The sequence below is a fragment of the Sulfitobacter sp. AS92 genome (genome assembly GCF_038900015.1).
GTDB lineage: Bacteria > Pseudomonadota > Alphaproteobacteria > Rhodobacterales > Rhodobacteraceae > Sulfitobacter.
Genome location: NZ_JBBMQL010000014.1, coordinates 1 through 57,671, shown reverse-complemented (window position 1 = coordinate 57,671; position 57,671 = coordinate 1). Strand labels below are relative to the sequence as shown.

Here is a 57,671-nt window from a genome sequence, read left to right as displayed (position 1 = left end):
GTGCAGGTCGACGAGGCGCTAGAGCGGCATGGTGACATGACCGTCGACCGCGCTGCGTTGGACGTGGCCGGGGTCGAGGCGGCGTGGATCACCGAAGAAGGCGGGCTGCGCCTTCGGCCTGATTTCTGGGCCGACAAAGGCGGGATGGACGGGTTCTATATCGCCTGCTTGCGCAAAGGCTGAGCGTCACGCGCCCGGTGGCGGTGAGGGCACGGCGAGATATGCGGCTTTCGGAATATCCACCAAACCGCGCAGTCCCAGCGTGTCAGCGTCTTCTGGCGTGAGCCGGGTGATGGCGTCGCGCAGGGCGGCGAATGTCGCCGCGCGATCCGCGCCGGCTGCCGCGATATAGGGCAGGCCCGGCGTAGCCCCCGTGCTGTCCAAAACCCGCAGGCGATCTGCGAAAGCGTCATATCGTTGGATCAACCGCCACGACACCGCATCAAGTGCTGCGATATCCGCGCGCCCTTCGGCGACGGTTTGGGCTGAGTTCCGGTGCCCATGACTTTGCGAGCGATCCTCAAACCAGAATCCCTCCGCCCTGCAGTGGGCATAGGGGGCAGCATAGCCGGATTGCGAGAATGTCTGGTTGTAAGTGAAGCGCGCTGTGCGAAAATCAGAAATTGTTTCACGGGGATCATCGGCGCGGACGACGAAGACGCTGTTGTAATAGCCCGGCGGGCAGCTTTCGACGGCAAAATCAGGTGTGCCGATCAGCGTGACACCGTCGTGCAGCCACAGGCGGTAGGGCATCCCGCAGGTCTGTGAAAGGGTCAGGTTTTTCGCCTTCCAAACCGCGAATTCCTCGACCTCATTGCTTAATTCCTTAGGGCCCTCGATGCCGCGCGTGGCGAGTTCGTCCCGGATCAACGCCCAATACCGAGCCGTGGCCCCAGCAGTCTCCGGGCGCAGGTACATCATCAGACTGGCAATCATCAAGGCGCGCTCCGGTTAGGTGCTCTTGTTTAGGCAGCGGCCACCCGCGCTGGCAAGGGACCGTTCCCCGCCTATTGCCTGACAGTGAGGGAAAATCCGGTGACTCATTGCGGCGCGGTGGCTATGCTGCCGCCAAACGCCACAAGAGCGTCAGGGGCAGCTTGATATGATTAATCTTTCCAGCGTCATGGCCCAAAGGGCGCGGTTTTTGAACCGCTGGCACGCGTGGCGCGCGACCCGTGGGCGCGGGCAAATGACGGGGTTTGTGTCTTCCCCAGAGCCGCGCACCATCGGTTCCTTCGCGCGGGGGCGGCAGTTGATTGCGGGGAATTATCTCTTCGCGGGCAGCCTGTTGACCGCGCCGCAGACAGCCATGTGGGATCTCACCCCGCCCGACCCGGCATTCGCTGCGGAACTGCATGGCTTTGCATGGCTGGATGACCTCGCCGCCGTGGGCGATGCACGGGCGCGGGCGGCGGGGCAGGATTGGCTGTGGGATTGGATTGACCGTTTCGGGCGCGGGCAGGGGCCAGGCTGGACGCCGGCGCTAACCGGGCGGCGGCTGATCCGCTGGATCAACCACGCGCTGTTCATGCTGCGGGGGACGGAAGAAGAGCAAAGCGACGTTTTCTACCGCTCGCTAGAACAGCAGACTCGCTTTCTGTCGAAACGCTGGGGCGCCTGTGCGCCGGGTTTAGCGCGATTTGAAGCGTTGACCGGACTGATCTACGCGGGCCTCTCGCTGGAGGGTTTGGAAGAGTTGGCCGACCCGGCAATCAAGGCGTTGGCGCGCGAATGTGCCATTCAGATCGACGCCGAGGGCGGCCTGCCGACCCGCAACCCCGAAGAACTGCTCGCCGTTTTCACTCTGCTCACATGGGCCGCTGCGGCCTTGAGCGATGCAGGCCGCAGCACGCCCAAAGAGCATCTGACCGCAATTGAGCGTATCGCATCCACCCTGCGCAGCCTGCGCCACGCGGATGGGGCGCTGGCGCGATTTCACGGCGGCGGGCGCGGTATGGAAGGTTGGCTGGATCACGCGCTGGCCGCGACCAAAGTCAAAACGCGGCAGCCTAATGGGCTGGCGATGGGCTATGCGCGGCTTTCGGCAGGGCGCACCAGCGTGATTGTCGATGCAGCGGCCCCACCGGACGGCGCGGCCTCGGCCAACGCCCATGCGTCCACACTGGCGTTTGAACTCACCTCGGGGCGGCGGCCTTTGGTGGTGAACTGCGGCAATGGCGCATCCTTCGGGTTGGAGTGGCGCCGGGCAGGGCGGGCCACCCCGTCGCATTCGGCGCTGTCGCTGGTCGGCCATTCCAGCGCGCGGCTGGCCGAGCCTGATCGCCATACCGGGGAGGAGGCGCTGATCAACGGGCCGCGCCATGTACCGGTGGAGATTGCAGAAACCGCCGAGGGTCTGCGCTTTGATGGGGGCCACGACGCCTATCTGAGCAGTCACGGTCTGACCCACGCGCGGCGGCTTGAACTCACCTCAGACGGGCGCGGGCTGACGGGGGAGGACATGCTGCTGGCGATTGAGGATGCCGAGAAGCGGCGGTTTGACAATACGTTGGACGGCACGCGGCTTAAAGGCGTGCCCTTTGATATTCGTTTTCACCTGCATCCCGATGTCGATGCCACGGTCGACCTTGGCGGGGCTGCAATCTCGATGGCGTTGAAAAGCGGTGAAATTTGGGTGTTCCGCCACGACGGCACCCATAATCTGTCTTTGGAACCAGGGGTTTACCTTGAGGCAACCCGCCTAAAACCGCGCGCGGCGCAGCAGATTGTGCTGACCGGATATGCCATGAACTATGCCACACGGGTGCGCTGGTCCTTGTCCAAAGCGCAGGAAACTGCGATTGGCGTGCGAGATTTGTCGATCGACGATCCCTATGCTGATGAAGACTGACCAAGGAACCAGCCCCATGCCCGACTTGCACCCCATCAAACGCGCGCTTCTTTCCGTATCCGACAAGACCGGTCTTTTGGACCTTGGCAAGGCTTTGGCGGCGCGGGGCGTCGAACTGCTCAGCACCGGCGGCACGGCACGCACGCTGCGCGAGGCGGGGTTAGAGGTGCTGGATGTGGCCGATGTCACCGGCTTTCCCGAAATGATGGATGGCCGCGTGAAAACGCTGCACCCGGTGGTGCATGGTGGCTTGCTGGCCTTGCGCGACAATGATGAACACGTCGGCGCGATGAAGGAGCACAACATCGGCGCGATCGATCTGGTGGTGGTGAACCTCTACCCGTTTGAGGAAACTGTCGCCAAAGGCGCGGAATACGCCGAAGTCATCGAGAATATCGACATCGGCGGCCCGGCGATGATCCGCTCTGCCGCCAAGAACCACGGTTTCGTCAATGTGGTGGTAGACGTCGAAGACTACGCCGAGGTGATCGCCGAGATGGAAGCCAACGACGGCCAGACCACCTATGCCCTGCGCCAGCGCCTGGCTCAGACCGCCTACGCCCGCACCGCGGCCTATGACACCGCCGTCAGCACATGGATGGCAGAGCAGGTCGCAGGCACCCCGCGCCGCCGGACGTTTGGCGGTACACTGGCACAGACCCTGCGCTATGGTGAGAACCCGCACCAACAGGCGGCTTTCTACACCGATGGCTCCACCGCACCCGGTCTGGCGAATGCCGTGCAGCATCAGGGCAAGGAACTGTCCTACAACAACATCAACGACACCGACGCGGCCTTTGCGCTGGTCAGCGAGTTTGACCCTAAAGACGGCCCCGCCTGCGCGATCATCAAACACGCCAACCCCTGCGGCGTGGCACGGGGTGAGACGATGCTGGAGGCCTATAAGCGCGCCTTTGACTGTGACCGCACCTCGGCCTTCGGCGGCATCATCGCGCTGAACCAGCCGCTCGACGGCCCCACCGCGGAAGCCATCGCCGCGATCTTCACCGAAGTTGTCATCGCCCCCGGCGCGGATGAGGATGCCAAGCGCATCTTTGCGGCCAAGAAAAACCTGCGTCTGCTGACCACCGAAGGTCTGGCCGACCCTGCCGCCGCGGCACTGGCCGTGCGTCAAGTCTCGGGCGGTTTTCTGGTGCAGGACAAAGACGTAGGCCGCGTCAGCCGCGATGACCTCAAGGTCGTGACCAAGCGCAAGCCCTCGGATCAAGAACTCGACGACATGCTGTTCGCATGGACCGTGGCCAAACACGTCAAATCCAACGCGATTATCTACGTCAAAGACGGTGCCACCGTCGGCGTCGGCGCAGGCCAGATGAGCCGGGTGGACAGCACGCGCATCGCCGCGCGCAAGGCCCAGGATATGGCCGAGGTCATGGACATCGACGCGCCGCTGACCCAAGGGTCGGTCGTAGCCTCCGATGCGTTCTTCCCCTTCGCGGACGGTCTGATCACAGCCGCTGAGGCCGGTGCCACGGCGCTGATCCAGCCCGGTGGCTCGATGCGGGACGACGAGGTGATCGCCGCAGCAGATGAAGCGGGCCTTGCCATGGTCTTCACCAACATGCGCCACTTCCGGCACTAAGCGAAGGGCAGCCCCATGCGGACATTCGGCATCGCGGCCTTTGTGGCCTTTATGATCGATCAGATCAGCAAATATGTGGTCATCCACATGATGGAGCTGGCACGCATCCGCTCTATCGAGGTGTTGCCCCCGGTGCTGAATTTCCGCTACGGCGAAAACCGGGGCATTAACTTTGGCCTCGGTGGGGATATGAGCCAATGGGTGCTGATAGCGGTGGCACTGGCGATCTGCGCGGGCGTCACTCTCTGGTTCTGGCGCAGCCCGCATGGGCGGTGGGCGCAGCTGAGCGGCGGCTTGCTGGTCGGCGGGGCCTTGGCAAATGTGGCGGACCGGCTGATATACGGCTATGTGCTGGATTTCTTGAATAACTCCTGCTGTGGCTTAAACAACCCCTTCGTCTACAACCTCGCTGATGTCTTCATCTTCGCCGGCGCTTTGGGCCTGATCCTCTTTACCGGAGAGCCGAAAGCCGCGCCCAAACGCCGGGGCAAAAAAGGTCAGTGACATTGCCCGCTCGCCTGCGATATTGAACAAGCAGACCCCGGAAGGAGACACCATGCGCCGCATTGCCCTCATCAGCTTGATCCCGCTGGCCCTCGCCGCCTGCAGCAATCAGGGCCTTCGCGACTTGCAGCCTGTCTCTGACGGGCCAGATGAGTTTTTGATTCAACCGGTCAAGCCGTTGGAACGCCCCGACAATCTGAACGCGCTGCCCGCGCCCACGCCGGGGCAGGCGAACCTGACCGACCGGTCGGCGGTGGCCGAAGGTGTGGCGGCTTTTGGCGGGCGTCTGGACACTTCTACCGCAATCCCCGCTGGCGATGCAGCGCTGGTGCAGCATACGGGCCGGATGGGCGTACAGCCCGGCATTCGGGCCGACTTGGCCCAATCTGATGCGGAATTCCGCAAGCGCAAAGGGCGGTTCACCCAGTTCCGCATCGTGCCGGTGGATCGCTATAGCCAAGCCTACCAGCGCCAAACCCTCGACGCCTATAGCGAGGCAGAGCGTTGGCGCAACGCAGGCGGGCGCACGCCGTCTTACCCGCCGCAAGAAGACACACGTTTTCGCTAGGCTTCTTGAAAGTAGCGCAAGACCGCGTAGGTAATGCGGGAGGCGATATATTTCGAGGTAAGCAATGATCCGACTGCCGATGATGGCGGCCCTGGTGGCGACGCTCTTCACAGCCCCCTCCGCGCAGGCGCGCGATAACGAGAATGAGGCGGTAACCCATTTCACCCTCGATAACGGCATGGAGGTCGTGGTCGTCGAAGACCACCGCGCCCCGGTCGTGCAGCAGATGGTCTGGTACCGCGCGGGCTCAGCCGATGAGCCTAAGGGTTCATCCGGCGTGGCGCACTTTCTGGAGCACCTGCTTTTTAAAGCAACGGATAAGTTGGAGTCGGGCGAGTTCTCGGCAACCGTGGCCGCCAACGGTGGGCGCGACAACGCCTTTACCAGTTACGATTACACCGCCTATTTCCAGCGCGTTGCCGCTGATCGCCTCGGCCTGATGATGGAGATGGAGGCCGACCGGATGAAAAACATCCGCCTGACCCCCGAAAACATCGAAACCGAACGCGATGTGATTTTGGAAGAGCGCAACCAACGGACCGAGAACAACCCAGCCGCCCTGTTCAGCGAACAGCTCAACGCCGCGCAATATCTCAACCACCGCTACGGCGTGCCGATTATCGGCTGGAAGCATGAGATGGAGGAGTTGGACCTCGAAGATGCGTTGTCGTTCTATGAGCTCTATTACTCCCCCAACAACGCTATCCTTGTGGTTTCGGGCGATGTGACGCCGGAAGAGGTGCGCGATCTGGCGGAAGCGACTTATGGCCAAATTCCCACCAACCCCGAATTGCCCGAACGCCTGCGCACTGCAGAGCCGCCGCAGATCGCCGAACGTCGATTGATCTACAAAGACGCCCGCGTGGCGCAGCCCTATGTGCGCCGCTCCTACCTCGCCCAAGAGCGTGACAGCGGTGCCCAAGGGGAAGCGGCGGCGCTGCTGTTGCTGAGCGAATTGCTGGGCGGCGGCACCACCTCCTACCTTGCCGAAAAGCTGCAATTCGATGAACAGATCGCCAATTACACCGGCGCCTTCTACAAAGCCGATACGCTGGACGACACAACCTTTGACGTCGTCGTGCTGCCCGTGCCCGGTGTCAGTCTTCAACAGGCCGAAGAGGCGCTGGACGAGGTATTGGTGCAGTTCATGGAAGCCGGGGTGGACCCAGAACACCTTGAGCGCCTCAAATCACAGTTGCGCGCCGATCAGATTTACGCCCGCGACGATGCCGATCGCGTGGCAAATCGCTACGGCTCTGCCCTTGCCATCGGCCTGACCGTCGAAGACGTGCAGGACTGGCCCGATGTGCTGCAAGCCGTCACCGCCGAAAACATCATGCAGGCTGCCCGCACCCTGTTCGACAAACGCGCATCGGTCACCGGTTGGCTGATGAAGGAGGACGCGCAATGAAACTAATCTACGCCCTGATCCTGACGGCCTTTGCCGCACTCCCCGCCCGAGCCGAAGTCGACATCCAGCCCGTTACCAGCCCCGGCGGCATCACCGCTTGGCTGGTCGAAGAGCATTCGATCCCCTTCGTTGCTCTGGAAATCCGTTTCCGTGGCGGCGCATCACTGGACGCTCCCGGCAAACGCGGTGCGATTAACCTGATGACCGGCCTATTGGAAGAGGGCGCAGGCGACATGGACGCGCGTGCCTTTAGCCGCGAGACCGAAGCACTGGCCACCAATCTCAGCTTTGACGTGTCAGATGATGCGCTTTCCGTCTCCGCCCGTTTCCTGACCGAAAACCGCGACGCCTCCGTCGAGCTGCTGCGGGCCGCGCTGTTGGAGCCGCGTTTTGACGAAGACGCTGTTGAGCGTGTGCGTGGACAGGTAATCTCAAATATCCAGTCGAACCAGAAAGACCCCAATGAAATCGCCCGGCAGACCTTTGACAAAATCGCCTTTGGCGACCACCCCTACGGCAGTTCGCTGAATGGCACGTTGGAATCGGTAGCCGGGTTGACCCGCGACGATCTGATCGCGGCCCAGAGCGCCGTGCTGGCCCGTGACCGTATCTATGTGGGCGCGGTTGGGGACATCACGCCCGAAGAACTAGGCGAGCTGCTCGACACCTTGCTGGGCGATCTGCCAGCTAAAGGCGCGCCGATGCCGACGCGTGCGGATGTGGAAATTCCTGCTGGCACCACGCTGGTCGATTTCGCTACGCCGCAATCCGTCGCGATCTTCGGCCAGCCGGGCCTCGCGCAGGATGATCCCGACTGGTTCACCGCCACAGTGCTGAACCACGTTCTCGGCGGTGGCGGTTTCGAATCCCGCTTGATGACCGAGGTGCGTGAGAAGCGCGGCCTAACCTACGGCGTCTATTCCTACCTCGCCCCGCGTGATCTGGCTGAGACCTATCTCGGGTCCGTCAGTTCGGCCAATGACCGTATTGGCGAGGCGATTGACGTGATCCGCGCCGAATGGTCCAAAGCCGCTGCTGAAGGCATCACGCAAGAGGAACTGGAGGCCGCCAAGACCTATATCACTGGCGCCTATCCCCTGCGGTTTGACGGCAACAGCCCGATTGCCAACATCCTTGTCGGCATGCAGATGCTCGGCCTGCCGACCGACTATATCGCCACCCGCAACGACAAGGTCGAGGCGGTCACGCTGGAGGATGTGAAACGCGTCGCGGCTGACTTGCTGGACCCGGAAAACCTGCATTTCGTGGTGGTTGGCCAACCTGAAGGCCTCGAAGCGTCAGCCCCACCACAAGAATGAAAAAAGCGCCGTTCCCACGGGGGCGGCGCTTTCAACTTGTCTCTGGTGACAGGGCTTATTCGCCGTAGGGCACCCAGATGTTCTTAACCTCGGTCGCGGCTTGCAGGAATTCGCGCCCCGCGCCCTCGGCCCCGAACCAATCGCGCGCCATGCCGTGGTTGACCCAAGTGCGCTTGATGTTGCTCGCCGCCCCTTTTTCGACCACGGCCGAGAGTTCCGCCGCGCCAAAGCACCAGACGGCATCAATATCCATATGCCGCGCCATCGGCTCGGCCAAATCGGCCTGCGGCCCGGTCACGATATTGACCACCCCGGCAGGCACGTCGGATGTCTCAAGCACCTGCACGAAATCAGTCGCCGCCAGCGGAAAGGGCTCACTCGCCGACAGGATCACCCGGTTGCCCATGGCAATCGCTGGCGCCATGCAAGCGACCAACCCCAAGAGCGGTGCCTCAGCCGGGCAGAGCGCCCCGATCACGCCCACAGGTTCCTTCATTGCCAACGCCACACCCCGGATCGGCACGCCGTGCACCTGACCGTCGTATTTGTCGGCCCAAGCGGCATAGGTGAAGAGCCGGTCAATGGCGGCATCAACCTCTTTGCGACCCGCCTTCGTCCCCTGCATCGCATCCAGCCGCGCGGCAAACTCATCGCCCCGCGCCGAGAGGTTTTCGGCGATGTAGTACAGGATCTGCGCCCGCAGATGGCCAGTGGTTTTCGACCACCCCTTCGCCGCATGCGCCGCCTCAACCGCGTTGCGGACATCCTTGCGACCGGCAAGGCTGACATGGCCCAACAGCCCGCCAGACTTGCCCCAGACCGGCGCGGAATATCCCCCATCGGGCCGCGCTTGCTTGCCCCCGATATAAAGCTTTGCGGTGCGGTCGATCCCATCCTCCGGCGCGCCCTCACCGGTGAATGCTTCGATCTCTTTCAATGGTTTGCCGGACACCTTCGGCTTCGTATAGCCCGCCAGACCTTCCCAACCGCCCTCACGGCCAAAGCCACTCTCGCGCTTGCCGCCGAAGCCAGCGGCGGCATCCATCATATTGGTGCCGTTGACCCAAACGATCCCGGTTTCCAATTGCGGCGCAATGTCGAGTGCGAGGTTCACATTCTCGGTCCAGACCGTCGCCGCCAGCCCGTAGCGCGTGTTATTGGCAAGCTGCACGGCCTCGCCAGGCGTACGGAAAGTGGTCGAGACCAACACCGGCCCAAAAATCTCTTCCTGCATCAACGTATCGGCAGGGTTCAGCCCGGTGATCAGCGTCGGCGGATAGAAACAACCATTCTCAGGCATCTGCCCCGGCGTGACAAACCGCTCGCCTGCGGTATTCGCCTCCACCATCTCACTCACGCGCTTGTACTGCACCGGGTCCACCAGCGCACCCACATCAATGCTCTTGTCCAGCGGATCGCCGATGCGCAGCTTCTCCATCCGGGTGCGCAGCTTGGCATAGAACCGATCAGCCACGGGCTCATGCACCAAAAGGCGCGAGCCCGCACAGCAGACCTGCCCCTGATTGAACCAGATCGCGTCAACCAGCCCTTCAACCGCAGAGTCGAGATCGGCGTCGTCGAAAACGATATAGGGCGATTTGCCACCCAACTCCAAAGTCAGCGCCTTGCCCGAACCCGCCGTCGCCTCACGAATGCGGCGGCCCACGGCGGTGGAGCCGGTAAAGGCGATCTTGTCGATATCCTCATGGGACACAATCATCTCGCCCACGGCCCCATCGCCGGTGACAATGTTAACCACACCCTTCGGCAACCCGGCCTGACGGCAGATATCGGCAAACAACAACGCCGTCAGCGATGTATACTCAGCAGGCTTCAACACCACGGTATTGCCCATCGCCAACGCAGGCGCGATCTTCCACGCCAACATCAACAGCGGGAAGTTCCACGGAATGATCTGCCCACACACGCCAAGCGCCTGCGCATCGGGCAATTCGCTTTCCACCAATTGCGCCATGCCCGCGTGATAATAGAAATGCCGCTGCGCCAAGGGCACGTCGATATCACGCGCCTCACGGATCGGCTTGCCGTTGTCCAACACTTCCAAAACCGCAAAGAGCCGCGCGTGTTTCTGCAACAACCGCGCCAGCGCATAGATATGCCGCGCCCGGCCGTGACCGCCCAGCTTCTCCCACTTCGGCTGCGCCTTTCGCGCGGCTTTTACCGCATTATCTACATCGCCCTGTGTCGCCTGCGTCAGGCTGGCCAAAACCTCACCCGTCGCCGGGTTCTTGCTGTCGAAACCTGCTCCCGGCGCGGTAAAGGCACCATCAATAAAATGGCCGAAACGCCCGCCCTGATCCACGATCCACGCCAGCGCATCTGCCGCCGATTCCGGGGCTGGCCCGTATTCCATGCTCTCAAAAATCTCGGACACGCTCATGCCTTCATCCTTTTCCAAATACCGTCCCGCAGCCTGCAACAGGCTCAGGAGGTCGCGTGACGGTAAGCCGCCGAATAATTGCCGGTCACATGATGCTCCAACTGTCGCTCAATATCGCCCAAGAGAGACGACGCGCCAAAGCGGAACAGGTCAGGCTGCAACCAACGGTCGCCCAGCTCTTCCTTCATCAAGGCCAGATAGGTGATCGCATCCTTGGCTTTGGAAATGCCACCCGCAGGTTTGTAGCCCACCCGCACCCCGGTTCGCTCATAATACTCACGGATTGCCCGGATCATCACGAGGCTGACAGGCAGGGTGGCATTAACGCTCTCCTTGCCGGTCGACGTCTTAATGAAATCGGCCCCGGCCATCATGCAGACCAGCGACGCACGCGCCACATTGCGCAGCGAACCCAATTCGCCGGTGGCAAGGATCGCTTTCACATGGGCCTCGCCACAGGCCTCACGGAAAGCGCGCATTTCGTCGTAAAGCGCCTGCCAATTGCCCGAAAGCACATGGCGGCGCGAGATCACGATGTCGATCTCGGTAGCGCCTACTTCGACGCTCATCTCGATCTCGCGGATGCGCAGTTCCAGCGGCGACAGGCCCGCCGGGAAACCGGTGGAGACGGCAGCAATCGGGATATTGGTGCCTTCCAACGCGCGCCGCGCGGCGGGGATCATCTCGTGGTACACACAAACCGCACCGGTGGTGATCGGTGCCATGCCAAGCGCATCAAGCAGGTCGGGCGCGATCGGTTGGCGCGCCTTAGCGCAAAGCCGCTCAACTCGGCGTGCGGTGTCGTCACCCGACAGGGTCGTCAGGTCGATACAGGTCACGGCGCGCAGCAGCCACGCGGCCTGATGCGCTTTTTTCAGCGAACGGCGCGCGGGAAGGGCGGCGGCACGGCGCTCGATCGCCGAGGTGTTCGCCTGCCCAGAGCGCAGCCAATCCATATCAAGCGGCATAGGCTCGACACGCTGTTCGGTCACCTGCGGCAGATGCCCGGGTGTGCCGGTTTCTGTGTCGCTTTCCTGCGGGGTCGTTTGGGTGGCCATCGGGTCTCTCCGGTTTGGTCAGGCAGGCAAAATGGCATGAGGCCGGGGGCAAGGCAAGCGACGCTAACCCCGCGTCACGTGGGGAATGCCTCAATACTAAGCGAAATGCTGCAATTGTTAATGAGAACCATTCGCAACTGTTGACTTAATTGAGAATCGTTCTCATTAATGTCTCATGAAACATGTATCTGACCCTTTTCGCCCGTCCCGCCGTACCGCATTGATCGGCGGCCTGAGTGCTTTTGCACTTCTTGGGGCGGCCCCTGTCGCCTTCGCGGCGCAAAAGCTCAACATCGTCGCGACGACAGGTATGATCGCCGACGCCGCCCGCCGTGTGGGGGGCGACTTGGTCGAGGTCCGCTCGCTCATGGGCTCAGGGGTCGATCCGCACAGCTACCGCCAGACCCGCAGCGACATCGTGGCGCTGACCCGGGCCGATCTGGTGCTTTGGCATGGTCTGTACCTTGAGGCGCAGATGGAGCGGTTTTTCGAAGATCTGGGCCGCAAGCGCGCCGTGGTCGCTGTGGCCGACGCGCTGCCTAAGAACGATCTGCTCAGCCACCCAGATTACGAGGGCCGCTATGATCCGCACGTCTGGATGGACCCTAAAACATGGGTCGCCGTGGTTGATGAAGTCGCCCGCGCCCTGACCGAGGCCCTGCCCGCAGGGGCCGAGACCTTTGCTCAGAACGCGGCCACCTATCGCGCGGAGTTGGAGCAATTGGTCAGCTATGCGGCCGAGACCGTAGCGCAGGTGCCTGAAAATCAGCGCATCTTGGTCACGGCCCACGACGCCTTTAGCTATTTCGGACGCGCCTTTGGGTTTGAGGTGATCGGCATTCAGGGCATCTCGACCAATAGCGAGGCGGGGCTGAACCGTATCTCGGGGCTGGTCGATGAGTTGGTTGAGCGCGAAATCGGCGCGGTCTTTGTTGAGACGTCGGTTTCCGACCGCAACATGCGTGCGCTGGTCGAAGGAGCTGCGGCGCGCGGTCATGAGGTCGTGATCGGCGGCTCGCTCTATAGCGACGCCATGGGGGAACCGGGCAGCTATGAGGGCACTTATATCGGTATGATCGATCATAACGTCACCACCATCGCCCGCGCGCTCGGCGCATCGGTGGATGCGGGCGGGATGAACGGCAAGCTGGTACAGGGAAGCTGATCTATGACACTTGAACTCGCCAGCAGCCGCGAAACCGCGCCCACGTCCCGCGCCGACAGCCCGCTTGCCGTGCGCGGGATGACCGTCTCCTACGGGCAGAAGCCTGCGGTCTTTTCGGTCGATATGACGGTAGAGCCGGGCAAGATGACGGCAATCATCGGCCCGAATGGCGCGGGCAAGTCAACTTTGCTCAAAGCTGCTTTGGGCATTCTTAACCCACTCGCTGGCACTGCGACCGTCTATGGCAAACCTGTGACAGAGCAGCGCCACCGCATCGCCTATGTGCCACAGCGTGCCAGCGTGGATTGGGATTTCCCGACCCGCGTGATCGATGTGGTGCTGATGGGCCTTTACCCACAGCTGGGCCTGCTGGGCCGCATCCGCCCCGTGCACCGCGCCCGCGCCACCGATTGTCTGGCCCGCGTCGGGATGGAGGATTTCGCCACCCGTCAGATCGGCCAACTGTCTGGCGGCCAGCAACAGCGGGTCTTTCTCGCGCGGGCCTTGGCGCAGGAGGCGGACCTCTATCTGTTGGATGAACCCTTTGCCGGGGTCGATGCAGCGACCGAGAAGGCGATCATCGCTGTGCTGAAATCTCTGCGAGACGCAGGTAAGACGGTTGTGGCCGTGCACCATGATCTATCGACCGTGGCGGAGTATTTCGACAATGTCTTCCTAATCAATACCCACCGTGTCGCCGAAGGCAGCGTTGAGGATGTGTTCCAGGCCCACCACCTGCAAGATGCCTATGGCGGTCGCTTAGCAGGCGCGCAGATGGATGCGTTGCAGCTGTCATGACCTGGGACGCGCTCACGCTGCAACTGGGCTATAACGCCACGCTGGTGACGCTGGGGGCCACGCTGCTAGGTATGGCAGCGGGCGTTGGCGGCACTTTTCTTTTCCTTCGCAAACGGGCGTTGGTGAGCGACGCGATTTCGCATGCAACGCTGCCCGGTGTGGCGATTGCTTTCATGGTGATGGTCGCGCTCGGTGGGGATGGGCGCAACCTGATTGGCCTGCTGCTGGGCGCGGCGGCGTCGGCGGCGGCAGGGCTGCTCTTGGTCTCATGGCTTAGCAACCGCACGCGGTTGGCCGAGGATGCGGCGATTGGATCTGTGCTGTCGGTTTTCTTTGGGCTTGGCATCGTCTTGCTGACCGTGATCCAGACCATGAGTGCTGGACGGCAGGCGGGGCTCGAGGATTTCCTCTTGGGCTCTACCGCCGGGATGCTACGCAACGATGCGCTGATTATCGCGGTGGCAGCGGCGCTGACGCTGGCGCTGGTTCTGCTCTTGCGCCGCCCGCTCACGCTCGCCTCGTTCGATCCCGAATATGGCACCGCCATCGGCCAGAACGTACCGCGCACGGATCTGGCGATGATGGGGCTGGTGCTGGCGGTGACAGTGGTGGGTCTCAAGATCGTCGGGCTGATCCTGATTGTTGCGCTCTTGATCATCCCGCCCGTCACCGCCCGGTTTTGGAGCGAGCGGACCGATCATGTGGTGCTGATCTCAGGCGCACTTGGCGGTATTGCGGCCTATGTCGGTGCGGCGCTGTCGGCGGCGCAGCCGAACCTGCCGACGGGGCCGATCATCGTGTTGGTGGGTTTCGCGCTCTTCGCGCTGTCGCTGCTGTTGGCACCGGGGCGGGGCGCGCTTTCGGCTTTGCTGCGGCACCGCCGATACCAGCGCCGGGTGCATCTGCGGCAGGGGCTGCTGGCGCTCGCCCATGGGCAACCGATCTACGAACAACTGACCCTGCGCCTGCTGCGCGCCGAAGGCTATGCGCTGCCCGATGGGGTGGCCACGAAAGCAGGCCGGGGCCGCGCCGCAAAGGCACTGCGGGATGAAACCCGCTGGCAGCTCATCCGCCGCGATCCGGCCTATGAGACCGCTGCCCAGCAATATGACGGTCTGACCCCGATTGAGACGGTGCTGACCGCCGACCAAATCCGCGAAATTGACAGCCGCATCGACATGCGCGGCGGGGTGATGGCATGAACGGTTCTGAATTTGTCCCCCTATCGTTGGTGCCGATGCTCATCGGCATTTTCGTCGCCGTGGCCTGTGCCCTGCCGGGGAATTTTTTGGTGCTGCGCCGCCAAGCGCTGATCGGCGATGCGATTAGCCATGTGGTGCTGCCGGGGATCGTGGTGGCGTTTCTGGTGACCGGCGTGGTCAGCACTTGGCCGATGCTGCTGGGGGCTGCGGGCGCGGCGCTGGTTTCTGTGATGGCTATTGAGGGCGTCCGCCGCCTGGGCAAGATCGAATCCGGTGCGGCGATGGGCGTGGTGTTCACCGCGATGTTCGCGGGCGGGGTGCTGTTACTTGAGCAATCGGACACCAGCAATGTGCATCTCGACGTGGAGCATGCGCTTTACGGCAACCTTGAAAGCCTGATTTGGCTGGACGCGACCGGCTGGGGGTCATTGGTGGACCCCGAAGCGCTTGCGACCATCCCGGTCGAATTGCCACGCATGGCGGTGACGCTGCTGTTCGCCGCGCTTTTCACGGCGCTGTTCTGGAGGCCGCTGAAAATCAGCACCTTTGACGAAGGGTTCGCCCGCACCATCGGCATGAAGACCGGGCCACTTGGCCTTGGTCTGGTCATCGTCGCGGCGATTGCCGCTGTGGCTGCGTTCGACGCGGTGGGCAGTATCATTGTCATCGCCATGTTCATTTGTCCCCCCGCCGCCGCACGGATGATGACCAACCGGTTGGAGCATCAGATTGCGTGGTCTGTGCTTTTTGCCACGCTCGCTGCGGTGCTGGGCTATGTTTTGGCGGGATACGGACCACTTTGGATCGGCATGCGGGATTCCGTCTCGGCGGCGGGGATGATCGCCACGGTCTCGGGCGTTATCCTTGGGTTTGCTGCACTTATGGGGCCACATCGGCAAAGAGGCGCCGCCGCCCCCGCCGCTTAATCGAATCGCAACGATTCGTTTTTTACGCGACCGATTCGCTTTTGCTTTGACCTGTGATTCGTCCTGCGTCTATACAGGAGGCAAGCTCCCCCCCCCGGAGATCACTTTTAACCGGGTCGCCCGCCGCTCTGATAAGACCGGAATAACAAAAGCACCAGTGCGCCGAGTAGACGACCCATAAGCGGATCGCCCCAGCATTGGCGGCGGTCCGCTGACTTCCCTAAACCCCTCTGATAAGCGTTTTCTACGCCCCATTCGCATCTGGCAGAATCGGCGTAGCCCAGCTAGGTTTTGCGGTATGGCCACTACGAACCCCAATATAAGCGAAAACCGCCCCGTTATCCGGCAGCTGGACGAATCCGCGATCAACCGCATCGCCGCGGGCGAGGTGGTCGAACGTCCGGCCTCTGCCGTGAAAGAACTTGTCGAAAACGCCATCGACGCCGGCGCGCGCCGGATAACGGTGGAATACGCCGACGGCGGCAAGACGATGATCCGTGTGACCGATGATGGCTGCGGCATTGCGCCGGATGACCTTGCGCTGGCTTTGTCGCGACATGCTACCTCCAAGATCGACGGGTCAGACCTGCTGAACATCCACACCTTCGGCTTTCGGGGCGAGGCGCTGCCGTCGCTCGGCGCGGTCGGGCGGCTGACCATCACCAGCCGGGCTGCGGGTTTAGAGGGGGCCGAGATTACTATCGACGGTGGCCGCATGGGCGAGGCGCGCCCCGCCGCGCTGAACAGCGGCACCATCGTCACCCTGCGCGATCTGTTTTTTGCCACGCCAGCGCGGCTTAAGTTTCTGCGCACTGACCGGGCCGAAGCGCAGGCCATCGGCGATGTTATCAAGCGGCTGGCCATGGCCGAACCCTTCGTGCGCTTCGTGCTGCGCGATGTCTCGGGCGACGGCAAAGGCCGCGATGTGTTCCGCGCCGAGGCTGAGCAGGGGGATTTGTTTGAAGCGTTGCATGGCCGTCTGGCGCAGGTCTTGGGCCGTGAGTTTGCCGAAAATGCGTTGCCCATTGATGCGATGCGCGAGGGGCTGCACCTGACGGGCTTTGCAGCACTGCCAACCTATTCGCGCGGCTCTGCGGTGGCGCAATATCTTTTTGTAAATGGCCGCCCGGTGCGGGATAAACTGCTCACCGGCGCGCTGCGTGGTGCTTATTTCGATTTCCTTAGCCGCGACCGTCACCCGGCGGCGGCGCTGTTTGTCGAATGCCCACCGACCTTGGTGGATGTGAACGTGCACCCGGCCAAGTCGGAAGTTCGCTTCCGCGATCCCGGTCTGGCGCGGGGGCTCATCGTCTCGGCCCTGCGCCATGCGCTAGCCGAAGCGGGGCACCGTGCTTCAACCACCGTGGCGCAGGCGACCTTGGGTGCGATGCAACCACAGCCACAAGGCGCGCGGGTTTATCAGATGGACCGGGCCGGCATGGACCGTCCCAGCCCAGCCGCACGCCAAGCGGCCTATGAGGCGCAAGCGCCCGGCTTTGCCGAGACCGCAGGCGTTTGGGGCCGGGTGGAAGGCACGCCGATGCCTGCCGCACCGATTGTCGAAGAGGCGTCAGAGGCTCCTGCGCCGGACTACCCTCTCGGCACCGCACGGGGGCAGGTGCATGAGAATTACATCATCGCCCAGACCGCCAATGGCATGGTCATTGTGGATCAACACGCCGCGCATGAGCGGCTGGTTTATGAAAAATTGAAGCGCCAGATGGAAGCCAACGGCGTGGCGGCCCAAGCGCTGCTGATCCCTGAGATCGTCGAACTGTCTACAAATGACTGCGCGCGGCTGCTGGAACTGGCGGACGAACTCGCGAAACTCGGCCTCGGCATCGAAGCCTTTGGCGGCAGTGCCATCGCCGTGCGCGAGACGCCTGCGATCCTCGGCACCGTCAACGCCCGCGCGCTGATCCTTGATGTGCTGGACGAATTGGCCGACGGCGACAACAGCAACATCGTGCAGGCCAAAATCGAAGCGATCCTAAGCCGCGTGGCCTGTCACGGCTCGATTCGCTCGGGCCGCTGGATGCGCGCCGAAGAGATGAACGCCCTGCTGCGCGAGATGGAGGCGACGCCGCACTCCGGCCAGTGCAACCACGGGCGGCCCACCTACGTCGAGCTAAAACTGGCTGACATCGAACGGCTGTTCGGGCGCACTTGATGGAGCTTGGCGGCGCGACTTTGAACCTGTCTGATCCTCTGACTCTTGCGGCGCTCGCGGGGGCGGGGCTGCTGTTTCTCATCATCATCCTGCTTATCATGGCGGTCCGCGCCGCTGGCCGCTCGGCCCGGGTGGCGGCCCCGTTGGCGCAGCAGATGCGCATCCTTGGGGGTCATGTGCAGCAGTTGGGGCAGGGGCAAGAGCAGCTGCGCGGCGGGTTGCAGATGGTGTCGGACACCCAGACCAACACCCAAGCGCAGATGATGCAGAGCATGGAAGCGCGGCTGGCGCATGTGCAGCAGCAGATGCAGGACCGCCTGGCCGACAACGCCGCCCGTTCGGCCCGCTCGCTGGCCGAGATGCAGCAGCGCATGACCGAAACGCTGCACGGCTCGTCAAAGCGCACCACGACCAGCCTGACACAGTTGCAAGAACGGCTCGCTTCCATCGACAAGGCGCAGGACAATATCACCAAACTCTCGGGCGATGTGCTGTCGCTGCAGGACATCCTGAGCAACAAGCAAACACGCGGCTCATTCGGCGAAATTCAGTTGCGCGACATCGTTTCCAAAGCCCTGCCGAGCGACAGCTATTCGCTGCAAGCCACGCTCAGCAACGGCAAACGGCCCGATTGTCTGATCCATCTGCCCAACCCACCGGGGCCGATTGTGATCGACAGCAAATTCCCGCTGGAAGCCTATGAGGCGCTGCGCCGCGCCAAGACCGATCTGGAAACCCGCGCCGCCGCCCAGCAGATGAAAACCGCCGTGCGGGTGCATCTGAACGCGATTGCCGACAAATACATTCTGGAGGGCGAGACCGCCGAGGGCGCGTTGATGTTCCTGCCGTCTGAAGCCGTCTATGCCGAGCTTCATGCGAACTTCCCCGAACTGGTGCGCGAAGGGTTTGAAAAGCGTGTCTGGATCGTCAGCCCGACCACCTGCATGGCCACGCTCAACACCATGCGCGCCATTTTGAAAGACGCGCGGATGCGCGAACAGGCGGGCGCGATCCGTCGCGAGTTGGGCAATCTGAACAAGGATGTCGAACGGCTGGCGATGCGTGTGGGCAACCTTGACCGGCACTTCAGCCAAGCGCGCCGCGATGTGGAAGAGATCAAGGTCAGCAGCGAAAAAGCCGCCAAACGTGCGGGCCGATTGCATAATTTCGACTTTGAAGAACTGGCAGAAGAGAAATCCGAGGCTATTGTTCCCTTAAGGAAACCCGAAGGGAACGGCTAAATGAATCAAGCTGATATTACTGGCGTCACGCTGGAGGCGATGCAAACGCGGGCGGCGGCCCTGCGGGGTGATATCCTTCAAACGCCGGTGGTGCCGTTGTTTTCCTCAAGGGTCAGCGACGTGCTTGATGGGGCGCATATCGCGCTCAAACTGGAGTGTTTTCAGCATACCGGCACCTTCAAGGCGCGCGGGGCGCTGTCGGTGGCGCGCCAGCTTGATGATGACACGCGCGGGCGGGGTATCACGGCGGCAAGTGCCGGCAACCATGCCATTGCCGCAGGCTGGGCCGCGGCCAAGCTGGGCATCAGCGCCAAGGTGGTGATGCAAGACAACGCCAACCCGTTTCGCGTCGAACTTGCCCGCGCCACCGGGGCTGAGGTGATTATGAAACCCCCGGGGGCAGAGACCTTTGCCGAGGCGGAGCGGTTGGTCCGCGATGAGGGGCGCTTTTTCATCCACCCTTTCGAGGGGCTGCATACCTCACTTGGCACCTCTGGGGTGGGGCTGGAACTTATGGCGCAGGTGGCTGATCTGGACGCGGTTGTCGTCTCGGTCGGCGGCGGCGGGCTGATCAGTGGCGTGGCTGCGGCGGTCAAGGCGATCAATCCGGCCTGTCGGGTTTACGGCGTAGAGCCTGTGGGCGCTGACAGCATGTCACAAAGCCTTGCTGCTGGAGAGCCGGTGACCATCCCCAAGGTCAATACCATTGCCGATAGCCTTGGCCCACCGATGGCGCTGCCCTTCGGGCACGCACTGTGTGCTGTCTATGTCGACGATGTTGTGACGGTCAGCGATGACGAAATCTGTGCAGGTATGGTGGTGCTGCAACAGGCTGCGAAACTCGCGGTAGAACCTGCTGCAGGGGCTGCGATGGCCGGGGCACTTGGGCCGTTGAGAGGTCACTTGGCCGGGCGCCGTGTTGGGGTGATCGTTTGTGGCGCTAACATCGACACCGAAAGTTATCTGGGCCAACTGGCCCGCGGGCAGGCAGCGCTCGAAAGCCTGCTCTCATAGCGGCCCGTTGCCAGACAGTGGCGGCCCTTCGGTGCTGTGAAAACACCCAAGAAAATGTACCGGGCACTGCAACTTTAACTCCCCTTTATCCGTGTTTGCCCCATATCCAAAGTCCCGGACCAAAGCAGGACCCCTATGCCTTTTGAAGCGATGAACGACGCCACCGACCCTCAGCATCCTATCGGCCGACGGGTCGCGGTGATTGGCGGGGGTATTTCCGGCATGGGGGCGGCGCATATGTTGGCTCCGACCGACCGGGTGACCCTGTTTGAGGCAGGCGCGCAAATCGGTGGTCATGCACGCACTGTTATGGCGGGCAAGAATGGCGATCAGCCGGTGGATACCGGATTTATCGTGTTTAATTACGCCAATTATCCGCATCTCGCGGCGCTTTTCGCCGAATTGGACGTGCCCGTCGTGCCGTCGAACATGAGCTTCGGGGCGTCGATTGATGGCGGGCGGTTGGAATATGCGCTGACCAATTTTAATGCGGTCTTTGCCCAAAAGCGCAATATGTTCAGCCCGCCCTTCCTGCGAATGCTGCGCGATATCGTGCATTTCAACAAAAACGCGCTGGCCGTCTCACGTGATCCGTCGATGACGATTGCGCAGTTTCTCGACCGGCTCGGCACCGGGCGTTATTTCCGCGATTTCTATCTTTCGCCGCTTTCCGGCGCGATCTGGTCGACCCCGACCGAGAAGATCATGGACTTCCCGGCCCATGCGATGGTTAACTTTTTTGAGAACCACGCGCTTTTGAACTATTCCGGCCAGCATCAGTGGTACACGGTCAAAGGTGGCTCGCGGCAGTATGTTGATCGGCTTGAAAATGCCCTGCGCAGCAAAGGCGTGGAACTGCGCACCGACAGCCCGGTTCAAGCCGTGCGTCGCACCGCGCAGGGGGCCGAGGTCCGCACTTGGGGCGGTGAGTGGGAGGCGTTTGACGAAGTGATCTTTGCGACCCATTCCGATGACACGCTCAAAATGCTCGCCGACCCGACGGAGGCCGAGCAGCGCGCCCTTGGGGCCATTCGCTATCAACCGAACGATATCATCCTGCACGCCGACGCCAGCATTATGCCCAAACGCCGCTCTACATGGGCGTCGTGGGTTTATACTGAGGACAGCCATCAGAAGTCCGACCGGATTGATCTGACCTATTGGATGAACTCGCTGCAACCGATCCCGCAGGACGATCTGCACTTCGTGACGCTCAACACCAAGCGGACGATCCGCGAAGAGCTTATTTACGATCAAACCACGCTGCGACATCCGGTCTATGACCTTGCCGCCTTAGCCGCGCAAGACGAGGTGCGCGCGTTCAACGGCAGCCACAACACATGGTTCTGCGGCGCGTGGATGCGCCACGGCTTCCACGAAGACGGGCTGGCCAGCGCGGTCGATGTGGTCGAGCGGATGCAGGCCGCGCGGGCGGCGCCATTGGCGGCGGAGTGACACCGCGTGTCGATCATATCCGAGGGCAGACCTTTCATGGCCGCAAGGGCGCGGTAGAGAACCGCTTTCGCTATTCGGTGGACTATGTGCTGTGCGATGCGGAGGCGAAGGAGTTGGCAACACCCGCGCTGTTTACCCGCAATGGCGCGGGACTGACGAGCCTGCAAGACAGTGACCACGGTGGCGCTCCGGGGCAGGGGCGTGGTGCTGCATGGGTGCGTGAGGTATTGGCAGCACATGAGATTACCGGCGTGCAGCAGATCGAACTTTTGGCGCAACCGCGCGTCTTGGGGCATGTCTTCAACCCGGTTAGCTTTTGGCTTTGCCGCCGGGCCGGGGGCGCGCTCATCGCGGTGATTGCCGAGGTCACGAATACTTACGGCGACCGGCATTCTTACCTGTGCCATCACCCTGACCTGCGGCCTATTCTGCCTGAGGATCGCCTCAAGGCGGCCAAGCTCATGCATGTTTCACCCTTTCAGGATGTTTCGGGCGGTTATGTGTTTCGTTTTGATATCAACGCCGAGCGGATCGGCGTTTGGATCGACTTCACCGATGGCGCAAACGGGCTGATCGCCACGCTGACCGGCCCGCGAGTGCCGCTGACTAATGGCGGCATCCTGTGGTCGCTGCTGCGCCGCCCCCTTGGGGCGCGGCGGGTGCTGGCGTTAATACATTGGCAGGCGCTGAAGCTGTGGATCAAACGCGCCGGATTTCGCGCGCGGCCCGACGCGCCAGACAGCGAGGTCTCGCGCGATAGTGCCCATGGCGTAGGTGGCCGATGACGGCGCGTGCAGCCCGTCTTCCTGCCTATGCGCTGTTTGCGGCATTGCTAGCCTCGGCAGGGCTGCCGATTTACATCCACGCGCCGAAATTTTACGTCGATGAATATGGGGTCTCGCTCACCGCACTCGGCGCGGTGCTTTTTGGGCTGCGGCTGCTTGATGTTGTGCAAGACCCGGCACTTGGTTGGCTGGCCCAAGCACTGCGGGCGCAGCGGGCGGCGGCAGTGGCGGTGGCTGCCACGGTAATGGCGCTGGCAATGCTGGGGCTATTTGCCGTGCCAGCCCCCGTGGCCCCGGTGCTTTGGTTCGCGTTAATGTTGACGCTGGTGTTCTCTTCTTTCAGTTTTCTGACAATTTGCTTTTATGCCCAAGGGGTCGCCAAGGCAGGTACACTGCCGGGCGCAGGCCATTTGACCCTAGCCCGTTGGCGCGAGACCGGAGCCTTATTGGGGGTCTGCGTGGCCTCTGTGGCGCCTTTGTTGCTGGGCATGGCGCTTGACCGGCCCTTTGCGGGTTTCGCGGCCGGCTTTGTGGTCTTGGCGCTTTGGGCCGCGACCGCGATGCGCGGCGAATGGCGTGCGACGGGGCTGCCGGTGGCCAGCGGATTCGGCATTGTTTTACGCGACCCACACGCGCGGCGATTTCTTTTGATCGCGCTGGTCAATGCAGCGCCGGTGGCCGTCACCTCAACCTTATTCCTATTCTACGTCGAGCTGGCCCTCGACGCGCCGGGATGGGAAGGGCCGTTGTTGCTGCTGTTCTTCTTGGCGGCTGCGGGGGCAGCGCCACTTTGGGGAATTTTGGCCGAACGCCACGGCGCGCGGCGGGTGCTGTTGATCGCCATGGCTTTGGGCATTGTGGCCTTTGGTGGCGCGCTGCTGCTGGGGCCGGGGGATGTGGTGCTATTCGCGCTGGTCTGCCTGGCCTCTGGCGCAGTTCTGGGCGCGGATTTGACGCTTTTGCCCGCCATGTTTGCCGCCCGTATGGCCCAAATTTCGCCATCGGCAGCCGAAGGTTTTGGACTTTGGTCGTTCGTGTCTAAATTGACCTTGGCTTTCGCAGCCGTTGCTCTACTTCCAGCTTTAGAACGCGCAGGATTGCAAACCGGAGCGGGTGACAGTTCCGAGGCATCCATCTCCCTGTTGATCTGGTTCTATGCTGGTGTACCTTGCGCATTGAAATTGCTGGCGATCGCTCTGCATGCCAGTGCCGGTGCCAGTGCCAATGACGTGGAGAAACCGTGACAGAGCCGCTGATCTTTATCGCTATCGGGCTTGGCCTTGGTCTATTGCTAACCTTTCTACGCCGACGATTAGGGGAGTTTCACGGCCAATCGCCGAGCGACTATGTCGATTCATTTCCCATTTTCGACCTGCGCTTGCATCTGCGCGATAAGATGATCTGCGAAGGCGTGATTTTTGGCCCTCTTGGCCGGGTGACAAGCAGTTTTACCGCCGTGTTCGACGTCTCTTGGGAAGGGAACGTAGCCACCGTCGCAGAGACGTTCCGCTATAACGACGGGTCTCGGCAAGAACGGGAATGGACAGTTACGCTGGGCAAGAACGGTAACTTTATCAGCACCGCACCGGATGTGGTGGGCGAAGGGCTGGGGATACAATCGGGCCCGACATTGCAGCTGCGCTACCGCATCCGCCTGCCCGAAGAATTGGGAAGCCATGTTTTGAAAACCGTCGATTGGATGTATTTGACGCCCGATGGGACCATCGTCAATCGCAGCCAGTTTCGGAAATTCGGGATTAAAGTAGCAGAATTGGTCGCCACGTTGCGACCGGCGGAGGAACGATGAAAGACTGGCAAGGTAAGACCTATTGGTTGGTCGGGGCAAGCGACGGGCTTGGCGCGGCGCTTGCGCATCAACTTAGCCGTACGGGTGCAGAGGTGATTCTTTCGGCCCGTTCCGAGGACAAGCTGACCGAATTGGCCCAATCACTACCGGGCAAGGCGCGGGTGCGTGTTATGGATGTGACCGATGACGCCGATGTGGCGGCCGCCGTGCAGGACATCGGGCCGATTGATGGTTTGGTCTATTTGGCGGGTGCCTATTGGCCCTTCGGCGCAAAGGACTGGCAGGCCGGTCACGGTGTGACGATGGCGGACGTTAACTTTACCGGGTTAATGCGGGTCTTGGGGCAGGTGGTGCCCAATATGGTCGCGCGCGATCACGGCCATATTGTTATCACCTCCAGCCTCACCGCCTATCGCGGGCTGCCCGGTTCTATCGGCTATACCGCGTCCAAGGCCGCGACACTGTCATTGGCCGAGTGTATGCACGCCGATCTGCGCAAGACGGGCGTGCAGGTTCAGGTTATCAACCCCGGTTTCATCAAAACCCAGTTGACCGATAAGAACGATTTCAAAATGCCCTTCTTGATGGAGCCGGAAGACGCTGCGCGCCGGGTTTTCGAGCATATGAGCGGCGACAGCTTTAAACTGGACTTCCCTTATGGGTTCTCACTGCTGTTCCGTTTGGGGCGGTTTTTGCCAGATGGGCTTTATTACCGGCTGTTTTCTTAAGCTTAAACCTCGGCAAGGTGCTGGGCGAATAGAACACGCGCCCTTTGCCAAACTGCGTTGTCTGCCTTGGGCAGCGCAAGCAATGTGCTTAGCAACTGACTTGCAAAATCTTCAGAGCTTTCCAACGGCAGCATCGAGGGCAGGTTGTCGATGGCCATGACATCCAGCGGCGGATCGTCATGCACACGCCGCGCAGGCGCCTCCCACGTCGTCGCGCGGTCATAGACTTGTACTGGGTTAAACGCGCTGTCGGGGTCGCAAGCGATGTCACCGATCACCCGCAATGCGCGGTCTGCCTGCGGTGCATCGGGGCGGACAAAGGCCGGAGTTTCGGGGCCAGCGAGGATACAGTTAAAGAAATAGGCATGCTCAAGGATCTCAGGGAACGGCCCGCCGTGGGCGGTTTCAGCCATGTCCCAGCCAGTCACGGGGATGCCCAAGGCTTCGCAAAGGTCACTGGCTCCGCGCCCGACGCGGCCCAAAGCACCGATCACCAGCGCCCGGTCGGCGCTGCCGTCCACTTCTGCCAATTCCTTGGCCAGTGCGGCCTTTAACGCCTCGGCGTTAGGGTAGGGCTGCACCTGCCCGCAAGTTTCGCCGCGCAACTGTGCGATGCGGCATTTGATGGAAACGGCAGCCCCGGCAAAGCCCGCCCAATAGCCAAAGGCCGCAACCCGGCGACCATTGTCATCCGTCAGGTATTCCAGGTCCAGCAGTGTGCCACCGCCTGCCTTGAGCCGCTCTAGTAGCTTACGGCCCGCAGATTGCCCTTTGTAGGCATGGCCGAACATAATGTGCGTATGCGGCAAGGGCGTGCCGTCTTCGGGCAACTCCTTTAGGCCGAAAATTACCGCATCGTGTGGCGCGCCTGGCCAGCTGTGCGCCGGGACGATTTCGCAGCCCGCCTGCGCATAGGCAGCGGTTGCGATGACGCGGCTGTCGCTGTCTTCCACGCTCACCTTCATGCCTGCCGCAATCAAGGCGGCCGCGCCTTCGGGTGTCAGCCCCGTGCGGGTCTCATTGTCACGTTGTTCTGCACGGAGCCACAGATGGGTCATGCGAGCATTCCCTTGTCACGGATGGTTTTTACACTGGCACGGTCTTCCATTCGCGCGGCGAAAGCGTCGAGTTTGGGGAAATCGGCGCGGTCAACACCGTCGCCTTTCAACCAGCACGACACGACAAACAGATAGGGATCAGCCAGTGAAAGGCTGTCGCCGGCGACGTAATCCCCAAGAAATGCGTTATTCTCTATATAGGCCGCGCATTCCGCCATGGTCTGCGGCACCTTGGCGGTCATATCGTCAAAGCTTGATTGCTGGTCGGCCCAGCGGTGGCCCCGCATTTTATGGGCGTGGGCCACATGCATGGTCGAGGCGAGGTAATACATCACCCCCCGCATATGTGCGGCGGCCTCGGGGTCACTGGGAATTAGCGCCGCATCCGGCGTGCGGGCAGCGATGTAATCCAACAACGCACCGGTTTCGGTCAGGGTGGTGCCTGCTTCGGTCACGAGGGTCGGCACACGGCCCTTGGGGTTCAGCGAGAGATAAGGCGCCGCAGTCTGTTCGGCGGTGGCAAAATCTACATTCACCGGCTCATAGGGCAGACTGGCTTCTTCGAGGGCGAGGGCCACAGCCACGGCGATTGTGCCGGGCGCGTAATGAAGTTTCAGCATGTAAGGGCCTTTCAAGGCAGGATCAGATATGCGTTTGTGCAAGGCGGCGGTCGGGCCGGTCAAGATGCGGTACGGCGTTGAACAGCACCGGCGACCAATGCCCGCCAATCGGGAAAAGACGGTGCATTGAGGTATGCATGATCGCCAGCGCCAGCCGCGCCATCGCCGGGATGCCAACGCCCATGGCCTGCGCCATCGCCAGTGAGATCAACCCGCCTGAGGTGACCACCAGGGCCGGGCCTTCGCCCTCGGCAATCTCGGCCAGCGCGGATTGCACACGGGCTTCAAAGTGCTCGTAGGTCTCAGGCGTGTCAGCCAGTTTGCCTGCTTTCCAATAGTCAAAAACCTGCGGCAAGTGATGCACAAATTCGCCCGCGCGGGGGAAGGGCACCTTGTGCTGCTGCTCCATCAGGTTGGCGAGGGTGAAATATTCCAGCTCATTCAGCCGCGCATCGCGAATGGGGTCCAGCCCGGTGTTCATCCCCTCCGCCGTCTCGATGTGGCGCGTCAATGTGCCGGTATAAAGCCGCGTGTGGTGTGTTTCACTTTGGCGCAGATGGTCTCCCAACCATGCGGCCTGCTCGTGACCGAGAGGGCTGAGTTGATCATAGCTCAGCTCGTCTTTCGCAGCGGAATTGGCTTGGCCGTGGCGGATCAAAGTAATGTGGGACATCAAAAGGCTTTCACTGTTCGCCTCAGTGATAGGGCAGCTTGTCTGGCCATTCAATCCAATGCGCCGCAGCGGCGTTTATCCGTGACGGTATGTCGGGAATGGCCCCTGACAAATGCCCGCTATACTTATAGGTTGAGCATAAGTGAGCGAGGGAGGCTGCGATGACCGAGACAATTAAATTCATGCTCGATGGCCAGACAGTAGAAGCCGAGGCCGGCATGACCATCTGGGAAGTCGCCAACGGTCGGGGTTTGAAAATTCCGCACCTCTGTCACAAGCCCGCTCCCGGCTACCGCCCCGACGGCAACTGCCGCGCCTGTATGGTTGAGATTGAGGGCGAACGCGTGCTTGCGGCCTCCTGCATCCGTGAGCCTGCCGATGGCATGGTCGTCACCACCAACAACGCCCGTGCGGAAAATGCCCGTAAGATGGTGATGGAATTGCTGCTCGCCGACCAACCCGCGCAGGACGTAGCCCATGACAAGTCGAGCCACATGCGCGACATGGCGGCCCTGAGCGGGGTGGAGAGCAGCCGTTTCCCCAAGCTGGAGCGGGACCGCATTCCGCTTCTGGACGACAGCCATGTGGCAATGCGTGTGAACCTTGATGCTTGCATCCAGTGCAACCTCTGCGTCCGCGCCTGCCGCGAGGTGCAGGTCAACGATGTGATCGGCATGGCCGGGCGCGGGCATGATGCCTATCCGGTGTTTGATATCGACGATCCGATGGGCGCATCGACCTGCGTGGCCTGTGGCGAATGCGTTCAGGCCTGCCCGACGGGCGCGCTGATGCCTGCCACGGTGGTAGATGAGGCGCAGGTCGGTGATAGCGCGGATTACGACAGCGAAGTCGAAAGCATTTGCCCCTTCTGCGGCGTGGGTTGCCAGATTTCGCTGAAGGTGAAGGACAATAAGGTCAAATATGTCGAAGGCATCAACGGCCCTGCCAACGAAGGGCGGCTCTGCGTCAAAGGCCGCTTTGGCTTTGACTATATCCACCACGATCACCGCCTGACCAAACCGCTGATCCGCCGCGACGATGCGCCCGCGAAGGGGCTGAACGTCGATCCCGGCAATTGGGGCGAGGTTTTTCGCGAGGCGTCATGGGAGGAGGCGCTGGACTTTGCAGCAAAGGGTCTCAAGGGACGCGGGCGCGAAGTAGCGGGCTTTGGCAGTGCGAAATGCACCAATGAGGAAGCCTATCTGTTCCAGAAAATGATCCGTCAGGGCTTTGGCCATAACAACGTCGATCACTGCACACGGCTGTGCCATGCCTCATCCGTGGCAGCGTTGATGGAGAACGTTGGCTCAGGCGCGGTGACGGCCACCTTTAACGAGATCGAAAATGCGGACGTGGCCATCGTCATCGGCGCGAACCCGGTTGAGAACCACCCCGTCGCCGCAACCTATTTCAAGCAATTCACCAAACGCGGCGGCAAGCTGATCGTGATGGACCCGCGTGGTGTGGGGCTGCGGCGTTTCGCCAGCCATATGCTGCAATTCCGCCCCGGCACCGATGTGTCGATGCTCAACGCGATCATGCATGTGATCGTCGAAGAAGGGCTCTATGACGAACAATATATCGCGGCCTATACCGAGAATTGGGAGGCCGAAAAGGCGCATCTGAAGGACTTCAGCCCCGAGAAGATGGCCCCGATCTGCGGCATCGAGGCCGAGGTGCTGCGCGATGTGGCGCGGACCTTTGCAGGCGCGAATGCGGCGATGATCTTTTGGGGCATGGGGGTGAGCCAGCATATCCACGGCACCGACAATTCGCGCTGCCTGATCTCTCTCGCGCTGATGACCGGCCAAATCGGCCGCTCTGGTGCTGGGCTACACCCGCTCAGGGGGCAGAATAACGTGCAGGGGGCGTCTGATGCGGGGCTGATCCCGATGTTCCTGCCCGATTACCAACCGGTGGAGGACGACGGCGTGCGCAGCGCCTTTACCGACGTCTGGGGCTCGGGTGATTTTAGCGCCGAAAAGGGGCTGACCGTGACCGAGATCATGGACGCGGTGCATGATGGGGACATCAAGGCGATGTATGTGCTGGGCGAAAACCCGGCGATGTCGGACCCCGATGTCGACCATGCCCGCGATGCACTGGCGAAACTCGACCACCTTGTGGTGCAAGACATCTTCCTAACCGAGACGGCGAATTATGCCGATGTGATCCTTCCCGCCAGCGCCTTTGCGGAAAAGTCGGGCACCGTGACCAACACCAACCGTCAGGTGCAAATGGGCCGCCCGGCGGTGACACCTCCCGGCGAGGCGCGCGAGGATTGGTGGATTGAGGTGGAACTGGCCAAGCGGCTGGGGCTGGACTGGAGCTATGAAAGCCCGGCGGACGTCTTTGCCGAGATGAAGCTCAACATGAAGTCCTTCGACAACATCACATGGGACCGTCTGGCGCGGGAAAATGCAGTGACCTACCCGTCGCTCAGCGCGGATGATCCGGGGCAGGCGATTGTCTTTGGTGACGGCTTCCCGCGCCCTGAGGGGCGGGCCAAATTCACCCCTGCGTCGATCGTGGCCCCCGATGATGTGCCGGATGCAGACTACCCGATGATCCTGACCACAGGTCGGCAGTTGGAGCATTGGCATACCGGGTCGATGACGCGGCGCTCCAAGGTCTTGGATGGGCTGGAGCCAGAGGCAAACTGCTCACTTCATCCGTCGACCCTGCGGCGTCTGGGTGTGGCACCGGGTGAACATGTGCGGCTATCCACCAAACGCGGCAGTATCGAGATCATGGCCCGGGAAGACCGCGCCGTGGCCCCTGATATGGTTTTCCTGCCCTTCGCCTATGTCGAGGCCGCGGCGAATATCCTAACCAATCCAGCGGTTGACCCCTACGGCAAGATCCCGGAGTTTAAATTCTCTGCTGTCAAGGTGGAGGCGGCGAAAGAGGCCGTTGCCGCCGAGTAAGGAAAGTACCGAGAAATGAAGATTAATGCCGCGCGATTTCTAAAAGATTTGCACGATCTGCGTGCCATTGGCGCGGCAGGCGTGGGCAAAGGCGTGGTGCGCCCGGCCTATTCCGCCGCCGATGTCGAGGCGCGGGAATGGTTGGCGACGAGGATGCGCGAGGCAGGGCTCAAGATTGAGGTCGATGCCATGGGCAACCTCTTTGGCTTGGCCGAGGGGCCGTCCATTCTGCTGGGCTCACATTCCGACAGCCAGCCCGAGGGCGGCTGGCTGGATGGCGCTTTGGGCGTGATCGCAGCGCTCGAAGTCGCCCGCGCGGCGCGCGAGGCCGGGAGGCCTGCGGTATCGGTCGTATCGTTTCAGGATGAAGAGGGGCGCTTTGGCGTGACCACCGGCTCGACCGTCTGGTCGGGCGCTTTGGATCAGGTGGAGGCTGACGCGTTCACTGATGATGCCGGGGTCAGCTTGGCCGAGGCGCGCAAGGCCGTGGCTGGTATGGTGACCGGCCCGGTCGATCCGGCGCAGTTCAGCGGCTACATCGAGTTGCATATCGAACAGGGTCCGACGCTGGACGACAGCGGCGAGCAGATCGGTGTGGTCAGCGATATCGTCGGTATTCGCGACATGAAGGTGACCTTTGAAGGCCAGCAGAACCACGCAGGCACCACGCCGATGGCGGTGCGCCGCGATGCCTTTCAGGCGGTGTCTGCCTTCAACAGCCTGCTCAACGACCGGCTGCGCAATGTGGTGACGCCGACCACGGTCTGGACCATCGGCCATGTCAGCCTGCATCCCAATGCCTCGTCGATCGTGCCGGGCAAAGCGGTGTTTTCCATGCAGTGGCGGGACGGCGACAGCGACCGTTTGGCCCGGATGGAAGCGATCATCCGCGAGACGGCCGAAGAGGTGGCCAAGACCCGCGGGATGGACCTGTCATATGGTTCGATGCTGGGGTTGGAGCCTGTGGCAATGGATGCACGACTGCAAGATGCACTGGCCCAAGCGGCGGAGGAAGTGGCCCCTGGCAAGTGGCGCAAGATGCCCTCGGGTGCCTTGCATGACGCGACCAATGTGGCGCGATTGATGCCCGTAGCGATGTTGTTCGCGCCGTCGATCAATGGGATCAGCCATGCCTTTGAGGAGGACACGGCGGAAGAGGATCTGGTCGCAGCGGTCGAGGTGCTGGGGCGGGCCGTCGCGGCGCTTTAAGCGCCGTCAGTCCCAGTTCACATCACCAAGAAAGATATAGCCCGCGCCGTAGATCGTCTTGATCAGCTGCGGGTTCTTGGGGTCTTCGCCAAGCTTCGTGCGCAGCCGCGAGATGCGCACATCCATCGCCCGGTCAAAGCTTTCCGAGGCCACGCCGCCGAGGCTTTCTTGCATCTGTGCGCGGCTGATCAGGCGTTTTGGCGCGTCGAGGAACAGGCGCAGCACCTCGCCTTCGGCATGAGAGAAGGTGACCTCGGTGCCTTGCGCGTCCTGTAAGACATAGCGGTCGAAATGCGCGGTCCAGCCGTTGAAATGCGCCGTGGTGCCCGCCTGTGGCGTCGGCTTGGCACTGCGCAGGCGGGCGCGAATGCGGGCAACCACTTCGGCGGGGTCAAAAGGTTTGATGATGTAATCGTCAGCCCCCAGCTCAAGCCCGGTCACCCGGTCTTGCACCTGCGCTCGGCCCGAGATGATGATTACAATCGCGCCTTGTTCCAGCGCCAACCGGTGCACCAGCGTCAGCCCGTCGGTGTCGGGCAGGCTGAGATCGACGAGACAGACATCCGGTGTATGGGTGGCCAGTGCCGCCTCAAAAGCGCGCGCGCGGCCAAAACTGAGGGTGTCGAACCCGGCTTCTTCCAGAGTGTCCGACAGCATGCTGCGAATCTCGGGCTCATCGTCAAGAATGGTGACCAGCGGGCGCGGTGTGGTGTCACGGCTCATGGGGTGGCGGCTTTCAATGGGGCGATCAGCGATTGCAAATCGTCTTTGTCAAAGGGTTTGCGCAGCACCGGGGCGAGGGTTTGGGCCTCAAGAAACAGCGGGTGATCGGCGGGCAGGGAGGTCATCAAGAGCAACGGCAGGCTGCTGCCGACGCGCCGGGCAAGGTCAATGCCGGTGCCTTCGCCCGATAGTTGAATGTCCGAGAGGACAAGGGTGATGTCAGGCAGGTCGGCGATCAAAGCGGTGGCCTCATCGGCGCTGGTGGCTTCAATCACCGAATGGCCCTGATCCATCAGCATGTCCCGCACCACGGCGCGGATGTCGGTGGTGTCTTCGACCAGCAGCACCAGCCCCGTCGTGGCAGGCACAGCGGCGCGGAAGGGCAAGCGCAGGCTGATCTGCGCGCCGCCTTCGGGCGCATTGCTAAGCCGCAGATCGCCGCCGGAGGATTTGGTCATATCATAGACCATCGAGAGGCCCAGCCCCGACCCTTCGCTGCCTTTGGTGGTGAAAAACGGCTCAACCCCGCGTTCTAGGGCTGAGGGCGAAAAACCCGGCCCTGTGTCGTGGATGACCCATTCGATCCAAGTGTCATGCACGAGCCGCTGGGTCAGGGTGATGGTGCCACTCGCGCCGCAGGCATCGCGGGCGTTAAGAATGAGATTCAGCAGACTGTCCTGCACACGACCTTTATCAAGCAGCACCGACCCCTCTGGTGCCTCGTTTCGCACGATAAGCTCACATTTCGGCGGCAGGGTGGGGGCGGCGAGCGTCGAAAGTTCGCTTAGCAGGTTGGAAATATCGGTGGCCGCAGGGCGCAGGGCGCGGGGTTCGGTCACATCGGCGATAGAGCTTAGCAACGTTCCCCCGCGCCGCGCGGCGGCGAGTGTGCCGTCGATCAGTTCGGCGGCCTGTGGTGGCAGGTCAGGCGAGCGGGCGAGTTTGGACTGCATGCCGAGGATGATCGTCAAAAGGTTGGAGAAATCATGCGCCAGCCCAGAGATCATCCGCGAGGCAAGCTCTCGTTTCAGCGTTTGTTGCAGAGCCACACGTGTTTGCGTCTCCTCAGTAATGTCCATCGATAGGATATAGACCCCGCCGCGCCCGTCCGGGGTAAAAGCCCCACGTATGCGGCGGGCAGATTCGTCGTCGCTAAACTCAATAACCGCCGGGCTGCCGGCATAGGCTTGGGTCAGCGCGGGCTTGATCCGCGCATAGGCGGACGCCCCAAGCGCGTCGCTGATGTGCAGCCCGTAAATGTTGCTGGGCCGTCCCGGCATGACGCTGCTGAGGCGGCGGTTGGAATAGATGTAGCGCCCGCTGGCGTCGACATGAGCAATATGCGCGGGCATCATTTCGGTCGTCAGACGGGTGCGGGCCTCGCTTTCGGTGACCTGCCGCTTGGCTTCCTCTAGTGCGGTGATTGTCGCCTCCAGCTTGCGGTTGCTGGCGGCAAGCTGTTCGGCGTGGGACAGGACCTGATCGCTCAGCGCGTCAGACCGCGCGCGCAGCAAAGCCTCTTGGCGTTTGGTGTTGGTGATGTCGGTATAGACCGTGACCCAGCCGCCTTGGGGCAGGGGAGAGCCTTCGACGCTGATCGTCCGTCCATTGGCGCGGGTGCGCTCCATATAATGCGGGACAAAGGCCCGGGCCTGTTCGACGCGCTCAGCGACGAAGGCATCGACATCTGCGACCTCACCGTATTCCCCGGTTCTTACGAGGTGGCGAATCGAATCCTCGAAGGGGGCGCCGGGTGTCGCCAGTGCATCCGGCAGGTTAAACATGGATTGAAATGGCCCGTTGCAGACCGCGAGGCGCAGATCGCTGTCGTATATGGACAGAGCCTGAGCAATCAGGTTCAGACCAGCATTGGTCAGCGCTTTGGTTTGGTCATCGGTGATCTGCATTGGCATCCTTTGAAGTTAGGGCTAGCACCGCAGAGAGGAAAGGCAAAGAGCCGCGCGCAGATCGCGCTTGACCTTCTCGCGCTGGAGGCCTTGAGAAGCGCCAAGTGGAACACGGAAAGGCAGAGCATGAATAAGAAAACCGGAGTGGCGGCAGTGGCTGCAGTGGCAGCGATCGGCGGATATATGTGGTGGAGTGCCGAAGATGCGCCGGCCCCGACTGCCAGCGGTGACACCATGGTTGCCGTGAACCTACCAGATAGCCTGAGCGAGGCTGCCCAAATTGGCGCGCGCGCATTTGAGACGAAATGTTCGGCTTGCCATGGGGCCAACGGTGCCGGGCGCGAAGGCTCTGGCCCGCCGCTGATCCACAAAATCTATGAGCCCAGCCACCACGGCGATGGGGCGTTCATGGTGGCCGCCAGCAACGGCGTGCGCCAGCACCACTGGTCTTTCGGCAGCATGCCCCCGGTCGAAGGGATTACCCAGGCAGAGGTGGAATCCATCGTGACCTACGTGCGCGAGGTTCAGCGTGCCAACGGGATCAACTAGGAGCCAAGGCAAGGTAAATCGCGCTGTAACAATTCGTTAGGATTTGGAAAAGATCAGGAAAAAGTTGACCTCCACAAATAAGATAACGTCACTTGTGAGATCATAGAATCGCACAAGCGATCGAACCCGCCGGGGAGGGCGGGCATGGGAGGAAGACAATTTGGCCAAGCCGCTGACGCGTGCCGACGGACCACAGTCCGTGCCGGCGCTGTTGCACCGCAACGCAAGTGAATTCGCAAACGCCCCCGCTTACCGGGAGAAAGAATACGGGATCTGGCAAAGCTGGACCTGGTCGCAGACCCGCGACGAGGTTGAGGCGCTGGCGCTTGGTTTCTTGGAGCTGGGGTTGAACGAAGGCGATTTTGTCGCCGTTATCGGCCGCAACCGGCCCACACTTTACTGGGCCATGATGGCGGCGCAAATGGCCGGGGCCGTGCCAGTGCCGCTCTACCAAGATGCCAACGCCGAAGAGATGGCCTATGTCATGGGCCATTGCGGCGCGCGTTTTGCCGTCGTGGGCGATCAGGAACAGGTCGACAAGATTATTGAGGTGCAGGCGCAGCTGCCCGACTTTGAGCGGATGATCTATCTCGACCCACGCGGGTTGCGCAAATACGACCACTCCAAGCTCGACCAATACAGCGCCGTGCAGGAAATGGGCCGCGCCAACCGCGAAAAACATATCGCGGAACTGGAAGCCCGTCAGGCCAAGCTGAATTACGATTCAACTGGCGTAATGCTTTATACCTCGGGCACCACTGGCAAGCCGAAGGGCGTGGTGCTGTCCAACCGCAACGTGATCGAGACGGCGAAATCTTCGTCCGAGTTCGACAATCTGCGTCGCACGGATGAGATCCTTGCCTATCTGCCGATGGCATGGGTGGGGGACTTCATCTTTTCCGTCGGCCAAGCGCTCTGGACCGGGTTCTGCACCAACTGCCCCGAAAGCGCCGAGACGATGCATGTCGATCTGCGCGAGATCGGGCCGACCTACTATTTCGCTCCGCCGCGTGTGTTCGAGACGCAGCTGACCAGCGTTATGATCCGTATGGAAGACGCGAGCCGCTTTAAAAAATGGCTGTTCGATACCTTCATGGCCCATGCCCGCAAGGTTGGGCCAGCGATTTTGGACGGCAAGAAGGTCTCGTTCATGGACCGCGCGAAATATGCGCTGGGCGAGTTGATGATCTATGGCCCGCTGAAAAATACGTTGGGCTTTAGCCGCGTGCGCGTCGGCTATACCGCCGGTGAGGCGATTGGGCCGGAGATTTTCGACTTCTACCGCTCGCTCGGCATCAACCTCAAACAACTCTACGGTCAGACCGAGGCGACGGTGTTCATCACCGCGCAGCCCGATGGCGAGGTGCGCAGCGACACCGTGGGTGTGACCTGCCCCGGCGTTGAGTTGAAAATCGCGGACAATGGCGAGGTCTTCTACCGCTCGCCGGGTGTCTTTGTGGAATACTACAAGAACCCCGAAAGCACCGCCGACACCAAGGATGCCGAAGGCTGGGTCGCCACGGGTGATGCGGGCTTTATCGAAGAAGGTTCGGGCCACCTGCGCATCATCGACCGCGCCAAGGATGTGGGCCAGATGGCCGATGGGCGGCTCTTTGCGCCGAAGTATGTAGAGAACAAGCTGAAGTTCTTCCCCAACATTCTTGAGACTGTCGTGTTTGGCAACCAGCGCACGGAATGCACCGCTTTCATCAACATCGACCTCACGGCGGTGGGGAACTGGGCCGAGCGTAACAACATCGGCTACGCCTCTTACCAAGAACTGGCGCGGCATCCGCAGGTGATGGACACGATCCAAAGCCATGTGGAGGAGGTGAACCGCTCGGTCGCCGAGGATGAGATGCTGTCTGGCTGTCAGGTGCATCGCTTCGTTGTCCTGCACAAAGAACTCGACGCTGATGATGGTGAATTGACCCGCACCCGCAAAGTGCGCCGCAAGATCATCGAAGAGAAATACGCCGATATCATCGCAGCGCTCTATGACGGCTCCAAACAGGTCAGCACCGAGACGGAAGTGACCTATGAGGACGGCCGCAAAGGCTCGATCAAGGCGACGCTCGAAATTCGCGATGCCGCCGTGCAGCCGACCAGCCACAAGATGGCAGCGGAATGAGCGTGGCGCAGGCGAGTGGCGGGCAGCCCGGAACTATGGAAAGGGACAGCGTGAAAGATCAGGCTGACAGCTATGTCACCGACGACGGCCGCACCATCGGCCCCACGGTGATGGAGATGAAAAACATCACCTTGCGTTTTGGCGGTGTGGAAGCGATCAAGGACATCTCGTTCGACATCCGCGAGGGCGAAATCCGCGCGATCATCGGGCCGAACGGGGCGGGTAAGTCCTCAATGCTCAATGTGATCAGTGGCTTCTACGTCCCGCAGGAGGGCAAAGTTTGGTACAAGGGGGCGCGGCGTCCGCCGATGAAGCCGTTTGAGGTGGCCCAGCAGGGCATCGCCCGGACCTTTCAGAATATCGCGCTGTTCGAAGGCATGTCGGTGCTCGACAACGTCATGACGGGCCGTCTGACCCAGATGAAATCAGGCCTGCTGGCGCAGTCGATCTGGAAGGGCAAGGCCGAGCGCGAAGAGATCGAAAACCGCGAGATTGCCGAGAAGGTCATCGACTTTCTGGAAATCCAAGCGATCCGCAAGACGCCGGTGGCGCGTCTGCCCTACGGTCTGAAGAAACGCGTTGAACTGGCCCGCGCCTTGGCGGCTGAGCCGACGATCCTGCTGCTCGATGAGCCGATGGCAGGCATGAACGTCGAGGAAAAAGAGGACATGTCCCGCTTCATCCTCGATGTGAATGACGAGTTTGGCACCACCATCGCGCTGATTGAGCACGACATGGGCGTGGTCATGGACCTGAGCGACCGCGTCGTCGTGATGGATTACGGCCGCAAGATCGGTGACGGCTCGCCCCACGACGTGCGCAACAATCAAGAGGTGATCGACGCCTATCTGGGGGTGGCACATGAGTGATCTTTGCACGGCGACCGCAGGCAGCAACACTGCCGTTCTGACTTTGGGGAGGGCCAATGATGCCTGAGCAACTGGCGTTTACAATCGAGGTCTTCATGAACGGGCTGATGGCCGGGGTGCTCTATGCGCTCGTGGCGCTTGGCTTCGTGCTGATCTACAAGGCTTCGGGCATTTTCAATTATGCTCAGGGTGTTATGGCGCTTTTCGCCGCGCTGACACTGGTCGGGATCATGGACGGGCAGGTGCCCTTTAGCCACCTGATCAATGCGATCCTCGGCACCGAGGTGCACCACTTCGGTTGGCATGTGCCTGCCTTCCTTGCCATCGTGCTGACGATGGTGGTGATGATCGTGCTGGCCTATTGCGTGCAGCGGTTCGTATTCCGCTACCTTGTGGGCCAAGAGCCGATCATCCTTTTCATGGCGACCATCGGTCTGGCCTATTTCCTTGAAGGCGTCGGCGATCTGATGTGGGGGTCTGAGATCAAGACGCTCGACGTTGGTCTGCCGCAGGGTATCAACGTCTGGATTGATGAGTTCACTTTTGAGGCCACCGGCTACGGCTTCTTTATCGACAACCTTGATATCGTGGCCTCCATCGTCGCGGCGATCCTTGTGATCGGGTTGGTGATGTTTGCGCAATACACCAAACAGGGCCGCGCGATGCGGGCTGTGGCAGATGACCATCAGGCCGCACTGTCGGTGGGGGTTTCGCTCAACTTCATCTGGATCTTGGTCTGGTCACTCGCAGGGTTCGTCGCGCTGGTCGCGGGCATCATGTGGGGCGCGAAATCGGGCGTGCAATTCTCGCTGTCACTGATCGCGCTGAAGGCACTGCCGGTGCTGATGCTTGGTGGTTTCACCTCGATCCCCGGCGCGATTGTTGGCGGGCTGATCATCGGCGTGGGTGAGAAACTGTTCGAGTTCCTGATCGGTGCCCCTTTCCTTGGCGGCGCGACCGAGAACTGGTTCGCCTATATGCTGGCGCTCGTCTTCCTCGTCTTCCGCCCGCAGGGCCTGTTTGGGGAGAAGATCATTGAACGGGTTTGATACAGGCATGATGCGCCACTGTGCATCCAACGACACAATGATCGCAGAAGGGAAATCAGTCTAATGTTCTATCGTGAAGCAGGCGATTTCAGCACAACTTACGCCGAAGACCAGCAGACCTTTCCGATCAAATTCGACCGCTACCGCTACTATGTGGTGCTGTTCGTTGCGATCTTTGTCATTCCCTTCATGGTCAATGACTACTGGGTAAACTCGCTGTTCCTGCCCTTCCTGATCTACGCCATTGCGGCGATTGGGCTGAACATCCTTGTCGGCTATTGCGGGCAGGTGAGCCTTGGCACCGGGGGCTTCATGGCTGTGGGCGCTTACGCCTGCTACAAGCTGATGACGGCGATGCCAGATGTGAGCATGTTCATCCATGTGCTGCTGGCCGGTGTGATTACCGCCGCCGTGGGAGCGCTCTTTGGCCTGCCGAGCCTGCGGATCAAGGGATTCTACCTTGCCGTGGCGACGCTGGCGGCGCAGTTCTTCCTTGTTTGGCTGTTTAACCGGGTGCCGTGGTTCTACAACTACTCCGCTTCGGGCCAGATCAGCGCGCCTGAGCGGGACACTTTCGGCATCTTGATTACCGGACCGAGTGCCGATGCGTGGGCAACCTATATGTTCTGCCTAATCTTTACCGTCGGCAGTGCACTGGTGGCACGCAACCTGACGCGCGGCTCGGTGGGCCGCAAATGGATGGCGATCCGCGACATGGACATCGCGGCCGAGATCATCGGGGTGAACCCATTGCGGGCGAAACTGACGGCCTTTGCGGTCAGCTCCTTCTTCATCGGCATCTCGGGCGCGCTGTTCTTTTCGATCTACCTCGGCGCGGTCGAAGTGGGCGAAGCCTTTGGCATCCAGAAGAGCTTCCTTGTGCTCTTCATGATCATCATCGGCGGCTTGGGCAGCATCTTTGGCAGCTTTGCCGGGGCCGCGTTCCTTGTGCTGCTGCCGGTGCTGCTTAAGATTGTCGGCGTCGACTGGCTGGGCTGGCCCACGGATATCGTGGCCCACTTGCAGCTGGTGATTGTGGGCGGGCTGATCATCATCTTCCTGATCGCAGAGCCGCACGGGTTGGCGCAACTGTGGCGCGTGGCCAAGGAAAAACTGAGATTGTGGCCCTTCCCGCACTAGGGAAGGCCATGAAAATTGAGGCGGGGGGAGGAAACCCGGCCCATAACCTAAGTCGGACATATCCAAGGGAGGAAACACCGATGAAATATAAACTGGGAACACTGGCCGTAGCTGGCCTGATGGCCGCAAGCCCCGCAATGGCGGAACTTGTCTTTCCATCGCTGAGCTACCGCACCGGGCCTTACGCGGCAGGGGGCATCCCCTTTGCTGACGGCTATGCCGACTACTTCACGCTGCTGAATGAGCGCGACGGCGGCATCGGCGGCGAAACGATCCGCGTGCCGGAATGCGAAACCGCCTATAACACTGAAAAAGGCGTGGAATGCTACGAGTCCACCAAAGGCGAAGGCGCGCTGGTGTATCAGCCGCTGTCCACCGGCATCACCTACCAGCTGATCCCCAAAGTCACCGCCGATGACATCCCAATGCTGACATCGGGTCTGGGCCGCACCTCGGCCAAGGACGGCAACACCTTCAGCCACGTCTTCAACTTCCCAGCCAACTATTGGGATGGTGCTTCGGTTGCGGTCAAGCACATCTTGGAAGAAGAAGGCGGCGACCTGAACGGCAAGAAAATCGCGCTGGTCTACCACAACTCCGCCTATGGCAAGGAGCCGATCCGCACGCTGCAAGAGCTGAGCAAGAAGCACGGCTTTGAGCTGGCCGAAGTGCCAGTCGATCACCCCGGTCAGGAACAGAAGTCCCAGTGGCTGCAAATCCGCCGCGACAAGCCTGACTATGTCATCATGTATGGCTGGGGCGTGATGAACCAAGTGGCCGTTCAGGAAGCTGCCAACATCCGCTTCCCGATGGACAAGTTCATCGGCATCTGGTGGTCCGGCTCTGAAAACGACGTGCTCTCTGCTGGTGCGGCCGCTGACGGCTATAAGGCGCTGACCTTCCACAACGTCGGCTCCGACTATCCGCTCTATGACGATCTGAAAAAGCACGTCGTTGACGCGGGCAAGGCCGCAGGCGCGGGCGATCAGGTCGGCACGGTGCTCTATAACCGCGGCATCTATGCCGCGATGCTGGTGGCCGAAGCCGCCCGTACCGCGCAGGAAATCCACGGCGTGACCGACATCACCAGCGGTCAGATGCGCGATGGGATGGAACAGCTGGAAATCACCGAAGAGAAGATGGCCGCCCTTGGCCTGCCGAACTTTGGTCCTGAGTTCCAAGTGTCCTGTGAAAACCACGGCGGCAATGGCTTCGCGGCCATGACGCAGTGGGATGCGGACGCGAAGGAGTGGAAGCTAATTTCTGACTTCATGCAGTCGGATCAGGACGTGATCCAGCCGCTGATCGATGAAGACTCCTCGGCCTATGCCAAAGAGAACGCCATCGAAGGCAACTGCAAATAAGCCATGCTCCCGGCTGCCCTTTAAGGGTGGCCGGGGACTTCCGAACCCCAAGAAAGGTCCTTCCCATGCTGGATGCTGCCAACACCAATGACGTCGCAGTCGAAAACCTGCTTGAGGTCAACAATATCGAGGTGATCTACAACCACGTCATCCTCGTGCTGAAGGGCGTCAGCCTGAACGTGCCCAAGGGCGGCATCACCGCGCTGCTGGGCGGCAACGGCGCAGGCAAGACGACGACGCTCAAGGCGATCTCGGGGCTGCTGGCGTCTGAGCGCGGTGAAGTCACCAAGGGCTCGATCAAGTATCGCAACACCCCGATCCAGCACCAAGACCCCGCCGAGACCGTGAAGAAGGGTGTCGTGCAGGTCATGGAAGGCCGCCACTGCTTTGAACACCTCACCATCGAAGAAAACCTGCTGACCGGCGCCTATACCCGCACCGACGGCAACGCCGCGATCCAGCGTGATCTTGAGATGGTCTATGATTATTTCCCCCGCCTGAAGGAGCGCCGCCGTTCGCAGGCTGGCTATACCTCGGGTGGCGAGCAGCAGATGTGCGCCATTGGCCGCGCGCTGATGTCCCGACCCGAGACGATCCTCTTGGATGAGCCCTCGATGGGTCTGGCCCCACAGTTGGTTGAGCAGATTTTCGAGATTGTGAAGTCGGTGAACGAAAAAGAAGGCGTAACCTTCCTTCTGGCCGAGCAAAACACCAACGTCGCGCTGCGCTTTGCTCATTACGGCTACATTCTGGAATCGGGCCGCGTTGTGATGGATGGCCCCGCCAAGGACCTGCGCGAGAACCAAGACGTGAAGGAATTCTACCTCGGCATGTCCGACGAAGGCCGCAAGAGCTTTCGCGACGTGCGCAGCTACCGCCGCCGCAAACGCTGGCTAAGCTAAGCCGAAGTCTGAGACGAAACACGACCGAAGCGGGCCTATGCCCTCTCCAGTGATGCCATAGCAGGAAAGTGACAGGGATGCTGACCAAGCCCCATTTCGACGATCTAGAAACCCGCAGCGCCCGTGAGCGTGCCGCCGATCTGGCCAAGGCTCTGCCGCAACAGATCGCCCGCGCGCAGGCACTTCCGGGATATGGCGACGCGCTGAAAGGTGTCGACGCGGCAAAGATTACCTCTGCCGAGGCGTTGGCTGACCTCCCTGTGCTGCGCAAATCGGAACTCGGTAAAGCCCAGGCGGGCAACGCGCCTTTTGGCGGCTTTACCACCAAGCCGGTGCATGAGTTTTCCCATGTCTTCCAATCCCCCGGCCCGATCTACGAGCCGTCCAGCAACGCCCCCGACTGGTGGCGCATGGGACGGTTTCTGCATGCAGCAGGCATTGGTGCAGGGGATATCGTGCACAACTGCTTTGGCTATCACCTAACCCCGGCGGGCATGATCTTTGAATCCGGTGCACGGGCGGTGGGGGCCACCGTGCTGCCCGCCGGTACGGGGCAGACTGAGCTACAAGTCACCGCTGCGCGGGATGTAGGATCAACCGCCTATGCGGGCACGCCAGATTACCTCAAGGTGATCTTGGAAAAGGCCGATGCGATGGGCGTTGAGCTGAAAATTACCAAGGCGGCGGTAGGCGGTGGCGCGCTCTTCCCCAGCCTGCGTGCATTTTACGAGGAGCGCGGCATCACCTGCCTGCAATCCTATGCCACTGCCGACCTGGGCAATATCGCCTATGAAAGCCCGGCGATGGAGGGGCTGATCGTCGATGAACAGGTCATCGTCGAGATCGTCACCCCCGGCACTGGCATTCCGGTTGCGCCCGGCGAGGTGGGCGAGGTCGTGGTGACCACGCTCAACCCAGACTATCCCCTAATCCGTTTCGCGACCGGTGATCTAAGCGCCGTGCTGGAGGGCGAAAGCCCCTGTGGCCGCACCAACATGCGCATCAAAGGCTGGATGGGCCGCGCCGATCAAACCACCAAGATTAAGGGCATGTTCGTTCGCCCCGAGCAGGTAGCGGCATTGGTTGCCCAGCACGACGAAATCGAAAAGGCCCGCGTCATCGCCAGCCGCGAAGGCGAGGCTGATGTGATGACCGTGCAGATTGAGACCGCAAATGGAGACGAGGCGCGCTACGCACAATCCGTGGCTGATCTGCTTAAGCTGAAGGGCCGCGTGGAGCTCGTTCCTCCCGGCAGCCTGCCCCGCGACGGTCTGGTGATTGAGGACCAGCGCAGCTACGACTGAGGCGCGGCGTCGCGCCCTCTGGCATTTCCGAGTGAATTGGTCGAAATAGGGGCATGACGTCGAAACCCGCCCCCTCCGCCACACCCCACCTCTCTCGCGCCCGCGACGGGCTGCGCGCCCTTTCCGGTGTCGCGCTGACCGTAGCCGCCATCTGTGCGCTGCCGATGATCGCCGTGTTGATCGCGGCGCTCAGCGGTGGGACAGAGACGGTGCAGCATTTGATCGATACCGTTTTGGGCCGCTATACGGTCACGACGCTGTTGCTAGTGTTGTTGGTGTCGGCGGGGACATTCTCTATCGGGGTTGGCGCGGCGTGGCTGGTCACGATGACCCGCTTCCCTGGCGCGAAGGTCTTAGAAATCGCGCTGGTGCTACCCTTGGCCTTTCCCGCCTATGTTCTGGCCTATGCCTATACCCATGTTTTGGATCACCCCGGCATTGTGCAGGCAACGTTGCGCGACGTGACTGGATGGGGGCCGCGCGACTATTGGTTCCCAGAGATACGTTCGCTCGGCGGTGCAGCGGCGATGCTGGTGTTGGTGCTTTATCCTTACGTCTATCTATTGGCCCGCGCGGCCTTCCTTCAGCAAAGCGGTACGACATTTCTGGCGGCTCGCGCCCTTGGCTCCAGCGCTTGGGCCGCGTTCTTCAAGGTCAGCCTGCCGCTGGCCCGACCTGCCATCGCAGGCGGCGTGCTGCTGGCGGTGATGGAAACCATCGCTGATTTCGGCACTGTGGCGTACTTCGGCGTGCAAACCTTTGCAACGGGCATCTACACCAGTTGGTTTTCCATGTTCGACCGCGCCGCTGCCGCGCAATTGGCGCTATGCTTGCTGAGCTTTGCGTTGCTGTCGGCGATGCTAGAGCGCGCACAGCGCGGTAAGGCGAAATACCATGATCCGGCGCGGCGCACCCAATCGGCGCCGCCTTCAGAGTTGAAGGGCTGGCAAGCGGCGGCGGCCATCGTGCTGTGCGGTGTGCCGGTGCTTTTTGGCGCGGTGCTGCCGGTGGTAGTCCTTGTGACCATGGGGATGGAGTCTGAGCAGAACCTGTTCAGCCCGCGGTACTTAGGCTTCATGCGCAATTCGGTGACGCTGGCCGGTATCGCCGCTGTGCTGACGGTGCTGGCGGCGATCAGCGTGGGGTTCTTTCGGCGGTTGCGGCCTGGGCGGCTTTCCCAAGGTGCGGCCTATGTGGCGCGCTTGGGCTATGCGGTGCCGGGCGGGGTAATTGCGGTGGGGCTTTTGGTCCCTTTCGCGGCCTTTGATAATGCGCTGGATCCGTGGATGCGGGCGACTTTCGATATTTCCACAGGATTGCTTATCACCGGGTCGATCTGGCTGTTGGTGCTGGCCTATTTAGTGCGCTTCCTCGCCGCGGCGCTTGGCGCCTACGAAGGCGGGCAGTCGATGGTGCATGCCAATATGGACGCCGCTGCGCGGTCGCTGGGGCAGACACCACTGGGGACGCTGCGCCGGGTGCATCTGCCGATTCTTGCGCCCAGTCTGCTAACCGCGCTGCTGATCGTGTTTGTCGATGTGATGAAAGAATTGCCCGCGACGCTGATCATGCGACCGTTCAACTATGACACGCTGGCGGTGCAGGCGTACCGCTTGGCAAGCGATGAGCGGTTGAACGGGGCAGCGGTGCCGAGCTTGGTGATCGTTGCGATGGGGCTGCTGCCGGTGATCTTGATCTGCCGGCAGGTGGGACGTCAGCGTTAGAGAACGAGGGCAAGCGCCTGTCCGTGGAGTGGCGATCCTGACGCTGTTTCGTGCCACATTATGGTGAAGCCTTGGTGTGACTTAGCAGAGTCGCACCCAACCTCACCAAATCGCCAGCCCGTCGCACCAGAGGTGCGCCGATATTGATCGGCACGCCTCTGGCGTGATGGAACGGGCAGGCGATGGCCCGGCGCCTGCGGCTTGATTCCGGGTTAGGGTGGCAGCAGTTATCAAAAAAAAAGGCGGGCTCGATAGCCCGCCTTTCACATCTGATTAGAGGGTGATTATTCCCAGCCAACCGTGTCAAAGATCTTCTGCGCGGTGCCGATATTCTCGGCCACGTCTGACAAGTTCACTTCGTCGGCTTTGAATTCACCCAACTGCTTCACGCTATCGGCCAGCTCAACACCTTCCACGGTCGGGAATTCGTCGTTGCCCGCCGAGAAGTAGACCTGCGCCTGATCAGAGGCGAGGTATTCAAGAAAAGCGACAGCGTTTTCACGGTTCGGAGCGTTCTTGGCTACACCGCCACCCGAAAGGTTCATATGCGCGCCGTTGCCTTCTTGGTCCGGCCAGATCAGGCCGATCTTGTCGATGTCGGCGCTCACGCCGTCCACATCAGTGCGGATCGCGCGGGCGAAATAGTAGCTGTTGGAGACCGCGATGTCGCATTCACCCGAGACGATGCCGCGCAGCTGGTCGGTGTCGCCCCCCTGCGGTGCGCGCGCCATGTTGTCGACCACACCCTGCGCCCATTCGGTCGCGGCTTCTTCACCCTCGTGCGTCACGATGGTAGCCAACAGAGTCTGGTTGTAGGTGTTGGTCGAGGACCGGATGCAGACCTGACCTTTGTAGGCAGGATCGGCGAGGTCCATGTAAGTCGCGGGTGGGGTGTCCAGCGTCTCTTTGTTAAAGAAGATGATCCGCGCGCGCTGCGACAGGCCGAACCACTGGTTGTCGTCGTCTTGCAGGTTGCCGGGGATGCGCTCTTCAAGCGTGTCACTCTCCACCGCTTGCAGCAGGCCCATGTCTTTGGCGCGCTTGAGGCGGCTGGTGTCGACGGTCAGCAGCACGTCGGCGGGGGAGTTGGCACCCTCGGCTTCCATACGGGCCAGCAGTTCGTCGGCCTTGCCTTCGATGCGGTTGATGGTGATGCCAGTTGCTTCGGTAAAGTCGGAGTAGAGGCGCTCATCGGTGTCATAGTGACGGGCGGAGTAGAGGTTCAACTCGCCATCGGCCAGCGCGGGTAGTGCCAGCGACATAAGCGCGGCGGTGGCAGTCGATGTTTTGCAGAAGGTCATATCAGGGTCCTGTTTCATTTGGGATAACTTGACTGAAACAGTAAGAAACAGATTTTAGAGGCCCCTGCAACCAATTCCGAGCAATTTTGTCGGAAAACCGCCGGCCTGTTCTGGCCGACGGTTGCATGGTCAGCTTTCGCCGCCGATTTTGTCTTGAGTCTTAGTATCGAAATCACTGGAATCGTGACGCTCATGCAATTGCATCGACAGGTCATCGCCAAAAGCGCGGTTGACCATACGGCCACGTGTCACGGCAGGGCGGGCATCAATCGCCTCGGCCCAACGCATCACGTTTTTGTAGGAGGTCACGTCAAGGAACTCCGCCGCAGAATAGAGCCGTCCGAGCACCAACTGGCCGTACCAGCTCCAGATCGCCATATCGGCGATGGAGTATTCGTCGGCGAAATAGTCATGCTCGGCCAGATGCTTGTCCATCACGTCAAGCTGGCGCTTGGTCTCCATCGCGAAGCGGTTGATGGGGTACTCATACTTCTCTGGCGCGTAAGCATAGAAATGGCCAAAACCACCGCCGAGGTAAGGCGCGCTGCCCATCTGCCAAAAGAGCCACGACAGCGCTTCGGTGCGGCGCGCGGGATCGGTGGGCAGGAAGGCACCGAATTTTTCGGCCAAATAGAGCAGGATCGCTCCCGATTCGAAGACCCGCTGCGGCGTGTCGCCGGAGCGGTCCAGCAGCGCGGGGATCTTGGAGTTAGGGTTCACCTCGACAAAGCCAGAGCCGAACTGATCGCCCTCAGAAATATCGATAAGCCAAGCATCATATTCGGCCCCCTTATGGCCGGCCTCCAGCAGTTCTTCGAACATTACCGTGACTTTGACGCCATTCGGCGTGGCCAGCGAATGGAGTTGGAACGGATGCTTGCCCACGGGCAGCTCTTTGTCATGGGTAGCACCGGCGATGGGGCGGTTTGTGCTGGCGAATTTGCCGCCACTCTCGGCGTCCCACTTCCAAACTTTAGGGGGCGTATATTCGGGCGTGTCCGACATGCTGGTATTCCTTGTTATTCTGGTCTGCTTTGTAGGTGGGGCTTTGCGCTGTTCTTGCAAGCGCTGTGCCGCAACGAAAAAGGCCGCCCCAAGAAGGAACGGCCTTTAAAATCGAATTGCTGCAAGTCTCAGCCCTGACGGGCTTTGAACCGGCGCTGCGTTTTGTTGATAACGTAAACGCGGCCTTTGCGACGCACAACACGGCAATCGCGATGCCGATTCTTGAGCGAGCGGAGCGAATTGCGAACCTTCATAGGTGGTCTCCTCATGTCGTGGCGCGGGCCAGCGCCTGGGTTGCGGGCAACCCGCCAAGGCGGGTCGATGAATAAATGGTGGGCGATACTGGGATCGAACCAGTGACCCCTTCGATGTCAACGAAGTGCTCTACCGCTGAGCTAATCACCCACTTAACGACGTTTCAAAACCGGCCCCAAACAAAAATGGGGCGCGAAATTTCGCGCCGTTTGGGTGCTATAAAAGGAGTCGGCAGGAGGATCAAGGGCTTTTGACGCGGAATAAACACGCTATGTTCGACTTAGAGGGATTTATTATGCCGATGACCGCTTACGAAGTACTGCATCCTGACCGCAACCTGTCTTGCGTGGTCTTTGCGTCGCCCCATTCGGGACGCGATTATGCGGGGTCCTTCTTGCGGCGGTCGGTTTTGGATGAACATGCGATCCGCTCTTCTGAGGATGCGTTCGTCGACCGTTTATTCGATTGTGCGCCGCGCTATGGCGCGGCTTTCATCAAAGCGGGGGCGCCGCGCGCCTATATCGACCTTAACCGCGCACCGGAAGAATTGGACCCCTCGGTGATCGAAGGGGTGTCACGGCAGGGACATAACCCGCGCGTGGCGTCTGGGCTGGGTGTGATTCCCCGCGTAGTCGCAAATGGTCGGGCGATTTATCGCGGAAAACTCAGCCAGGAAGAGGCACAGCTGCGAATCGACAGCTACTGGCGGCCCTATCATACCAAATTGCAGGAATTGCTGACCCGGGCGCATCGTCGCCATGGGCAGGCGGTGCTGGTTGATTGCCACTCTATGCCGCATGAGGCGATGGACGGCGTGGCCCGTAGCGGAATGCGGCGGCCTGATGTCGTGCTTGGCGACCGTTTCGGCGCGGCGGCTGGCGGGGAGGTGGTTGACCGGATCGAAGCGGCCTTTGTTGATGCCGGTTTCGTCGTGACGCGCAACTCGCCCTTTGCCGGAGCCTATATTACCCAAGCCTATGGCCGCCCCTCACGCGGGCAACATGCAGTGCAGGTAGAGATCGACCGCGCGCTTTACATGAACGAGCGTTTGATTCGTCCAAACGGCGCTTTCGAGGCGGTGCAGGCGGCGCTGCAACGGGTGGTGGCCGAAGTGGCGCAGATCGGCCAGGAGCGTTTGCCGCTTGCGGCGGAATAGATCGCGCACCGCTCACCGCAGGGCGCGGCCTTTCAGGATCGCCTTTTCTCCGAAACGGCTGCGGATGCTATCGGCGGCGCGTTCGGCCTTGCTGCGCTGTACAGCACCAGGATCAAGCAGGTCACCCGCCGTATCTGCGCCCTCTGCACCTGAAAGCTCCGACAGTCCTACACCGATAAGCCGGTACGAGGTTTTGTGCTCTACTTGATCGAACAGCGCGCGGGCAGTGCGGTAGATCCGGTCGGCCAGTTGCGTCGGATCGTGCAACGACAGACGGCGCGACAGCAAAGAGTGATCGGCACGTTTCAGTTTCAGCGTTACCACCCGGCCCGCCATGTCCTTGGCCTTGGCACGGTCCGCGACCTTTTCCGCCAAGCGCCATATGTGCCCGTCGAGAATCTCATGGTTGCCCGTATCGTCAGAGAAGGTCGTTTCATTGCTGATCGACTTTACCGGGCGGTGCCGCGACACGCGGCGTTTGTCTTGGCCACGTGCCAGATGCCAAAGCCGGTCACCCATACTGCCAAAGCGGGCGATGAGGTCGGTCTGCTCCCACCGCAGCAGATCAGAAAAGCTACGGATGCCCGCCTTTTCCAGCGAGGTCTGTGTGGCGGCCCCAACGCCCCAGATCATTCCGACGGGTTTGTCGCGCAGAAAATCAGCGGTCTCGCCCGCGCCGATCACTGAAAACCCATGCGGCTTGTCGAGGTCTGATGCGACCTTGGCCAAAAACTTGTTATGGCTCAGCCCAATGGAGCCTGTCAGCCCCAGCTCCAGCTTCATCCGCCGCACCAGACGGGCCAACATCACCGCGGGGGGCTGGCCGTGTAGCCGCGCGGTCCCGGTCATATCGAGGAAGGCCTCATCAAGCGAGAGGGGCTCAATCGCCGGGGTCATCTCTTCCATCATCGCGCGAATTGCGCGGGAGGCTTCGACATAGGCTTCCATCCGCGGTTTGATGATCACCGCTTCGGGGCAGAGTTTGAGTGCCTGAAACATCGGCATGGCCGAACGCACGCCCCGGATGCGCGCCACATAGCAGGCCGTCGAGACGACGCCGCGCCGTCCACCGCCGATGATGACGGGTTTGCCTGACAGCTCGGGATTGTCGCGTTTCTCAACCGAGGCATAGAAGGCGTCGCAATCCATATGCGCGATGGACAGATCGAAAAGCTCGGGATGTGACAGCACACGGGGGCTGCCACAACGCGGACAGCGTCGCGCCGGGGCGATTTCGTTCAAACAGTCGCGACAGAGGGTAGCCATGGATACACCGAGAGGGCAGGGTTCGGGCGACGACTCTAACCAGATCGCGGGGGTTTGAACATGGGTTTTGATGGGGCCAAGCTGGCGCTCTATCTCGGAGAGAAGTTGGCGGTGATCCTGCGCGATGACACGCCGGGGCTGCTATTTGCCGATCACTGGGATTTGCCCGGCGGTGGGCGCGAGGGGGCAGAGACCCCGCTCGCCTGCGCCCTGCGCGAATGCCGCGAAGAGCTAGGGATAGCGGTGCCCGAGCAGGCCGTGGTCTGGCAGGGCAGTTTTGATGAGGCCGGGCGCACCAAATGGTTCTTTGTTGCACGGATGCCTGCACAGGCGGAGGCAGAGATCATATTTGGCGATGAAGGTCAGCGCTGGAGGTTGATGGAGGAAGAGGAGTTCCTGAACCATCCTCGTGCCGTGCCTGCGTTTCAGGATCGGCTTAGGGTCTATTTGGCGCAGTCTGCGACGGGCAACGCTGAGGTTTTGCGGGGGAAATAAAGGCCCCCCGCTTGCGTTAGCGGGGGGGAGGTGACGAACATCAGGAAGAACCAGTTCGTCGGGGAGTATCACCTGAGTTCAACATAACATGTTAGGGAGTTTCTGCCTAACATTCATGGTCTCAGCGTCGGTGCATCGCGGCGCCCTGTGGTCGATTTGCTACAGATGGCGGAAAGCACTTTGTTAATATTCAGAAATTTCCTGCAGCACGGCGCGGGCGGCGGCGGCAGGGTCTTCTGCTTGCCAGATTGGGCGGCCTACCACGATGTGGTCTGCGCCATCTGCGATGGCCTGACCCGGTGTGGCAACGCGCTTTTGGTCGCCCAAAGCAGCGCCTTGCGGCCGCACGCCGGGGGTGACGATGAGCTTGCCCGTCGCTTCGGGTAATGCGCGGATCGCGGCGGCTTCTTGAGGGGAGGCGATGACCCCATCTGCGCCAGCGTCCAGCGCGCGGCCTGCGCGGGTTAGCACCAGATCACCCAGATCGCCCGGTTGGATCAGCGCGGCGTCAAGGTCGGCACGGTCGAGCGACGTCAGGATCGTCACGGCGAGGATCTTCATATCAGTCCCTGCAGCACCCTGTTTCGCGGCGGCCACGACATGCGGGTCGCCATGCACGGTGAGGAAATCCAGATCGAACTGCGCCAAACCGCGTACTGCGGCTTCAACCGTGGCGCCGATATCGAAAAGCTTCATATCTAGAAAAATGCGTTTGCCGTGCTCTTGCTTCAGCTCATTGGCCAAGGCCAGCCCGCCTCCGGTCAGCATCCCAAGGCCAATTTTATAAAAGCCCACCGCATCGCCGAGGGTCTGGGCCAGTTCCATCCCCGCGACCGCATGGGGAACATCAAGGGCGACAATCAGACGGTCATCAGACATGCGGGGGCTCCTGCCAATTTTCGGACGGCTTTGACCTACGCTGCAGGGCGCAGCAAGTCCATCATTCATTCAATCGGGCAGGGCGCAAAAAAAGAGGCCCGAACACCGCATCGCGGGGTCCGGGCCCAGTGTTCAGAGACTTAGCAGGCAGGCACTGGTCTCTGGTGTGCGGATCGCCACATCGGGACAGATGAGGTGGCGGCAGGTCCGCGGGGCAGCCGCGCGGCAGGCAGGCGCCGCGCGGAAGAGGGTTAGGCTGCGTCGCGACCAGAGAGGTGCATGACCTCTTCCAGCCAGCGCAGCGGATCAAAGCTACGGCGTCCGGCCCGCAGAGCGGGGACGTGGCGCAGAACTTCGGAGCTTAGACCACGTTTCTGAGCGTGGCGGCGGATTGCTTGACGGGAGAGCCCGTCAGCGGCATCGCTGTATGACATGGTGATCGGGGCTTCGATTGCGCAAGCGTAGCGGCGCAACTGCTCCCCGTCTTGGACGGTAACCAGCGCTTCGAAACACTGAGTGGCCGCGTTGTAGATGACATCGGTCAACTGGATAGGGCGCGTCTGCATCGTTTCACCTCTTGCGTTCGTTTGAACCCGGCAGGCTTTCTGTTCCTGCTCTCGTCTAATCAATAAACGCAGCAAAGAGCCAAATGGTTTCATTATGGTGACAAGTTCTGTGGATAAGAATTAGATATACAATCTAAACAAGAGGTTAACATCGCAATTTCGGTCTCAATTTCGCCCCATTTCCGCCATATTGACGAAATTTCACTATTTAGGTGGCCGTCTCTCGGCGGTTTTTTGCGATATGTTGGTCTTGAATGGGCGGGTCCGCTTCCCAAATTAATACCGAGGCTCAGACAGATGTGCGCCGCTTATCGGGCACAGCATTTTGGAGCGCTTTTAGAAAAGGAGAGACCCATGGACTTGAGCAAGTTCACGGAGAGATCGCGCGGCTTTATTCAAGCAGCGCAGACCATTGCGACACGGGAAAGCCACCAACGGCTGGCGCCTGAACATGTCCTCAAGGCACTGCTAGACGATGACCAAGGGCTCGCGCGGAACCTTATTGCTGCATCGGGTGGTGATGGTGCGCGCGTGATGCAGGCGCTGGATCTGTCGCTTGGTAAAATCCCCAAAGTCACGGGCGACGCAGCACAGGTCTATCTGGATGGCACCACCGCAAAGGTGTTGGCCGAGGCTGAGGCCATGGCGAAGAAGGCGGGCGATAGTTTCGTTACCGTTGAGCGCATTCTGACGGCGCTATGCATGGTGAAATCCGGTGCGAAGACCGCGTTGGAAGCGGGTAAAGTGACCGCGCAGGGGCTGAACAGTGCCATCAATGACGTGCGCAAGGGCCGCAAGGCCGATAGCGCGACGGCGGAAGAGGGGTATGATGCGCTGAAGAAGTACAGCCTCGATCTGACTGAACGCGCCGAAGAGGGCAAGATTGACCCAATCATCGGTCGGGACGAAGAAATTCGCCGTACCATGCAGGTGCTGAGCCGTCGGACCAAGAATAACCCGGTACTGATCGGTGAGCCGGGTGTGGGTAAGACTGCCATTGCCGAAGGCTTAGCCTTGCGGATCGTCCATGGCGACGTGCCTGAAAGCCTCCGCAACAAACGCCTGCTTGCACTTGATATGGGCGCGCTGATTGCTGGTGCAAAGTATCGCGGTGAGTTTGAAGAGCGCCTGAAGGCCGTGCTGACCGAGGTCACTGAGGCCGCGGGCGAGGTGATCCTGTTCATCGATGAGATGCATACGCTTGTGGGAGCCGGGAAAGCCGATGGCGCGATGGATGCGTCAAACCTGCTGAAGCCGGCGCTGGCGCGGGGTGAGTTGCACTGTGTTGGTGCAACCACGCTCGACGAATACCGCAAATATGTAGAGAAAGACGCGGCTTTGGCCCGGCGGTTCCAGCCTGTAATGGTGCAAGAGCCAACGGTGGAAGACACCGTGTCGATCCTGCGGGGTATCAAAGAGAAGTATGAGTTGCACCACGGCGTGCGCATCACCGATACGGCGCTGGTTGCGGCAGCAACGCTCAGCCATCGCTACATCACCGACCGCTTCCTGCCCGACAAGGCAATCGACCTCATGGACGAAGCGGCCAGCCGTCTGCGCATGGAAGTCGACAGCAAGCCCGAAGAGTTGGACGCGCTGGATCGCCAAATCATGCAACTCCAGATCGAGGCTGAGGCGCTGAAGAAAGAAGACGACACCGCGTCGAAGGACCGTCTGGAAACCCTGCAAAAGGATTTGAGTGATCTGCAGGACCGCAGCGCCGAGATGACAGCGCAGTGGCAGGCTGAGCGGGACAAACTGGCTGGCGCACGCGACATCAAGGAAAAGCTGGACCACGCGCGGGCCGATCTCGACATCGCCAAGCGCGAAGGCAACCTCGCACGCGCGGGCGAGCTATCTTATGGCGTGATCCCCCAGCTAGAGCGCGACCTTGAGGAAGCCGAAGGCCGTGAGGACGATATGATGGTCGAAGAGGCCGTGCGCCCGGATCAGATCGCCAGCGTGGTTGAGCGTTGGACGGGCATTCCAGCGGGCAAGATGCTGGAAGGCGAGCGTGACAAGCTGCTGCGCATGGAAGACCAGTTGCATGGTCGCGTGATTGGGCAGAGTGCTGCTGTGAAGGCGGTTGCCAATGCCGTGCGCCGTGCGCGGGCTGGGCTGAACGACGAAAACCGCCCGCTGGGCAGCTTCCTCTTCCTCGGGCCAACTGGCGTGGGCAAGACTGAGCTGACCAAGGCGGTGGCCGAATTCCTCTTTGATGATGACAGCGCAATGGTGCGCATCGATATGTCGGAGTTCATGGAGAAACACTCGGTCGCGCGTCTGATCGGTGCCCCTCCGGGCTATGTCGGTTATGACGAGGGTGGTGTGTTGACCGAAGCGGTGCGGCGTCGGCCCTATCAGGTCGTGCTGTTTGATGAGGTCGAAAAGGCGCATCCGGATGTCTTCAACGTGCTGTTGCAGGTGCTTGACGACGGTGTGCTGACCGATGGTCAGGGCCGCACGGTCAATTTCAAGCAAACGCTGATCATCCTGACCTCGAACCTTGGCGCGCAGGCGCTGAGCCAACTGCCGGATGGCGGTGACATGGCCGGGGCCAAGCGCGATGTGATGGACGCGGTGCGGGCGCATTTCCGGCCTGAGTTCCTGAACCGTCTGGACGAGACGATCATCTTTGACCGTCTAGGCCGCGCGGATATGGACGGGATCGTTACGATCCAAATGGCACGGCTGCTCAAGCGGTTGGCGGGGCGGAAGATCACGCTTGATCTCGATGATGCTGCGCGGAAATGGCTGGCAGATGAGGGCTATGACCCGGTCTTCGGGGCGCGGCCACTCAAGCGGGTGATCCAGCGCACCGTGCAGGATCCGCTGGCCGAGATGCTTCTGGCTGGCGATGTGAAGGATGGCGATACCGTCACCGTTCGCACCGGTGCCGATGGGTTGATCATCGGCGATCAGGTGGCCGCATCGAACCGGCCCAAGCCGGATGATGCCACAGTGCATTAAGCGTCAGAGACACTGAGATCAGAGACATGAAGAAAGGCCGGGGTTTTCCCGGCCTTTTTTGTTTCGATGGAAGGCCGCAGTAGATGCCTCTACTCGCCAATCGCTTCTTTCACGATCTCGTCCAGCAGGCTCTGCACTTCTTGCATCGCTCCTTCAGGGAAGGCGCGGTAGCCGATGGTCACTTCGTCACTCTCAGGCAATTGCATGACGAAGATATCGTAGGGGCAAAAGCCGATGTTCATCACATCCGCTTCCATCACCTTGCGTGACAGCGCGGCAGAGCAAAAGCTAAACACCTCTGCCGCCTCAAACAGCACAACGTCAGAACCGACATCGGCGCGCGTGCGGTCCAGCATTTCACCCACATGGCTGACGCTCTCGGGGATCAGCCCTTGGTTCAGGATCGCATTCTCCACCCCAAAGGTCACATCGCCGAAGCTCTGATCGGTGGTGTAGGTGACCATCTCATCCGCTTGCACGGCGCTGGCCAACATTAGACCGGCAGCAAAAAGAAAACGGACCATGACGGCACTCCTTTATATAACGGCGCCTAACATTCCGGTGTGCTGACTGAAATCCCGGCGAAAGGATTTGGTGCAACTGGCGGCGGGCGCTAACTTTCCCTGAGTATAGTAGGGAGCGCTGAAATGGCCAATCGTTGGATTAATCGACTGACAGACAATGACGTGACTGACGAGGCGCAGTACCTAAACCGGCGGCAGATCATGGGCGGCGCGATGGCCGGGCTTGGCTTTGCCGGGCTGGGGCAGGGTGCCAGCGCCCAAGAAGCGCTGACCCCGAATGATTACGAAGACATCACCCAATACAACAATTACTATGAGTTCGGCACCGGTAAGGGCGATCCGGTCAAATACGCGGGAAGCCTGACGACCACACCATGGACAGTGGCCATCGAAGGGATGGTCGACAAGCCGGGCGATTACGCTTTTGAGGACATCATGAAGGCGATGACCATTGAGGAGCGCATCTATCGTCTGCGTTGTGTTGAGGCGTGGTCAATGGTGGTGCCGTGGAACGGGTTTGAGCTGGCCGACATGCTGAACATGGCGGGGGTGCAATCCAGCGCGAAATACGTCGCCTTCGAGACAGCCTACCGCCCCGAGGAAATGCCCGGTCTTCGCTTTCCGGTGCTAGAGTGGCCCTATGTCGAAGGGCTGCGTTTGGATGAGGCGATGCATCCGCTGACGATCATGGCCACCGGTATTTATGGCAAGGACATCCCGAACCAAAACGGCGCGCCGCTGCGGTTGGTGGTGCCGTGGAAGTACGGCTACAAATCCATTAAATCCGTGGTGCGCATTACGCTGACGGACAAGCAGCCGCCGACAAGTTGGAACAAGGCCGCGCCACGGGAATATGGTTTCTACAGCAACGTGAACCCCGACGTGAGCCATCCGCGCTGGTCGCAGGCGGACGAGCGACCCCTCGGCGCTGGCCTCTTTGCGCGGCGCCAGCCTACGCTGATGTTCAATGGCTACGAAGAAGAGGTGGCAGGGCTCTACGAGGGCATGGATCTGACCGCGAATTTTTGATGGGCGACACACTATATATGCAGAGCCGTTTTGGAGGCCTTCGCGAGGCGGTTTTGCCGTTCTGGTTGGCAGCGCGATGACAGGGCTAGTCGACACCCTAAACAGCCTTGCGCGCCGCCTCCCGGTATGGCCGGTCTACCTTATCTTGGCGCTACCAATCCCGTGGTTCTTTTACCAGGGGCTAAACGGCGGGTTGGGCCGCGACCCCGTCAAAGGGTTAGAGCACCTCTACGGCCTATGGGCGCTGCGCTTGCTGATCGCGGGTTTGGTCATTACGCCCCTGCGCCGAGAGCTTGGGCTGAACCTGCTTCGCTTTCGCCGGGCCATTGGCGTTATGACCTTCATCTATGTATTGGCGCATTTGATGGTTTGGGCCGTCTTGGATGTGCAAACCCTGTCGCGCGTTTGGGCTGACATCTTGAAACGGCCTTATATCACGATTGGCATGGCGGGGTTCCTTTGCCTGGTTCCCTTGGCGGCTACCTCGAACAACTGGTCACTGCACAAGCTGGGCGTCCGGTGGCGAAAGCTACACCGCCTTACCTATGCAGCGGCCGTATTGGCGGCGTTTCATTTCATCTGGCTCACAAAGGGCTTTCAATTAGAGCCGCTGGTCTATGCAGCCGTGATTTTGGCGCTTCTTGTCTATCGGTTGCCCCGCAAACGTATCCGGCAAAGGTTTTTACCGGGGTAGGTGACTCGGATTCGGCGGCGGGGCCGCTGATTCACGCTTCGGAATCGCTGCTTCGGACGCTCTGCCCTGTGGATAACTGGTTGCGTTAACATAACCCGCTGTCTTGTAGGGTCGGGAGGCGAGTTTTGGCCGATCAAAAATGCGCACAACACGTTGTAGTTAACCGATTTTTTGATTGTTTTACAAAAACTGCTCAAAACCGCAAAAAATGGCTTGCGGGTCTGCGTCACTAACCTTAGAACCCCCCATACCGGCGGCGCAGAGATGCACCAACGGGGCGCCAGACGGGGCGGACGGAAGCGGAGACGCGGAAGTTTGGATCGGAAGGCGGATAAAAATTCGAGGTATTAGGGCGGGGCGCGCCAAGAAGATAGGG

Annotated in this window: 50 protein-coding genes and 1 tRNA gene (1 of these 51 running past the window's edge); 35 read left to right on the top strand and 16 right to left on the bottom strand. The window is 61.0% G+C overall.

Annotated features, from left to right (window positions below):
* On the top strand, window positions 1-183 hold the 3' portion of the coding sequence (locus tag WNY61_RS17495) for an RsmB/NOP family class I SAM-dependent RNA methyltransferase (protein WP_342852729.1). Its footprint begins 1,089 nt before the window's first position; 183 of the gene's 1,272 nt are visible here — the last part of the coding sequence; its start codon lies beyond the left edge, outside the window; its stop codon occupies window positions 181-183.
* 3 nt (window positions 184-186) lie between these two features.
* On the opposite strand, the gene WNY61_RS17490 is transcribed toward WNY61_RS17495, so the two are convergent.
* The gene (locus tag WNY61_RS17490; protein ID WP_342852728.1) at window positions 187-936 is read right to left on the bottom strand and encodes a PhnD/SsuA/transferrin family substrate-binding protein; all 750 of its coding nucleotides are present in this window, start codon (window positions 934-936) and stop codon (window positions 187-189) included.
* Between the two features lie 166 nt (window positions 937-1,102).
* Between WNY61_RS17490 and WNY61_RS17485 the strand changes: the two genes are divergently transcribed.
* The 6 genes from WNY61_RS17485 (at window position 1,103) to WNY61_RS17460 (ending at window position 8,256) form a co-directional block, all read left to right on the top strand.
* Window positions 1,103-2,851, top strand: coding sequence for a heparinase II/III family protein (locus WNY61_RS17485; RefSeq protein ID WP_342852727.1), 1,749 nt, complete (start codon window positions 1,103-1,105; stop codon window positions 2,849-2,851).
* A gap of 16 nt (window positions 2,852-2,867) precedes the next feature.
* Window positions 2,868-4,454, top strand: a complete 1,587-nt coding sequence (gene purH, locus WNY61_RS17480; protein ID WP_342852726.1) for a bifunctional phosphoribosylaminoimidazolecarboxamide formyltransferase/IMP cyclohydrolase — start codon at window positions 2,868-2,870, stop codon at window positions 4,452-4,454.
* 15 nt (window positions 4,455-4,469) lie between these two features.
* Window positions 4,470-4,958 (top strand): signal peptidase II, encoded by a 489-nt coding sequence (lspA, locus tag WNY61_RS17475; RefSeq protein ID WP_342852725.1) that lies wholly within the window; start codon window positions 4,470-4,472, stop codon window positions 4,956-4,958.
* 52 nt (window positions 4,959-5,010) lie between these two features.
* Window positions 5,011-5,526, top strand: coding sequence for a DUF3035 domain-containing protein (locus WNY61_RS17470; protein ID WP_342852724.1), 516 nt, complete (start codon window positions 5,011-5,013; stop codon window positions 5,524-5,526).
* 64 nt (window positions 5,527-5,590) lie between these two features.
* Window positions 5,591-6,937, top strand: a complete 1,347-nt coding sequence (locus WNY61_RS17465; RefSeq protein ID WP_342852723.1) for a pitrilysin family protein — start codon at window positions 5,591-5,593, stop codon at window positions 6,935-6,937.
* Window positions 6,934-8,256 (top strand): pitrilysin family protein, encoded by a 1,323-nt coding sequence (locus WNY61_RS17460; protein ID WP_342852722.1) that lies wholly within the window; start codon window positions 6,934-6,936, stop codon window positions 8,254-8,256. The genes WNY61_RS17465 and WNY61_RS17460 overlap by 4 nt, the downstream gene beginning before the upstream one ends.
* A gap of 55 nt (window positions 8,257-8,311) precedes the next feature.
* On the opposite strand, the gene WNY61_RS17455 is transcribed toward WNY61_RS17460, so the two are convergent.
* Both WNY61_RS17455 and deoC read right to left on the bottom strand, forming a co-directional pair.
* Entirely contained in the window at window positions 8,312-10,657 is a 2,346-nt protein-coding gene (locus WNY61_RS17455; RefSeq protein WP_342852721.1) for an aldehyde dehydrogenase family protein, read from the bottom strand.
* A 44-nt stretch (window positions 10,658-10,701) separates the two neighbouring features.
* A complete protein-coding gene (deoC, locus tag WNY61_RS17450) occupies window positions 10,702-11,715 on the bottom strand; it encodes a deoxyribose-phosphate aldolase (RefSeq protein ID WP_342852720.1) in 1,014 nt (337 codons plus the stop codon).
* A 175-nt stretch (window positions 11,716-11,890) separates the two neighbouring features.
* On the opposite strand from deoC, the gene WNY61_RS17445 reads away from it, so the two are divergent.
* From WNY61_RS17445 to WNY61_RS17390, 12 genes are all read left to right on the top strand, one after another.
* Window positions 11,891-12,880 carry a zinc ABC transporter substrate-binding protein gene (locus tag WNY61_RS17445; RefSeq protein ID WP_342852719.1) on the top strand — a complete coding sequence of 330 codons (990 nt, stop codon included), beginning with the start codon at window positions 11,891-11,893 and terminating at the stop codon, window positions 12,878-12,880.
* A 3-nt stretch (window positions 12,881-12,883) separates the two neighbouring features.
* Complete coding sequence (locus WNY61_RS17440) at window positions 12,884-13,678, top strand: metal ABC transporter ATP-binding protein (RefSeq protein ID WP_342852718.1); 795 nt, start codon at window positions 12,884-12,886, stop codon at window positions 13,676-13,678.
* Complete coding sequence (locus tag WNY61_RS17435) at window positions 13,675-14,880, top strand: metal ABC transporter permease (RefSeq protein ID WP_342852717.1); 1,206 nt, start codon at window positions 13,675-13,677, stop codon at window positions 14,878-14,880. The genes WNY61_RS17440 and WNY61_RS17435 overlap by 4 nt, the downstream gene beginning before the upstream one ends.
* Window positions 14,877-15,806, top strand: coding sequence for a metal ABC transporter permease (locus WNY61_RS17430; protein ID WP_342852716.1), 930 nt, complete (start codon window positions 14,877-14,879; stop codon window positions 15,804-15,806). Before WNY61_RS17435 ends, WNY61_RS17430 begins: the two co-directional genes overlap by 4 nt.
* A 298-nt stretch (window positions 15,807-16,104) precedes the next feature.
* Window positions 16,105-17,976 carry a DNA mismatch repair endonuclease MutL gene (gene mutL / locus WNY61_RS17425; protein WP_342852715.1) on the top strand — a complete coding sequence of 624 codons (1,872 nt, stop codon included), beginning with the start codon at window positions 16,105-16,107 and terminating at the stop codon, window positions 17,974-17,976.
* Window positions 17,973-19,217 carry a DNA recombination protein RmuC gene (gene rmuC, locus WNY61_RS17420; protein ID WP_342852714.1) on the top strand — a complete coding sequence of 415 codons (1,245 nt, stop codon included), beginning with the start codon at window positions 17,973-17,975 and terminating at the stop codon, window positions 19,215-19,217. Before mutL ends, rmuC begins: the two co-directional genes overlap by 4 nt.
* Window positions 19,218-20,231: a pyridoxal-phosphate dependent enzyme gene (locus WNY61_RS17415; protein ID WP_342852713.1), complete on the top strand. Its 1,014-nt coding sequence runs from the start codon at window positions 19,218-19,220 to the stop codon at window positions 20,229-20,231.
* Between the two features lie 135 nt (window positions 20,232-20,366).
* Entirely contained in the window at window positions 20,367-21,686 is a 1,320-nt protein-coding gene (locus tag WNY61_RS17410) for an FAD-dependent oxidoreductase (protein WP_342852712.1), read from the top strand.
* Window positions 21,683-22,471: a DUF1365 domain-containing protein gene (locus WNY61_RS17405; protein WP_342852711.1), complete on the top strand. Its 789-nt coding sequence runs from the start codon at window positions 21,683-21,685 to the stop codon at window positions 22,469-22,471. The genes WNY61_RS17410 and WNY61_RS17405 overlap by 4 nt, the downstream gene beginning before the upstream one ends.
* Window positions 22,468-23,715, top strand: a complete 1,248-nt coding sequence (locus tag WNY61_RS17400) for an MFS transporter (RefSeq protein ID WP_342852710.1) — start codon at window positions 22,468-22,470, stop codon at window positions 23,713-23,715. The genes WNY61_RS17405 and WNY61_RS17400 overlap by 4 nt, the downstream gene beginning before the upstream one ends.
* A complete protein-coding gene (locus WNY61_RS17395; RefSeq protein ID WP_342852709.1) occupies window positions 23,712-24,278 on the top strand; it encodes a DUF3833 family protein in 567 nt (188 codons plus the stop codon). Before WNY61_RS17400 ends, WNY61_RS17395 begins: the two co-directional genes overlap by 4 nt.
* On the top strand, window positions 24,275-25,006 hold the full coding sequence (locus WNY61_RS17390; RefSeq protein WP_342852708.1) for an SDR family NAD(P)-dependent oxidoreductase: 732 nt from the start codon (window positions 24,275-24,277) through the stop codon (window positions 25,004-25,006). The genes WNY61_RS17395 and WNY61_RS17390 overlap by 4 nt, the downstream gene beginning before the upstream one ends.
* A 2-nt stretch (window positions 25,007-25,008) precedes the next feature.
* Here WNY61_RS17390 and WNY61_RS17385 read toward each other — a convergent pair whose 3' ends face one another.
* From WNY61_RS17385 to WNY61_RS17375, 3 genes are read right to left on the bottom strand one after another with little or no spacing between them, the layout of a single operon-like run.
* On the bottom strand, window positions 25,009-26,064 hold the full coding sequence (locus WNY61_RS17385; protein WP_342852707.1) for a saccharopine dehydrogenase: 1,056 nt from the start codon (window positions 26,062-26,064) through the stop codon (window positions 25,009-25,011).
* Entirely contained in the window at window positions 26,061-26,684 is a 624-nt protein-coding gene (locus WNY61_RS17380) for a glutathione S-transferase family protein (protein WP_342852706.1), read from the bottom strand. The genes WNY61_RS17385 and WNY61_RS17380 overlap by 4 nt, the downstream gene beginning before the upstream one ends.
* Before the next feature lie 22 nt (window positions 26,685-26,706).
* The gene (locus WNY61_RS17375) at window positions 26,707-27,357 is read right to left on the bottom strand and encodes a histidine phosphatase family protein (protein ID WP_342852705.1); all 651 of its coding nucleotides are present in this window, start codon (window positions 27,355-27,357) and stop codon (window positions 26,707-26,709) included.
* 161 nt (window positions 27,358-27,518) lie between these two features.
* Between WNY61_RS17375 and fdhF the strand changes: the two genes are divergently transcribed.
* Together fdhF and WNY61_RS17365 are read left to right on the top strand one after the other, a co-directional pair.
* Window positions 27,519-30,284 carry a formate dehydrogenase subunit alpha gene (gene fdhF, locus WNY61_RS17370; RefSeq protein ID WP_342852704.1) on the top strand — a complete coding sequence of 922 codons (2,766 nt, stop codon included), beginning with the start codon at window positions 27,519-27,521 and terminating at the stop codon, window positions 30,282-30,284.
* A 15-nt stretch (window positions 30,285-30,299) separates the two neighbouring features.
* Window positions 30,300-31,493 carry a hydantoinase/carbamoylase family amidase gene (locus tag WNY61_RS17365; RefSeq protein WP_342852703.1) on the top strand — a complete coding sequence of 398 codons (1,194 nt, stop codon included), beginning with the start codon at window positions 30,300-30,302 and terminating at the stop codon, window positions 31,491-31,493.
* 6 nt (window positions 31,494-31,499) lie between these two features.
* Here the strand turns inward: WNY61_RS17365 and WNY61_RS17360 are convergent, their stop codons facing one another.
* On the bottom strand, window positions 31,500-32,216 hold the full coding sequence (locus WNY61_RS17360) for a response regulator transcription factor (RefSeq protein ID WP_342852702.1): 717 nt from the start codon (window positions 32,214-32,216) through the stop codon (window positions 31,500-31,502).
* The gene (locus tag WNY61_RS17355) at window positions 32,213-34,123 is read right to left on the bottom strand and encodes a PAS-domain containing protein (RefSeq protein WP_342852701.1); all 1,911 of its coding nucleotides are present in this window, start codon (window positions 34,121-34,123) and stop codon (window positions 32,213-32,215) included. Before WNY61_RS17355 ends, WNY61_RS17360 begins: the two co-directional genes overlap by 4 nt.
* A gap of 126 nt (window positions 34,124-34,249) precedes the next feature.
* On the opposite strand from WNY61_RS17355, the gene WNY61_RS17350 reads away from it, so the two are divergent.
* From WNY61_RS17350 to WNY61_RS17310, 9 genes are all read left to right on the top strand, one after another.
* Window positions 34,250-34,672, top strand: a complete 423-nt coding sequence (locus WNY61_RS17350; protein WP_342852700.1) for a cytochrome c — start codon at window positions 34,250-34,252, stop codon at window positions 34,670-34,672.
* A 160-nt stretch (window positions 34,673-34,832) separates the two neighbouring features.
* The gene (locus tag WNY61_RS17345; RefSeq protein ID WP_342852699.1) at window positions 34,833-36,803 is read left to right on the top strand and encodes an AMP-binding protein; all 1,971 of its coding nucleotides are present in this window, start codon (window positions 34,833-34,835) and stop codon (window positions 36,801-36,803) included.
* 50 nt (window positions 36,804-36,853) lie between these two features.
* Window positions 36,854-37,672 carry an ABC transporter ATP-binding protein gene (locus WNY61_RS17340; protein WP_342852698.1) on the top strand — a complete coding sequence of 273 codons (819 nt, stop codon included), beginning with the start codon at window positions 36,854-36,856 and terminating at the stop codon, window positions 37,670-37,672.
* A 59-nt stretch (window positions 37,673-37,731) separates the two neighbouring features.
* Complete coding sequence (locus WNY61_RS17335) at window positions 37,732-38,721, top strand: branched-chain amino acid ABC transporter permease (RefSeq protein WP_342852697.1); 990 nt, start codon at window positions 37,732-37,734, stop codon at window positions 38,719-38,721.
* Between the two features lie 63 nt (window positions 38,722-38,784).
* Complete coding sequence (locus tag WNY61_RS17330) at window positions 38,785-39,861, top strand: branched-chain amino acid ABC transporter permease (RefSeq protein ID WP_342852696.1); 1,077 nt, start codon at window positions 38,785-38,787, stop codon at window positions 39,859-39,861.
* An 80-nt stretch (window positions 39,862-39,941) separates the two neighbouring features.
* Window positions 39,942-41,225 carry an ABC transporter substrate-binding protein gene (locus WNY61_RS17325; RefSeq protein WP_342852695.1) on the top strand — a complete coding sequence of 428 codons (1,284 nt, stop codon included), beginning with the start codon at window positions 39,942-39,944 and terminating at the stop codon, window positions 41,223-41,225.
* Window positions 41,226-41,290: 65 nt separating this feature from the next.
* Window positions 41,291-42,127 carry an ABC transporter ATP-binding protein gene (locus WNY61_RS17320; RefSeq protein WP_342852694.1) on the top strand — a complete coding sequence of 279 codons (837 nt, stop codon included), beginning with the start codon at window positions 41,291-41,293 and terminating at the stop codon, window positions 42,125-42,127.
* A gap of 77 nt (window positions 42,128-42,204) precedes the next feature.
* Window positions 42,205-43,431, top strand: a complete 1,227-nt coding sequence (locus WNY61_RS17315) for a phenylacetate--CoA ligase family protein (RefSeq protein ID WP_342852693.1) — start codon at window positions 42,205-42,207, stop codon at window positions 43,429-43,431.
* A 53-nt stretch (window positions 43,432-43,484) separates the two neighbouring features.
* Window positions 43,485-45,155: an iron ABC transporter permease gene (locus WNY61_RS17310; RefSeq protein ID WP_342852692.1), complete on the top strand. Its 1,671-nt coding sequence runs from the start codon at window positions 43,485-43,487 to the stop codon at window positions 45,153-45,155.
* A gap of 284 nt (window positions 45,156-45,439) precedes the next feature.
* Here WNY61_RS17310 and WNY61_RS17305 read toward each other — a convergent pair whose 3' ends face one another.
* The 4 genes from WNY61_RS17305 to WNY61_RS17290 form a co-directional block, all read right to left on the bottom strand.
* The gene (locus WNY61_RS17305; protein ID WP_342852691.1) at window positions 45,440-46,456 is read right to left on the bottom strand and encodes a Fe(3+) ABC transporter substrate-binding protein; all 1,017 of its coding nucleotides are present in this window, start codon (window positions 46,454-46,456) and stop codon (window positions 45,440-45,442) included.
* A gap of 129 nt (window positions 46,457-46,585) precedes the next feature.
* Window positions 46,586-47,461, bottom strand: coding sequence for a glutathione-dependent disulfide-bond oxidoreductase (gene yghU / locus WNY61_RS17300; protein ID WP_342852690.1), 876 nt, complete (start codon window positions 47,459-47,461; stop codon window positions 46,586-46,588).
* A 128-nt stretch (window positions 47,462-47,589) separates the two neighbouring features.
* The gene (gene ykgO, locus WNY61_RS17295) at window positions 47,590-47,715 is read right to left on the bottom strand and encodes a type B 50S ribosomal protein L36 (protein ID WP_005850168.1); all 126 of its coding nucleotides are present in this window, start codon (window positions 47,713-47,715) and stop codon (window positions 47,590-47,592) included.
* A gap of 76 nt (window positions 47,716-47,791) precedes the next feature.
* Window positions 47,792-47,866, bottom strand: a tRNA-Val gene (locus WNY61_RS17290).
* Between the two features lie 145 nt (window positions 47,867-48,011).
* Here WNY61_RS17290 and WNY61_RS17285 point away from each other — a divergent pair.
* Entirely contained in the window at window positions 48,012-48,872 is an 861-nt protein-coding gene (locus WNY61_RS17285; protein ID WP_342852689.1) for an N-formylglutamate amidohydrolase, read from the top strand.
* Window positions 48,873-48,884: 12 nt separating this feature from the next.
* On the opposite strand, the gene WNY61_RS17280 is transcribed toward WNY61_RS17285, so the two are convergent.
* On the bottom strand, window positions 48,885-50,138 hold the full coding sequence (locus WNY61_RS17280; RefSeq protein WP_342852688.1) for a DNA polymerase IV: 1,254 nt from the start codon (window positions 50,136-50,138) through the stop codon (window positions 48,885-48,887).
* A gap of 60 nt (window positions 50,139-50,198) precedes the next feature.
* Here WNY61_RS17280 and WNY61_RS17275 point away from each other — a divergent pair, with 60 nt between their 5' ends.
* Window positions 50,199-50,633: an NUDIX hydrolase gene (locus WNY61_RS17275; RefSeq protein ID WP_342852687.1), complete on the top strand. Its 435-nt coding sequence runs from the start codon at window positions 50,199-50,201 to the stop codon at window positions 50,631-50,633.
* 183 nt (window positions 50,634-50,816) lie between these two features.
* Here the strand turns inward: WNY61_RS17275 and pyrF are convergent, their stop codons facing one another.
* Together pyrF and WNY61_RS17265 are read right to left on the bottom strand one after the other, a co-directional pair.
* The gene (gene pyrF / locus WNY61_RS17270) at window positions 50,817-51,512 is read right to left on the bottom strand and encodes an orotidine-5'-phosphate decarboxylase (protein ID WP_342852686.1); all 696 of its coding nucleotides are present in this window, start codon (window positions 51,510-51,512) and stop codon (window positions 50,817-50,819) included.
* 251 nt (window positions 51,513-51,763) lie between these two features.
* Entirely contained in the window at window positions 51,764-52,078 is a 315-nt protein-coding gene (locus tag WNY61_RS17265) for a hypothetical protein (RefSeq protein WP_007118809.1), read from the bottom strand.
* A 354-nt stretch (window positions 52,079-52,432) separates the two neighbouring features.
* Between WNY61_RS17265 and clpB the strand changes: the two genes are divergently transcribed.
* A complete protein-coding gene (gene clpB, locus WNY61_RS17260; RefSeq protein WP_342852685.1) occupies window positions 52,433-55,048 on the top strand; it encodes an ATP-dependent chaperone ClpB in 2,616 nt (871 codons plus the stop codon).
* Between the two features lie 89 nt (window positions 55,049-55,137).
* Here clpB and WNY61_RS17255 read toward each other — a convergent pair whose 3' ends face one another.
* Entirely contained in the window at window positions 55,138-55,572 is a 435-nt protein-coding gene (locus WNY61_RS17255) for a DUF302 domain-containing protein (protein ID WP_342852684.1), read from the bottom strand.
* A 123-nt stretch (window positions 55,573-55,695) separates the two neighbouring features.
* On the opposite strand from WNY61_RS17255, the gene msrP reads away from it, so the two are divergent.
* Both msrP and msrQ read left to right on the top strand, forming a co-directional pair.
* A complete protein-coding gene (msrP, locus tag WNY61_RS17250) occupies window positions 55,696-56,601 on the top strand; it encodes a protein-methionine-sulfoxide reductase catalytic subunit MsrP (RefSeq protein ID WP_342852683.1) in 906 nt (301 codons plus the stop codon).
* A gap of 76 nt (window positions 56,602-56,677) precedes the next feature.
* Window positions 56,678-57,295 carry a protein-methionine-sulfoxide reductase heme-binding subunit MsrQ gene (gene msrQ, locus WNY61_RS17245; protein WP_342852682.1) on the top strand — a complete coding sequence of 206 codons (618 nt, stop codon included), beginning with the start codon at window positions 56,678-56,680 and terminating at the stop codon, window positions 57,293-57,295.
* The last annotated feature ends 376 nt before the right edge of the window (window positions 57,296-57,671 follow it).

Coding starts and splice junctions, on each gene's coding strand:
- WNY61_RS17285 (WP_342852689.1), top strand. CDS start 48,012: ATGCCGATGACCGCTTACGAAGTACTGCATCCTGACCGCAACCTGTCT.
- WNY61_RS17400 (WP_342852710.1), top strand. CDS start 22,468: ATGACGGCGCGTGCAGCCCGTCTTCCTGCCTATGCGCTGTTTGCGGCA.
- fdhF (WP_342852704.1), top strand. CDS start 27,519: ATGACCGAGACAATTAAATTCATGCTCGATGGCCAGACAGTAGAAGCC.
- WNY61_RS17275 (WP_342852687.1), top strand. CDS start 50,199: ATGGGTTTTGATGGGGCCAAGCTGGCGCTCTATCTCGGAGAGAAGTTG.
- WNY61_RS17265 (WP_007118809.1), bottom strand. CDS start 52,078: ATGCAGACGCGCCCTATCCAGTTGACCGATGTCATCTACAACGCGGCC.
- WNY61_RS17435 (WP_342852717.1), top strand. CDS start 13,675: ATGACCTGGGACGCGCTCACGCTGCAACTGGGCTATAACGCCACGCTG.
- WNY61_RS17355 (WP_342852701.1), bottom strand. CDS start 34,123: ATGCAGATCACCGATGACCAAACCAAAGCGCTGACCAATGCTGGTCTG.
- WNY61_RS17280 (WP_342852688.1), bottom strand. CDS start 50,138: ATGGCTACCCTCTGTCGCGACTGTTTGAACGAAATCGCCCCGGCGCGA.
- WNY61_RS17380 (WP_342852706.1), bottom strand. CDS start 26,684: ATGCTGAAACTTCATTACGCGCCCGGCACAATCGCCGTGGCTGTGGCC.
- WNY61_RS17460 (WP_342852722.1), top strand. CDS start 6,934: ATGAAACTAATCTACGCCCTGATCCTGACGGCCTTTGCCGCACTCCCC.
- WNY61_RS17310 (WP_342852692.1), top strand. CDS start 43,485: ATGACGTCGAAACCCGCCCCCTCCGCCACACCCCACCTCTCTCGCGCC.
- WNY61_RS17330 (WP_342852696.1), top strand. CDS start 38,785: ATGTTCTATCGTGAAGCAGGCGATTTCAGCACAACTTACGCCGAAGAC.
- WNY61_RS17390 (WP_342852708.1), top strand. CDS start 24,275: ATGAAAGACTGGCAAGGTAAGACCTATTGGTTGGTCGGGGCAAGCGAC.
- WNY61_RS17375 (WP_342852705.1), bottom strand. CDS start 27,357: ATGTCCCACATTACTTTGATCCGCCACGGCCAAGCCAATTCCGCTGCG.
- WNY61_RS17350 (WP_342852700.1), top strand. CDS start 34,250: ATGAATAAGAAAACCGGAGTGGCGGCAGTGGCTGCAGTGGCAGCGATC.
- WNY61_RS17430 (WP_342852716.1), top strand. CDS start 14,877: ATGAACGGTTCTGAATTTGTCCCCCTATCGTTGGTGCCGATGCTCATC.
- msrP (WP_342852683.1), top strand. CDS start 55,696: ATGGCCAATCGTTGGATTAATCGACTGACAGACAATGACGTGACTGAC.
- lspA (WP_342852725.1), top strand. CDS start 4,470: ATGCGGACATTCGGCATCGCGGCCTTTGTGGCCTTTATGATCGATCAG.
- yghU (WP_342852690.1), bottom strand. CDS start 47,461: ATGTCGGACACGCCCGAATATACGCCCCCTAAAGTTTGGAAGTGGGAC.
- WNY61_RS17315 (WP_342852693.1), top strand. CDS start 42,205: ATGCTGACCAAGCCCCATTTCGACGATCTAGAAACCCGCAGCGCCCGT.
- WNY61_RS17445 (WP_342852719.1), top strand. CDS start 11,891: ATGAAACATGTATCTGACCCTTTTCGCCCGTCCCGCCGTACCGCATTG.
- WNY61_RS17440 (WP_342852718.1), top strand. CDS start 12,884: ATGACACTTGAACTCGCCAGCAGCCGCGAAACCGCGCCCACGTCCCGC.
- WNY61_RS17365 (WP_342852703.1), top strand. CDS start 30,300: ATGAAGATTAATGCCGCGCGATTTCTAAAAGATTTGCACGATCTGCGT.
- purH (WP_342852726.1), top strand. CDS start 2,868: ATGCCCGACTTGCACCCCATCAAACGCGCGCTTCTTTCCGTATCCGAC.
- WNY61_RS17385 (WP_342852707.1), bottom strand. CDS start 26,064: ATGACCCATCTGTGGCTCCGTGCAGAACAACGTGACAATGAGACCCGC.
- pyrF (WP_342852686.1), bottom strand. CDS start 51,512: ATGTCTGATGACCGTCTGATTGTCGCCCTTGATGTTCCCCATGCGGTC.
- WNY61_RS17415 (WP_342852713.1), top strand. CDS start 19,218: ATGAATCAAGCTGATATTACTGGCGTCACGCTGGAGGCGATGCAAACG.
- deoC (WP_342852720.1), bottom strand. CDS start 11,715: ATGGCCACCCAAACGACCCCGCAGGAAAGCGACACAGAAACCGGCACA.
- ykgO (WP_005850168.1), bottom strand. CDS start 47,715: ATGAAGGTTCGCAATTCGCTCCGCTCGCTCAAGAATCGGCATCGCGAT.
- msrQ (WP_342852682.1), top strand. CDS start 56,678: ATGACAGGGCTAGTCGACACCCTAAACAGCCTTGCGCGCCGCCTCCCG.
- WNY61_RS17410 (WP_342852712.1), top strand. CDS start 20,367: ATGCCTTTTGAAGCGATGAACGACGCCACCGACCCTCAGCATCCTATC.
- WNY61_RS17485 (WP_342852727.1), top strand. CDS start 1,103: ATGATTAATCTTTCCAGCGTCATGGCCCAAAGGGCGCGGTTTTTGAAC.
- WNY61_RS17320 (WP_342852694.1), top strand. CDS start 41,291: ATGCTGGATGCTGCCAACACCAATGACGTCGCAGTCGAAAACCTGCTT.
- WNY61_RS17360 (WP_342852702.1), bottom strand. CDS start 32,216: ATGAGCCGTGACACCACACCGCGCCCGCTGGTCACCATTCTTGACGAT.
- WNY61_RS17325 (WP_342852695.1), top strand. CDS start 39,942: ATGAAATATAAACTGGGAACACTGGCCGTAGCTGGCCTGATGGCCGCA.
- WNY61_RS17335 (WP_342852697.1), top strand. CDS start 37,732: ATGCCTGAGCAACTGGCGTTTACAATCGAGGTCTTCATGAACGGGCTG.
- WNY61_RS17255 (WP_342852684.1), bottom strand. CDS start 55,572: ATGGTCCGTTTTCTTTTTGCTGCCGGTCTAATGTTGGCCAGCGCCGTG.
- WNY61_RS17305 (WP_342852691.1), bottom strand. CDS start 46,456: ATGACCTTCTGCAAAACATCGACTGCCACCGCCGCGCTTATGTCGCTG.
- WNY61_RS17470 (WP_342852724.1), top strand. CDS start 5,011: ATGCGCCGCATTGCCCTCATCAGCTTGATCCCGCTGGCCCTCGCCGCC.
- mutL (WP_342852715.1), top strand. CDS start 16,105: ATGGCCACTACGAACCCCAATATAAGCGAAAACCGCCCCGTTATCCGG.
- WNY61_RS17490 (WP_342852728.1), bottom strand. CDS start 936: ATGATTGCCAGTCTGATGATGTACCTGCGCCCGGAGACTGCTGGGGCC.
- WNY61_RS17455 (WP_342852721.1), bottom strand. CDS start 10,657: ATGAGCGTGTCCGAGATTTTTGAGAGCATGGAATACGGGCCAGCCCCG.
- clpB (WP_342852685.1), top strand. CDS start 52,433: ATGGACTTGAGCAAGTTCACGGAGAGATCGCGCGGCTTTATTCAAGCA.
- WNY61_RS17465 (WP_342852723.1), top strand. CDS start 5,591: ATGATCCGACTGCCGATGATGGCGGCCCTGGTGGCGACGCTCTTCACA.